Origin of the sequence: Microbacterium sp. (assembly GCF_031178445.1) — a bacterium.
Taxonomy (GTDB): domain Bacteria; phylum Actinomycetota; class Actinomycetes; order Actinomycetales; family Microbacteriaceae; genus Microbacterium.
The window spans coordinates 279,496-331,136 of record NZ_JAPSIY010000001.1; the positions used below are offsets into that span (position 1 = coordinate 279,496).

Annotated in this window: 47 protein-coding genes and 1 pseudogene (1 of these 48 running past the window's edge); 21 read left to right on the forward strand and 27 right to left on the reverse strand. The window is 66.7% G+C overall.

Going from position 1 to position 51,641, the window contains the following annotated elements; translation table 11 throughout:
- The 8 genes from RIN43_RS01370 to RIN43_RS01405 form a co-directional block, all read left to right on the forward strand.
- Positions 1 to 680 carry the 3' portion of a nitroreductase family protein gene (locus RIN43_RS01370; RefSeq protein WP_309127074.1) on the forward strand. It extends 136 nt beyond the left edge of the window, so the window shows 680 of its 816 coding nt (coding positions 137-816); its start codon lies beyond the left edge, outside the window; the stop codon is at positions 678 to 680.
- A gap of 118 nt (positions 681 to 798) precedes the next feature.
- The gene (locus tag RIN43_RS01375; protein WP_309127075.1) at positions 799 to 1,830 is read left to right on the forward strand and encodes a LacI family DNA-binding transcriptional regulator; all 1,032 of its coding nucleotides are present in this window, start codon (positions 799 to 801) and stop codon (positions 1,828 to 1,830) included.
- Positions 1,827 to 3,104, forward strand: a complete 1,278-nt coding sequence (locus RIN43_RS01380; RefSeq protein ID WP_309127076.1) for an extracellular solute-binding protein — start codon at positions 1,827 to 1,829, stop codon at positions 3,102 to 3,104. Before RIN43_RS01375 ends, RIN43_RS01380 begins: the two co-directional genes overlap by 4 nt.
- A 4-nt stretch (positions 3,105 to 3,108) precedes the next feature.
- The gene (locus RIN43_RS01385) at positions 3,109 to 4,008 is read left to right on the forward strand and encodes a sugar ABC transporter permease (protein WP_309127077.1); all 900 of its coding nucleotides are present in this window, start codon (positions 3,109 to 3,111) and stop codon (positions 4,006 to 4,008) included.
- Positions 4,005 to 4,847, forward strand: a complete 843-nt coding sequence (locus RIN43_RS01390) for a carbohydrate ABC transporter permease (RefSeq protein WP_309127078.1) — start codon at positions 4,005 to 4,007, stop codon at positions 4,845 to 4,847. Before RIN43_RS01385 ends, RIN43_RS01390 begins: the two co-directional genes overlap by 4 nt.
- A 56-nt stretch (positions 4,848 to 4,903) precedes the next feature.
- On the forward strand, positions 4,904 to 5,878 hold the full coding sequence (locus tag RIN43_RS01395; RefSeq protein ID WP_309127079.1) for a glycoside hydrolase family 130 protein: 975 nt from the start codon (positions 4,904 to 4,906) through the stop codon (positions 5,876 to 5,878).
- Between the two features lie 13 nt (positions 5,879 to 5,891).
- The gene (locus RIN43_RS01400) at positions 5,892 to 7,898 is read left to right on the forward strand and encodes a hypothetical protein (RefSeq protein WP_309127080.1); all 2,007 of its coding nucleotides are present in this window, start codon (positions 5,892 to 5,894) and stop codon (positions 7,896 to 7,898) included.
- An 88-nt stretch (positions 7,899 to 7,986) separates the two neighbouring features.
- The gene (locus RIN43_RS01405; RefSeq protein ID WP_375163696.1) at positions 7,987 to 8,757 is read left to right on the forward strand and encodes an alpha/beta fold hydrolase; all 771 of its coding nucleotides are present in this window, start codon (positions 7,987 to 7,989) and stop codon (positions 8,755 to 8,757) included.
- A gap of 3 nt (positions 8,758 to 8,760) precedes the next feature.
- Here RIN43_RS01405 and RIN43_RS01410 read toward each other — a convergent pair whose 3' ends face one another.
- A complete protein-coding gene (locus tag RIN43_RS01410; protein ID WP_309127082.1) occupies positions 8,761 to 9,327 on the reverse strand; it encodes a dihydrofolate reductase family protein in 567 nt (188 codons plus the stop codon).
- Positions 9,328 to 9,483: 156 nt separating this feature from the next.
- On the opposite strand from RIN43_RS01410, the gene RIN43_RS01415 reads away from it, so the two are divergent.
- On the forward strand, positions 9,484 to 10,395 hold the full coding sequence (locus RIN43_RS01415; protein ID WP_309127083.1) for a DnaJ domain-containing protein: 912 nt from the start codon (positions 9,484 to 9,486) through the stop codon (positions 10,393 to 10,395).
- Between the two features lie 86 nt (positions 10,396 to 10,481).
- A complete protein-coding gene (locus tag RIN43_RS01420) occupies positions 10,482 to 11,138 on the forward strand; it encodes a histidine phosphatase family protein (protein WP_309127084.1) in 657 nt (218 codons plus the stop codon).
- A gap of 21 nt (positions 11,139 to 11,159) precedes the next feature.
- On the opposite strand, the gene RIN43_RS01425 is transcribed toward RIN43_RS01420, so the two are convergent.
- Entirely contained in the window at positions 11,160 to 11,780 is a 621-nt protein-coding gene (locus tag RIN43_RS01425) for a TetR/AcrR family transcriptional regulator (protein WP_309127085.1), read from the reverse strand.
- A 74-nt stretch (positions 11,781 to 11,854) separates the two neighbouring features.
- Between RIN43_RS01425 and RIN43_RS01430 the strand changes: the two genes are divergently transcribed.
- Together RIN43_RS01430 and RIN43_RS01435 are read left to right on the forward strand one after the other, a co-directional pair.
- Positions 11,855 to 12,235 (forward strand): DUF1761 family protein, encoded by a 381-nt coding sequence (locus tag RIN43_RS01430; RefSeq protein ID WP_309127086.1) that lies wholly within the window; start codon positions 11,855 to 11,857, stop codon positions 12,233 to 12,235.
- 22 nt (positions 12,236 to 12,257) lie between these two features.
- Complete coding sequence (locus RIN43_RS01435) at positions 12,258 to 12,545, forward strand: DUF1905 domain-containing protein (protein ID WP_309127087.1); 288 nt, start codon at positions 12,258 to 12,260, stop codon at positions 12,543 to 12,545.
- Here the strand turns inward: RIN43_RS01435 and RIN43_RS01440 are convergent.
- The 7 genes from RIN43_RS01440 to RIN43_RS01470 form a co-directional block, all read right to left on the reverse strand.
- Positions 12,538 to 13,479 carry a DMT family transporter gene (locus RIN43_RS01440; RefSeq protein WP_309127088.1) on the reverse strand — a complete coding sequence of 314 codons (942 nt, stop codon included), beginning with the start codon at positions 13,477 to 13,479 and terminating at the stop codon, positions 12,538 to 12,540. The genes RIN43_RS01435 and RIN43_RS01440 overlap by 8 nt on opposite strands.
- 90 nt (positions 13,480 to 13,569) lie before the next feature.
- Positions 13,570 to 14,295 (reverse strand): sulfite exporter TauE/SafE family protein, encoded by a 726-nt coding sequence (locus RIN43_RS01445; RefSeq protein WP_309127089.1) that lies wholly within the window; start codon positions 14,293 to 14,295, stop codon positions 13,570 to 13,572.
- A gap of 9 nt (positions 14,296 to 14,304) precedes the next feature.
- Complete coding sequence (locus tag RIN43_RS01450; protein ID WP_309127090.1) at positions 14,305 to 15,744, reverse strand: NAD-dependent succinate-semialdehyde dehydrogenase; 1,440 nt, start codon at positions 15,742 to 15,744, stop codon at positions 14,305 to 14,307.
- 68 nt (positions 15,745 to 15,812) lie between these two features.
- Positions 15,813 to 17,150 carry an MFS transporter gene (locus RIN43_RS01455; RefSeq protein WP_309127091.1) on the reverse strand — a complete coding sequence of 446 codons (1,338 nt, stop codon included), beginning with the start codon at positions 17,148 to 17,150 and terminating at the stop codon, positions 15,813 to 15,815.
- 47 nt (positions 17,151 to 17,197) lie between these two features.
- Positions 17,198 to 18,199, reverse strand: coding sequence for an alcohol dehydrogenase catalytic domain-containing protein (locus RIN43_RS01460; protein WP_309127092.1), 1,002 nt, complete (start codon positions 18,197 to 18,199; stop codon positions 17,198 to 17,200).
- A gap of 1 nt (position 18,200) precedes the next feature.
- Positions 18,201 to 19,124, reverse strand: a complete 924-nt coding sequence (locus tag RIN43_RS01465) for an aldolase (RefSeq protein WP_309127093.1) — start codon at positions 19,122 to 19,124, stop codon at positions 18,201 to 18,203.
- Entirely contained in the window at positions 19,121 to 20,029 is a 909-nt protein-coding gene (locus tag RIN43_RS01470) for a PfkB family carbohydrate kinase (RefSeq protein ID WP_309127094.1), read from the reverse strand. Before RIN43_RS01470 ends, RIN43_RS01465 begins: the two co-directional genes overlap by 4 nt.
- A gap of 120 nt (positions 20,030 to 20,149) precedes the next feature.
- On the opposite strand from RIN43_RS01470, the gene RIN43_RS01475 reads away from it, so the two are divergent.
- The gene (locus tag RIN43_RS01475; protein WP_309127095.1) at positions 20,150 to 20,950 is read left to right on the forward strand and encodes a DeoR/GlpR family DNA-binding transcription regulator; all 801 of its coding nucleotides are present in this window, start codon (positions 20,150 to 20,152) and stop codon (positions 20,948 to 20,950) included.
- A gap of 175 nt (positions 20,951 to 21,125) precedes the next feature.
- Here RIN43_RS01475 and pip read toward each other — a convergent pair whose 3' ends face one another.
- The 10 genes from pip to RIN43_RS01525 all read right to left on the reverse strand — a co-directional run bounded on the left by pip (position 21,126) and on the right by RIN43_RS01525 (position 30,038).
- Positions 21,126 to 22,070: a prolyl aminopeptidase gene (gene pip, locus RIN43_RS01480; protein ID WP_309127096.1), complete on the reverse strand. Its 945-nt coding sequence runs from the start codon at positions 22,068 to 22,070 to the stop codon at positions 21,126 to 21,128.
- 297 nt (positions 22,071 to 22,367) lie between these two features.
- Positions 22,368 to 23,486, reverse strand: coding sequence for a DUF4238 domain-containing protein (locus tag RIN43_RS01485; protein WP_309127097.1), 1,119 nt, complete (start codon positions 23,484 to 23,486; stop codon positions 22,368 to 22,370).
- Positions 23,487 to 23,654: 168 nt separating this feature from the next.
- On the reverse strand, positions 23,655 to 24,497 hold the full coding sequence (locus RIN43_RS01490) for a hypothetical protein (protein WP_309127098.1): 843 nt from the start codon (positions 24,495 to 24,497) through the stop codon (positions 23,655 to 23,657).
- A gap of 183 nt (positions 24,498 to 24,680) precedes the next feature.
- Entirely contained in the window at positions 24,681 to 25,181 is a 501-nt protein-coding gene (locus RIN43_RS01495) for a hypothetical protein (protein WP_309127099.1), read from the reverse strand.
- Positions 25,182 to 25,326: 145 nt separating this feature from the next.
- Positions 25,327 to 26,673 carry a hypothetical protein gene (locus RIN43_RS01500; RefSeq protein WP_309127100.1) on the reverse strand — a complete coding sequence of 449 codons (1,347 nt, stop codon included), beginning with the start codon at positions 26,671 to 26,673 and terminating at the stop codon, positions 25,327 to 25,329.
- Positions 26,670 to 27,224, reverse strand: coding sequence for a hypothetical protein (locus RIN43_RS01505; RefSeq protein WP_309127101.1), 555 nt, complete (start codon positions 27,222 to 27,224; stop codon positions 26,670 to 26,672). The genes RIN43_RS01500 and RIN43_RS01505 overlap by 4 nt, the downstream gene beginning before the upstream one ends.
- Positions 27,221 to 27,697, reverse strand: a complete 477-nt coding sequence (locus RIN43_RS01510) for a hypothetical protein (RefSeq protein WP_309127102.1) — start codon at positions 27,695 to 27,697, stop codon at positions 27,221 to 27,223. Before RIN43_RS01510 ends, RIN43_RS01505 begins: the two co-directional genes overlap by 4 nt.
- Positions 27,698 to 27,701: 4 nt before the next feature.
- On the reverse strand, positions 27,702 to 28,163 hold the full coding sequence (locus tag RIN43_RS01515; protein ID WP_309127103.1) for a hypothetical protein: 462 nt from the start codon (positions 28,161 to 28,163) through the stop codon (positions 27,702 to 27,704).
- A gap of 202 nt (positions 28,164 to 28,365) precedes the next feature.
- Positions 28,366 to 28,848 (reverse strand): hypothetical protein, encoded by a 483-nt coding sequence (locus tag RIN43_RS01520; protein WP_309127104.1) that lies wholly within the window; start codon positions 28,846 to 28,848, stop codon positions 28,366 to 28,368.
- 65 nt (positions 28,849 to 28,913) lie between these two features.
- Complete coding sequence (locus RIN43_RS01525) at positions 28,914 to 30,038, reverse strand: ImmA/IrrE family metallo-endopeptidase (RefSeq protein WP_309127105.1); 1,125 nt, start codon at positions 30,036 to 30,038, stop codon at positions 28,914 to 28,916.
- A gap of 298 nt (positions 30,039 to 30,336) precedes the next feature.
- Here RIN43_RS01525 and RIN43_RS01530 point away from each other — a divergent pair, with 298 nt between their 5' ends.
- From RIN43_RS01530 to RIN43_RS01545, 4 genes are all read left to right on the forward strand, one after another.
- Positions 30,337 to 31,791: a class I SAM-dependent DNA methyltransferase gene (locus tag RIN43_RS01530; protein ID WP_309127106.1), complete on the forward strand. Its 1,455-nt coding sequence runs from the start codon at positions 30,337 to 30,339 to the stop codon at positions 31,789 to 31,791.
- 77 nt (positions 31,792 to 31,868) lie between these two features.
- Positions 31,869 to 32,936, forward strand: coding sequence for a restriction endonuclease subunit S (locus RIN43_RS01535; RefSeq protein ID WP_309127107.1), 1,068 nt, complete (start codon positions 31,869 to 31,871; stop codon positions 32,934 to 32,936).
- Positions 32,937 to 32,939: 3 nt separating this feature from the next.
- Complete coding sequence (locus RIN43_RS01540; RefSeq protein WP_309127108.1) at positions 32,940 to 34,013, forward strand: hypothetical protein; 1,074 nt, start codon at positions 32,940 to 32,942, stop codon at positions 34,011 to 34,013.
- Between the two features lie 12 nt (positions 34,014 to 34,025).
- Positions 34,026 to 37,376 (forward strand): DEAD/DEAH box helicase family protein, encoded by a 3,351-nt coding sequence (locus RIN43_RS01545; protein ID WP_309127109.1) that lies wholly within the window; start codon positions 34,026 to 34,028, stop codon positions 37,374 to 37,376.
- Between the two features lie 396 nt (positions 37,377 to 37,772).
- On the opposite strand, the gene RIN43_RS01550 is transcribed toward RIN43_RS01545, so the two are convergent.
- The 4 genes from RIN43_RS01550 to RIN43_RS01565 are packed head-to-tail and all read right to left on the reverse strand — an operon-like array spanning position 37,773 to position 43,890.
- On the reverse strand, positions 37,773 to 39,800 hold the full coding sequence (locus RIN43_RS01550; protein WP_309127110.1) for a TniQ family protein: 2,028 nt from the start codon (positions 39,798 to 39,800) through the stop codon (positions 37,773 to 37,775).
- 1 nt (position 39,801) lies between these two features.
- Positions 39,802 to 40,971 carry a TniB family NTP-binding protein gene (locus tag RIN43_RS01555; RefSeq protein WP_309127111.1) on the reverse strand — a complete coding sequence of 390 codons (1,170 nt, stop codon included), beginning with the start codon at positions 40,969 to 40,971 and terminating at the stop codon, positions 39,802 to 39,804.
- On the reverse strand, positions 40,968 to 43,121 hold the full coding sequence (locus RIN43_RS01560; RefSeq protein WP_309127112.1) for a DDE-type integrase/transposase/recombinase: 2,154 nt from the start codon (positions 43,119 to 43,121) through the stop codon (positions 40,968 to 40,970). Before RIN43_RS01560 ends, RIN43_RS01555 begins: the two co-directional genes overlap by 4 nt.
- Before the next feature lies 1 nt (position 43,122).
- A complete protein-coding gene (locus RIN43_RS01565) occupies positions 43,123 to 43,890 on the reverse strand; it encodes a TnsA-like heteromeric transposase endonuclease subunit (protein ID WP_309127113.1) in 768 nt (255 codons plus the stop codon).
- Positions 43,891 to 44,237: 347 nt separating this feature from the next.
- Here RIN43_RS01565 and RIN43_RS01570 point away from each other — a divergent pair, with 347 nt between their 5' ends.
- On the forward strand, positions 44,238 to 44,576 hold the full coding sequence (locus RIN43_RS01570; RefSeq protein WP_309127114.1) for a hypothetical protein: 339 nt from the start codon (positions 44,238 to 44,240) through the stop codon (positions 44,574 to 44,576).
- Between the two features lie 134 nt (positions 44,577 to 44,710).
- Here the strand turns inward: RIN43_RS01570 and dnaB are convergent, their stop codons facing one another.
- Entirely contained in the window at positions 44,711 to 46,087 is a 1,377-nt protein-coding gene (gene dnaB, locus RIN43_RS01575) for a replicative DNA helicase (protein WP_309127115.1), read from the reverse strand.
- Positions 46,088 to 47,049: 962 nt separating this feature from the next.
- Here dnaB and RIN43_RS01580 point away from each other — a divergent pair.
- On the forward strand, positions 47,050 to 47,712 hold the full coding sequence (locus RIN43_RS01580) for a hypothetical protein (protein WP_309127116.1): 663 nt from the start codon (positions 47,050 to 47,052) through the stop codon (positions 47,710 to 47,712).
- Positions 47,713 to 48,144: 432 nt separating this feature from the next.
- Here the strand turns inward: RIN43_RS01580 and RIN43_RS01585 are convergent, their stop codons facing one another.
- The 3 genes and pseudogenes from RIN43_RS01585 to RIN43_RS01595 form a co-directional block, all read right to left on the reverse strand.
- Positions 48,145 to 48,495 carry a YciI family protein gene (locus RIN43_RS01585; protein WP_309127117.1) on the reverse strand — a complete coding sequence of 117 codons (351 nt, stop codon included), beginning with the start codon at positions 48,493 to 48,495 and terminating at the stop codon, positions 48,145 to 48,147.
- Positions 48,492 to 49,475 carry a DUF6596 domain-containing protein gene (locus RIN43_RS01590; protein WP_309127118.1) on the reverse strand — a complete coding sequence of 328 codons (984 nt, stop codon included), beginning with the start codon at positions 49,473 to 49,475 and terminating at the stop codon, positions 48,492 to 48,494. Before RIN43_RS01590 ends, RIN43_RS01585 begins: the two co-directional genes overlap by 4 nt.
- A 75-nt stretch (positions 49,476 to 49,550) precedes the next feature.
- A pseudogene (locus tag RIN43_RS01595) lies at positions 49,551 to 49,811 on the reverse strand (sigma factor); the annotation flags it as partial.
- A gap of 415 nt (positions 49,812 to 50,226) precedes the next feature.
- Between RIN43_RS01595 and RIN43_RS01600 the strand changes: the two are divergent.
- Together RIN43_RS01600 and RIN43_RS01605 are read left to right on the forward strand one after the other, a co-directional pair.
- Positions 50,227 to 51,222, forward strand: a complete 996-nt coding sequence (locus RIN43_RS01600; RefSeq protein ID WP_309127119.1) for a hypothetical protein — start codon at positions 50,227 to 50,229, stop codon at positions 51,220 to 51,222.
- A gap of 85 nt (positions 51,223 to 51,307) precedes the next feature.
- The coding region (locus tag RIN43_RS01605) for a chaplin family protein (protein ID WP_309127120.1) at positions 51,308 to 51,641 on the forward strand (334 nt) is incomplete at its 3' end.

Genomic DNA, 51,641 nt, shown 5'->3' on the forward strand with positions numbered 1-51,641 from the left:
GGCGGTTCGTGATCGTCGAGGAGCGCGAGACGATCGACACGATCGCCCGGATCAGCGGCGAGAGCATGACCGAGGCGATGTCGAACGGCACGTTCTTCGAGAGGTACAAGCCGTACTTCCGCTTCAGCAAGCGCGAGATGGAGGAGCGACGCGATGGGATGCTCTTCGACCGCCTCCCCGCGCCGCTGAGGCCGTTCACGGGGCAGGTGTTCACCTCGCGAGGGCAGAAGCTCATGAACACCCTGCGGATCCCGCAGACGCTCGGAGAGGAGAACCGCAAGCTCGTGGCGGGATCGCCGCTGCTGCTGGGGGTCATGCTGGATCGCTCGGAGTACCGGCCGGGTGAGCTCTCGTCGTTCTACTCGGTGTTCAGCATGGGCGCCGCCATGGAGAACGTCTGGCTGACGACGGTCGAGCTCGGCATGGGGATCCAGTTCATCTCGTTCCCCATGGAGGTGCCGGGCCGCTGGGCCGAGATCGAGCGGCTGCTGGAGGTGCCGCCCGAACTTGAGCTGATGGCGGTATACCGGCTCGGGTACGTGCCGGCAGAACAGCGTCGGCCGCCGATCGACTGGACCAGCACCGAGCGCAAGCGCCCTTCGCAATACGTGTTCCGCGGAACCTGCGCGACCCCGCAACAGGGCTGGGACGATCCGGCGGTGCCTGCGGCTTCCGGCTGAACCGCCCGAGAGGGAATCTCGCCACCCCATTGACAGGGGCATCAAACCGATTTAATGTCATCTCCATCAAACCGGTTCGATGCCGCGCGGATGCGGCATTCCGCCACAGGGAGGTGGCATGGGTCGCACGACCATCGCCGACGTCGCTCGAGAAGCAGGTGTCACCAAGGCCACGGTGTCGCATGCGCTGAGCGGCAATCGCCCGATCTCGCAGGAGACCAGGGCGAAGGTGCTCGCTGCGGCCGAACGCCTCAACTGGGTGCCGAGCCAGAGCGCGCGCTCTCTCGCCACGCGCCGCGCGAACGCGATCGGCGTGGTGCTCGCCCGAGACCCGGAGGTGATCGCGAACGACTCCTTCTTCCCGGCGTTCATCGCCGGCGTCGAATCGGTGCTCGCCGAGACCGAGACCGCGCTTCTGCTTCAGGTGGTGCCTGACCGGGATGCGGAGGAGCGCGCCTACCGCTCGATGTCGCACGGGCGGGCGGACGGAGCGATCCTGCTCGACCTGCGCGTCGAAGACTGGCGCGTACCCCTGCTTGCCGGGCTCGGCATGCCCACCGTGCTCGTCGGGGCGTACGACCAGACCCACGACTTCTCCTGCGTCCGCACCGACGACGGCGCGCCCATGCGCGAGCTCATCGAGCATTTGCGGGCGCATGGGCACTCGCGCATCGCGCATGTCAGCGGCCCGCTGGACTACGTGCACTCCAAGGCTCGCGCCGACGCGTACGTCGAGGCCGTCGGCGATGCCGCGTTGCTGCGTGAAGGGGACTTCACCGCCGGCAGCGGACGCGAGCGCACGGCTGAGCTGCTCGCCCTGCCCGAGCGACCGACGGCGATCCTCTACTCCAACGACACCATGGCGATCGCCGGGCTCTCCCTTGCCCGCTCACAGGGCCTCGTCGTGCCCACCGACCTGGCGGTCGCCGGATTCGACGACGACCATCTCTCCGCGCACCTCTCGCCCTCGCTGACCAGCGTCTCATCGGACCCGGCGGCACGCGGACGCGCGGCGGCACGCCTGCTGCGCGACAGCATCCTCGGTGCAGCACCGCGCACCGAGCTCATCGACTGCAACATCGTGCACTTTCGTGAAAGCACCTCGGGACCGGCATCCGCGGGCCCTGACGTTTCGAGGAGGACACCATGAGGAAGATCCGTGCAGCAGCGTTCATCGGAGCCGCCGCGCTCCTGGTCACCGGATGCTCGTCCGGCGGCGGCGGAGGGGGTGGCGGCGGAGATGGCGCGGCCTCCGGCACCGGCGACATCGACATCTGGCTCTCCAACAACGAGCAGGAGCTCGCCTGGGGCAAGTCTGTCGTCGACGCCTGGAACGCCGAGCATCCCGACGAGCAGGTGAAGGCGCAGGAGATCCCGGCGGCGTCGTCATCCGAGGAGGCGATCACTGCTGCCATCACCGCAGGCACCGCACCGTGTCTCGTCTTCAACATCGCGCCGGCCGCGGTCTCGGGCTGGGTGAGGCAGGGCGGTCTCGTCGATCTCAGTTCGCTGGAGGGCGCCGACGACTACATCACCGAGCGCGGCGGCGATGTCGAGTCCTACCAGACCGATGGCGCGTTCTACCAGCTGCCCTGGAAGTCGAACCCCGTGATGGTCATGTACAACAAGGAGCTCTTCTCTAACGCCGGCCTGAACGCCGACGATCCGCAGATGAACACCCACGAGGCGTTCATGGAGGGTGCGCGAGCGCTCGTCGACTCGGGAGTGCAGAGCGCGATCTGGCCCTCCCCCACGAGCGAGTTCTATCAGCCGTGGTTCGACTTCTATCCCTTCTACCTCGCCGAGACCGACGGCACCATGCTCGTCGAAGACGGCAAGGCCACGTTCGACTCGGACGCCGGAAAGACGGTGGCCGACTTCTGGGCCGCGATGTACGAAGAAGGACTGGCTCCCCAGGAGAAGTCGACGGACGACGCGATGTCCGCCGGCACCACAGCCATGCAGCTGGCCGGCCCGTGGGCGATCCCCTCCTACGCCGAGACCGTGGATGTCGGGTTCATGCCCGTGCCCACGTCGGACGGCCGTGAGAACCCGAAGACGTTCGCCGATTCGAAGAGCGTGTCGATGTTCACCTCGTGCGAGAACCAGGGCACCGCGTGGGAGTTCCTGAAGTTCGCGACCAGCGAGGAGAGCGACGGCGTGCTGCTGGAGGAGACCGGCCAGATGCCGATGCGGACGGGGCTCAAGGACGCCTACCCCGACTACTTCTCGGCGAACCCGAACTATGTCGCCTTCGCGGACCAGGCCGAGAACACGGCCGATGTGCCCAGCATCCCGAACTCCGTCGAAGCGTGGCAGGCGTTCCGCGACGAGTACTCCGCTTCGGTGATCTTCGGCAAGGAGTCCACAGCGGACTTCCTGAAGAACGCGGCCGAGAAGATCGACGGCCTCGTCTCGGAGTGATGTCGTGACCGACTCGCGACGGCGGCTGCGCACCCGCATCCTGGGTGCGCAGCCCCTCGGCGGGCTCTTCGCGCTGCCGTACCTCGTGTTCGTGCTCGCGATCTTCGCCTACCCGCTCGGCTTCGCCGTCTACATCGCGTTCCACGACTACTTCTTCACCGCCCCCGGCATCGAGCCCGATCGACCATTCGTGGGCCTCGACAACTTCGCTCAGGTGCTCACCGACCCGCGCGTGTTCGACGCCTTCCGCAACACGCTGGTCTTCCTCGTCATCAACGTGCCGCTCACCGTCGTCCTCTCCCTGCTGCTGGCGGCCGCCCTCAACAGCGGCATCCGCTGGGTGGCCGCCTACCGCGTCGCGTTCTACGTGCCGTACCTCACGGCGAGCGTCTCGCTCGTGGGCGTGTGGATGCTGATGTTCTCGAGCCACGGGCTCATCAACACGCTGCTGGGGCCGCTCGCACCTGACCCGTCATGGCTGGTGAACAGCACGCTGGCGATGCCGATGATCGCGCTGTACGTCACCTGGAAGCAGCTCGGCTTCTACATCCTGCTGTACCTCGCCGCACTGCAGAATGTGCCCCGCGAGCTGTACGAGTCGGCGGAGACCGACGGCGCCGGCGGCTTCGCACGGTTTATGAACGTCACCGTCCCGGGTGTGCGGAACGCGACCACCCTGGTGCTGATCCTCTCGATCATCACAGGGGCGAACCTCTTCACCGAGCCGTACCTGCTCACCAGCGGCGGCGGCCCCGACGGAGCATCGGTCACCCCGGTGCTGCTCATCTATCAGCAGGGCATCCAGCAGCAGAACCCCGACACGGCGGCCGCGATCGGCATGCTGCTCGTGATCCTCGTCGGTGCGCTGTCCCTTCTCGCGAACCGTGCCACCCAGGAGAGATGATGCGCACCCGTCGACGACTGCCCCGCGTGCTGAGCGTCGTGCTGCTCACGATCGCAGCGCTGATGTTCGCGTTCCCCTTCTACTTCATGATCGTGGGCGCCTTTCAGGAGAACCCCACCAACGCCCCGAGCGAGCTGCTTCCGACCGGCGGATGGACGCTGCAGAACTTCGCGAACATCGACTCGCGCATCGACCTCGCCGGCTCGCTGCTGAACTCGCTGATCTTCACCGCAGGGGTGCTTCTCGGCACGATCGTGTTCGGTCTGCTGGCGGGGTACGCGCTCGCCCGTCTCGACTTCCGCGGCCGTGGCGTGCTGTGGGTGCTGATGCTGCTCGTGCAGATGGTGCCGTTCCAGCTGCTGATGATCCCGCTGTACGTGCAGATCACCCGCAACTACGGGCTCGGCGATTCGTATCTCGGCATGATCCTGCCCTTCGCGATCAACACCACGGCGGTGTTCATCTTCACGCAGTTCTTCAAGTCGCTGCCCGCCGAGATCTTCGAGGCCGCCCGCATCGATGGTGCGGGTGAGCTGCGGCTGCTCACGGCGGTGGCCGTTCCCCTGATCCGCCCCGTTCTCGTCACCGTGGTGCTGATCACCTTCATCGGGCCGTGGAACGAGTTCCTCTGGCCGTTCCTCATCACCAAGGACGCATCGCTGCAGCCGCTCGCCGTCTCCCTCGCCAACTACATCTCGACCGTGGCGCAGTCGACGGCCAACCCCAACGGGGCGATCCTCGCCGGCGCTACCGCCCTGGCGCTGCCGGTCGTGGTGCTGTTCTGCGTGTTCCAGCGCTTCTTCACCGCGACGGACCTCGGCGCGGCCATCAAAGGCTGAGCCCGACCGCCGTGGGCATCCGCTTGTCCTCCCCCGCCGAAACAGAAAGGCCTTCCATGTTCACCGGAGCATCCTTCCCCCTCGGACCGTTCACGCCTTATGAGGGCAACCCGATCCTCCGACCGCGCGGCGACAGCTGGGAGTCGGCGAACCTCTACAACCCCGCCGCACTCGTCGACGGCGACGAGGTGCTGTTGCTGTACCGCGCGCACGCAGACGACATCGTGTCGCATATCGGCCTGGCCCGCTCGCACGACGGCGTGACGTTCACCCGAGAGGACGCGCCCATCCTCTCCCCCGCCGAGGACTATGAGCGTTACGGCTGCGAGGATCCGCGGATCGCCCTCATCGACGGCACCTATTACCTCACGTACACCGGGTGGGACCGCCGAAGCGCACAGCTGTGCCTCGCGACCTCGACCGACCTGCGCGAGTGGACCAGGCACGGGCCGATCTTCGACGATTTCGACACGTTCAAGACCATGGATCCGCGCGGGTTCAACTGGTCCAAGGCCGGCGTCATCGTCCCCCGGCAGATGCAGGGGAAGTGGTGGATGTACTTCGGCGAGGGCGCGATCTACTGGGCCACCAGCGACGACCTCATCCACTGGACTCCTGGCACGCCCGACACCGAACCGATGTACTCGCCCACCCCCGGCACCTGGGATGAGGCGCTCGTCGAGATCGGCACCTCGCCTGTGCTCGCGGACAATGGCGTGCTCGTACTGCTCACCAACGGCGCCACCCGCACCATCCACGACGACGGCACGGTCGACGTCGACTACCGGTGCGGCCAGATCGCGATCGATCCCGATGAGCCGACGAAGGTCATCGCGCGGATGCAGGAACCGTGGCTGCGTCCGCAGACCTTCGAGGACCTGAACGGGCTGGTGTCGAACGTGACGTTCGTCGAAGGGCTGGTGAAGTTCCAGGGCAGATGGCTGGCGTACTACGGGCAGTCCGACACGACTCTCGCCGTCGCCATCCACGACCCGGCTGAGCCGTGGGGAAGGTCCCTGCGGGAGGAATGAAGGGCATGACGACATGGAGACCACACGACGCGGGTTCCTGACGGCGGTCGGAGCGGCATCCGCCCTGACGCTGCTGCCGGCCGGAGCCGCACTCGGCGCATCGCCTGCAGGACACCGGCCTGCCGCGCCTGCACCGCCCAGGCTGACCAACCTCGCCCACCTGAGCTTCCTGCTCGCCGAGGTGCCGGTGACCGCGAGCGCCGCGCACACGACATTCGCCATCGACGCGGAGCCCACCGTGCTGGCGCCATGGACATACGCCGATGCCGACGGCTCGGGTGGCTTCCGGCGGGTGGGCGGTGGCACCCGAGACGATACGACCGGGCACTGGACGCAGGGTGCGTACAACGCCGATGACATCTCGCGCGCCGCCGTCGTGTTCCTGCGCGACTGGCGTGCTTCCGGAGATGCGCGCAGCCGCGACGAGGCCCGTGGGCTGCTGCGAGCGCTCGCGTTCCTGCAGACGATTGACGGCCCGAACGCGGGATGCGTCGTGCTCTGGCAGCAGGAGGACGGAACGCTCAACCCGAGCGCGATCCCCGTCGAGCTTCCCGATCCGTCGGATTCGGCAGAGTCGTACTGGCTCGCCCGCACGGTATGGGCGCTCGGTGAGGGCTATGCCGCCTTCAAGGATGCGGATGCCGCCTTCGCCGGGTTCCTGCTGGACAGGCTGAACCTCTGCCTCGACGCACTCGAGCGGCAGTCGCTTTCGCGCGCAGGCACCTTCGTGACCAGCGACGGCGTCGAGCTGCCGGCCTGGCTGATCGCCGGCGGAGCCGACGCGACTGCCGAGGCGATGCTCGGACTGACCGCAGCGCTGCGCACCCGGCCTGACGACGTTCGCATCCGGCGTGTGCTCACCAGGTACGGCGAGGGTGTCGCCGCGATGGCGACCGACCCCGCGCACGGATGGCCGTTCGGCGCCGTACTGCCGTGGGTGGGCTCTCTGGGATTCTGGCACGCCTGGGGCGGCGCCGCGCCCGAGGCGCTGGCCGGCGCCGGGTCGTTGCTGGGCCGGCGAGCCTGGGTCGCGGCCGCAGCAGCCGATGCCGGCAGCTTCACACCGCTCGTGCTGGCCTGCGGCGGTCCGAACAACGCGTGGGCTCCGCTGCCCGCCGAAGCGCAGATCGCGTACGGAGCGCACGGCCGAGTCGCCGTCGCCGTCGGCGCGGGCGGTCGGGGTCATCGTGTGCTGGGCGGCCTGGCCGCCGGCTGGTTCTTCGGCGCGAACCCCGCCGGCGTGCCAGTGTACGACCCGGCGACCGGGGTGACCTTCGACGGGGTGGAGACCGACGGCAGGGTCAATCGCAACTCCGGAGCGGAGTCGACGATCCACGGTCAGCTGACGATGCTGCTGCTCGACGAGCATCCCGATGTCGCCGCCGTCGCCACGTCGATCTCGGGACTGCGGTCGCACACGGGCCTGCGCGCCATCGACGCGGAGTCCGCTCGGATGTCCGCCGGGTGCGCGGTGGTACGCCCCGACAGCGGAGCGTGGACCGGGGAGGGCAACCTTTCCGGCGGGGCATACGTGCACGTGCCCGATGGCGAGTGGGTCGAGTTCGACGTCGCCGAGCCGGCAGTGCTGCATTCGCTGATCTGGCGCCGTGCCGAGGCGGCCGGCGAAGCCGAGTGGGAGGTGCGCACGAGCGGCGGCACCTGGTCGGCGTCCACACCGGCGGGTGGCAGCGGAGCGCGGGGTCTCACCGAGGCGGACGGCGCACTGGTGCCGCAGCGTCTCGGCGAATCCGTCGGCCTTGCCGTCGTGCGCTGCACGAGCAGGGGTGACGTCAGGCTCGACGCGCTCGTCGTGCAGCCGCTGGTCGCGACGGCTGTCTATGAGACCGAGACGGGTGCGGCGGTGCTCTACGCCAACGCCACGGCGACCGAACGCCGAGTCGCGGCCCTCGCCGAAGGGGACGGTCGGGCATACGACGCAGACGGCTCGCAGCACGGTCAGGCGGCGCGGAGCGGGCGGGTGCGTGTGCGGCCGCGAGGCTTCACGATCACCAGCGGATGAGAGGCGACGCGGTGCCGTGGACCGGCGCGGCCGCGCCAGGCAGAGGCATGATGGAGAGGTGGCCGATTCCCTCGCAGATCTGACCCGCATGCCGCATCCTCAGCTCGTCGAAGTGGGCGACGGCGTTGCACTCGCGACGTACTCGTGGGGCGACGCCGATGCGCCGGCGGTCGTGCTGGTGCACGGATTCGCATCGAGCACACGCGACAACTGGGTGCTCACCGGATGGGTGCGGATGCTGGAACGCGAGGGGTACCGCGTCCTCGGCATCGACCAGCGCGGGCACGGAGCGAGCCAGAAACCGCACGAGCCCGCCGGCTACGCTGTGCGCAGCCTGGCCCGCGACATCGAGACGGTGCTCGACACGTTCCTGATCGACACGGCGTTCTATGTCGGGTACTCACTTGGCGCGCGTGTGGGCTGGCAGGTGACGCAGGACCTCGGCGAGCGGATCCCTCGTGCCGTGCTCGGCGGCGTGCCCGACGGCATCCCTCTCGAGCGCCTCGACCTCGAACAGGTGCGCCGTTACGCCGATGACGGCACACCGGTGACCGACCAGGTGACGCAGAACTACATCGCGCTCGTGGAGCGCGTGCCTGGCAACGACCTGCACGCACTGCTCGCGCTGGCGCAGGGTATGCGGGAGTCGCGCTCGATCGACCCCGACCCCGACAACGCGCCCGAGCAGCCGGTGCTGTTCGCGACCGGCTCGCAGGACGCGGTCATCGGCGGTTCGCGTCGGCTGTCGGATGCTGCGGCCCAGGGCACCTTCTTCGAGATCCCCGACCGCCACCACTTCAACGCCCCTGGTTCGAAGGCGTTCCGTCAGACCGCACTGGAGTTCCTGCGCGGGGCCTGAGGGTCAGGCCCCGGGTGGGGCGTCGAGCACGGTGGGGATGTACTCCAGCAGCTGCGTGCGGTGGTCGAAGGTGCGCTCCTCGACCAGCTCGAGCCGCACATCGGGATAGCCGTCGAAGATCCGATCCTGACCCGTCGCCCCGGTGATGACAGGGAACACGACGACGCGGTACCGGTCTGCGAGGCCGGCCACGAGCAGCGAACGGCAGAGGCTGATGCTGCCGAGAGTGCGCAGAGGCCGATCCGACGTCTCCTTCAGCCGACGCACGAACCCCACCGCGTCGGCGCGCACGAGCGTGGAGTTGGACCACTCGAGCGGCTCGTCGAGGCTCGACGAGAACACATACTTGCGCACACCGTTGAGCGACTCCACCCCTTCGGTCTCGTCGGCGGCGAATCGCGACATCAGGCGGTACGTGGTCGCGCCCATCAGCAGCGGTGCATCCTTGTCTGGATCGTTCGCCAGCCAGTCGAGGTACTCGGGGCTCTCCATGCCCCACCAGCCCGGCCATCCCACTGCCGCGCCGTAGCCGTCGAGGGACATGATGAAATCGATCGTCAGGGTCTGCATCCGATGCTCCTTCGCGCTGCGCGTGCGATCCGGCGCCTGCCCGTCGGCCTACGCCGCGCCGCAGAGCCTACGCCGAGGTCGCCGTCCGCGTAACCCCGATCCGCCGGACGCATGGACGGTCGCGGCTACGCTGGATGCGACGGCTCGAGGAGGGCGATGTTCGACGGTCCGCTTGCCGCATCCGCCTACGAGGTGCTCGGAGTCGCACCGACAGCGGGCGAGGACGAGCTGAGACGCGCCTATCGCCTCAGGTTGCGTCAGACGCACCCCGACACCGGCGGCGATGCGGCGATGTTCATCCGCGTGCAGCGAGCCTGGGAGCACGTCGGCACCCCGCAGGATCGTGCCGCGTACGACCGCGGTCGGCAGGGCGTGACGTGGGGTGTCGATGCGGCAGCCACGCGATCCACCGGCACCCGCCCTGCGGCGACGTCCTACGGCACGGCAGGCGCCTGGCGGCGCCGGCGCTTCCTGCAGATGATGGCCGCGCATCTCGGAGTGGCCGTGACGGACGCGCAGGCCTACGACCCGGCCGTGGTGCGGGCGGCCCCGTGGAGCGCGAGGCGGATGCTGGCAGATGCGCTTGCCGAGGAGGCGACGGCTGCAGCGATCCACGAACTCGGCATCGGATTCACGGTCTGGCACGATGTGGCCTGCGGACCCGACGGCGGCGAGAAGCTCGATCATGTGGTGCTGGCCCCCACGGGACTCTACGGCCTGATGTCGGAGGACTTCGGTGAGGACGTGCGCTTTCGCCAGGGTGAGGCGATCGGCGAATCCGTGCGCGGCGAGACACCGGTCGCCGACCTGCTGTCGCGGATGCGCTGGGTCGCGAAGGTCGCACGCGTGCGTTTCGGAGGAGCCATCCTGATCCTCCCCGATGAGGACCTCGCCCACGCCGCGACCTCGCTGGGCACAGTGCGCGGACTGCCGGTGGTCGCGGTGAGGCGCAGCGCGCTGCGCACCGTGCTGCGCAAGGGCGTTCCCGGTGCGCGACCGCTGGGTATGACCGAGGCGTTCGACGTGCGGACGCGGCTCAAGCAGGCGGTGCGCGTTCTCGTACCCTGACGGGCGGCCCTCGGTCGTGCTGCGAGCGCACCGGGGGCCGAGGCGCTCGTCTCGGTTGGGGCGGGGCGGCGGGGTACCGTGTCGGTGTGGACGCACCTGACCCGCTGCCCGACCATCCCGCTCCCGACAGCCCGCGGGGAAAGCTCGTGCTGCTTCGGCACGGCGAGACGGACTGGTCTCGGACTGGCCGGCACACCGGTCGCACCGACATTCCGCTGACCGCTCACGGTGAGGATCTCGCGCGAGCGGCGGGTGAGCTGGTGGCAGACTACGATTTCGGGCTCGTGCTGAGCTCGCCGCTGCAGCGCGCGCTCAGAACGGCGGAGCTGGCCGGGCTGGAACCGGATGTCGACCCGCTGATGGTGGAGTGGGACTACGGCGGCTACGAGGGACGCACCACGAAGGACATCCGAGCGGAACTCGGCTACGACTGGACCGCTTTCACGCACGGGGTGATCCGCGGCGAGACCCCCGGTGAGACCGTGGAGGAGGTCGCCGCCCGAGCCTCGCGTGTGCTCACCAGGGTGCTGCCGGCGATGGCCGACGGCGATGTGGCGCTGATTGCACACGGGCACTACCTCCGCATCCTCACCGCCGTGTTCCTGCGGCAGGCGCCCCGCTTCGGGGCCGCGATCTCGCTCGACGCGGGCTCGGTGTCGGTGCTCGGGTTCCATCGCGAGCAGCCGTCGATCCTGGCCTGGAATCACGGCCCGCGGCTGCCGCAGGAGCCGGCGGAGTCCTGACCGGCTCCGCTCGCCGATTGGTCAGTCCGCTCCGTACCCGGCGAGAAAGAGGTCGACGGCATCGGCGGCAGGTGGTGCGGACGCCTCGCCGCCCAGCATCCGCGCGTTCAGCGGCGCGCCGATGATCAGCCAGGTGAACTGCTCCGCGGCGGCGTGCGGGTCGTGCGGACGCAGACGCCCGGATGCCGCGACGGCGGCGAAGGCAGCGGCGAGCCGGTCGATGTTCGCGTTCCAGCTGTTCTCCAGGTACATCCTCGCCACATCAGGGTGGGCGGATGCCTCGGCGGTCACGAGCCGGCGCATCGCCATCACCGGCGGGCTCAGGATGCCGGCGCGCATGGTCTCAGCGAGGCCGATGAGCGCTCCGCGCACATCGGCGCTTCGCTGCATCCGATCGAGCGCCGGACGCATGGCGTCCTGGCCGGCCATCGCCCACTGCCTGACCACGGCGGCATAGAGCTCGCTCTTGGATGAGTGCTCCCGGTAGAGCGACGCCTTGGAAACCCGTGCTCGTCGTGCGACCTGGTCCATCGAGGCGCCTGCGTACCCGTGTTCGAGGAACACCTCACGCGCGGCGGCGATGAGGTCGTCGCCCGTGAGGCCAGCGGGTCGGCCTCGCGATGAGAGCTCACTCGTCGTCATACCGGCAATTTTAGTACTTGACAGTTCTGCCGCGCAGGCATACTTTAGTACCGAACAGTACTAAAGGAGTCGACATGATCGTTCTCGGTATCGCCATCGCGACTGTTACATCTTTCATCGCGAGCGCCGCGCTGTACGCCGTGCCCCAGGTCTCCGGGCTCGTCACCCGGAACAGCACGCCGCGTCCGGGGCTCTCCCCCGCCGTTCAGATCGGTTCGGTCGCACTCCGCAGCCTCATCGCCTCCTGCCTCGTCGCCGGCCTGATGGCGGCCGCGGACTGGCACGGCGCAGCGACCGGCGCTCTTCTGGGGCTGGCGCTCTCCGCGCTTCCGCTCATCCTGCTGATGGGCGGCGTCGTGCATGAGAACACCGCGCTGCCCACGGCCGGCGTCCACCTGCTCGACTGGGTGCTCAAGCTCACCATCATCGGCACAGTCATCGGTCTCTTCATCTGAGGCCGTGGAACGGAGATCGACCATGAACGACACCAGCACACCGCTCGACATCACCTTCAGTGCGACGCTCGGCAAGGTGCGCGAAGGCGACACGTGGACCTGCGTCCAGCTCCCGGGCTCTGCGACGATCTTCGGCACACGGGGGCTCGTCAAAGTCGCAGGCACCGTCGACGGCGAGCCGTTCCGCGGGGCCTTCATGGCCCTCGGCGACGGAACGCACAAGCTGCCGGTGGCCGCCGCGATCCGCAAACGGATCGGCAAGACCGACGGCGACGAGGTGACCGTGCACCTGACGGAGCGGCTCAGCTGAGTCGACTCCGCCGCGCCGCGCCCCACCGCATCCGCGTCACCACCACGCCCAGCAGGCAGAGCGCCCCGCCGATGAACATCATGAGCGTCGGCACCTCACCGAGGATCAGCCAGGACATGACGATGGCGATCGCGGGAACGACATAGGTCGTCGCGGAGGTCTGCCCGGCCGAGGTGCGCTGCAGCACGTAGGCCCACGTTGTGAAGGCGACGGCGGTCGGGAAGATCCCGAGGTACACGACCCAGAGCACCGCATCGATCGGGGCCGACTGCAGGTCCCCGATCAGGCGCCCCGTCCAGGGCAGCAGGGCGACCGTGCCGGCGACGGCGCCCAGCCAGGTGAGCGTCGTCGCATCCACCCCCGAAGTGAGCAGGCGCTTCTGCAGCAGCGTGCAGCCCGCGTACATCACGGCCGCCAGCAGTGCCAGTGCGAGACCCGTGATGTCGAGGCCGGCACCCTTCGATGAGCTCAGTCCGATGAGAACGACCCCGAGGAAGGCGATCGGCGCACCGATGAGGAGGGGTCGCGGAAACCCTTCGCCGAGGAACAGTCCGCTGAACACGACGACCATGAGCGGTGCGAGGTTCACGACCATCGCCGCCGTGCCCGCATCGAGCGTGAGCTCGGCGCTGTTCAGCGCGACGTTGTAGATGCAGAACCAGGCGACGCCCCACGCGGCGATGAGCAGCCAGTGCCGCCTCTCCGGCAATCGGAAACCGTGCCGCAGCACGATGAGGCCGAGGGCCAGCGCGCCGACCACCATCCGCAGCAGCGCCAGCGCACCAGGATCGAAGTGCGGTCCGGCCCCGCGGATGCCGATGAACGCCGAAGCCCACAGCACGACGGTGACCGCCGCTGCCACGAGCGTCAGCGGAGCGTTCGTCTGCGGCGCGCGGCCGCTCGACGATGTGGAGCGAGCAGTGACTTCCGGCATCATCCGATCCTCGCAGCAGCGACCGACATCGAACGAGCCTGCGGAAAGCCAGACATCGCACCTTCTCTGCCAACCCGCGGGCAGGCGGCTCTACGAGATGTCGAGGACGCCTCGGGCGATGACGGCGATGCCTCCCAGCAACGCCAGGACGAGGCAGACGATCCGTGCCGTACGCACGGGAACCCAGCGGTTCAGCAGGTGCCCGCCGAGGAGTCCGACCCCCAGAGCGGTGGCCGCGGCGACCCAGTCGACCGGCGTGATGGCAGGCAGCACGCCGCGGGCGAGAAGGGAGATCAAACCAAGGACGGCGAAGTAGAACTGCACGCTGATCGCGAAACGCCGGTGCTCCCACTCGGAGGCGACGGCGTAAGCGGTGATCGCCGGTCCGCCCACGCCGGCGATGACGTTCATGAAGCCGGAGAGGCCACCGGCCACGACCTGTCCTGGCCAGGCGTTGACGCGAGGAATGCGCCTGGCGAGGACGCTGAGCGCCAGCGCCGCGACGACGAGGGCACCCGCCCCGATCGCGAGCACAGACGCGGGGAGCGCACGGGCGAGGATCGCGCCGGGGACGACCGCGACGGTCGCGGCGGCGAGGATCGGCAGCACCCTGCGGTACTCCACTCTGCGCACGTGGAAGACATAGACCATGAGCGCGGTCGCGACACCGAAGATGTTCGTGATCACGACGCCCTGGATGGGTCCCAGTGCGAGGACGAGGAGCGGGGATGCGACGAGCGCGAACCCGACGCCGGTGAGGCGCTGGGTGAGCGCCCCGACGAGAACGGCGGCGCCGATCGTCAGAGCGCTCACCATCAGCCGTCCTCAGAGAGCGATCGACGCATAGGTCGTCTCCGTGAACTCCTCGATGCCGGCGTGGGCGCCCTCGCGGCCGAGGCCGGACTGCTTCACCCCGCCCATGGGGGCGAAGGCCACGGAGGGCAGGGCCTCATTGATGCCGACGATCCCGACCTCGAGGCGCTCGGCGAAAGTGAGGCACGTGGTCAGGTTCTCGGAGTAGATGTACCCGGCCAGACCCATCTCCGTCGCATTGGCCTGTTCGACCGCCTCGTCGAGGGTGTCGAAGCGGAAGATGGCGGCGGCGGGGCCGAACACCTCGTTCGTGGCGATCTCGGCATCCGCCGGCACGTCGGCCAGCAGCGTCGGAGCGACCCATGATCCGCTGCCCGGCAGCTCGCGCGGAGCGGTGAGCACCCGGCCACCGCGCGCCACCGCGTCGGCGACGAGTGCCTCGACCGCCTGCTTGCGATCGTCGTCGATGACCGGGCCGAGGTCTGCGACATCGTCCCCCGTCGTCGAACCCAGCGTCATGGCGTCGACGGCGGCGACGAACTTCGAGACGAAGTCGTCGTAGACGGCCGCATGGACGAAGAAGCGGTTGGCGCCGACGCACGACTGGCCGGTGTTGCGGAATCGGCCGAGCATCGCCCCCGCCACGGCCTTATCGATGTCGGCGTCGTCCATCACGATGAACGCGGCGTCGCCGCCGAGTTCGAGAAGCGGGCGCACGATCCGCCGGCTCGCCTGCTCCATGACACTGCGACCCACCCCGGTCGAACCGGTGAAGGTCACCGCACGCACGGCTGGATGCTCGAGGACGGCCGACGTGGTCGGCCGCGCCGGGCCATGAATGAGGTTGATGACACCGGCGGGGATCCCGGCATCCGTGAGACAGCGGATCATCTCGGTGACCGCGAGGGGGGCCTTCTCGGAGACGCGGGCGACCACCGTGCATCCGGCGGCGAGGGCCGGGGCGAGCTTTCGCGCCTGGATGGAGCAGGGGAAGTTCCACGGTGTCAGCGAGGCCACCACGCCGACGGGTCGCCGCATCACGAGGTGACGGCGATGAGCGGCCTCGTGGGGCGGATAGTCGCCACCGAGCCGGCGCGCCTCCTCGGCGAACCACTGGAAGTACTCGGCCGAGAAGGCGATCTCGCCTGCGGCTTCGGGCAGGCGCTTGCCGGCCTCACGTGCCAGGAGAAGAGCGAGCTCATCGGCGCGTTCACGGATGAGCGCCGCCGCGCGGAGCAGGATGTCCGCGCGGGCGCGAGCAGGAGTCGCAGCCCATGCGGGGAAGGCGGCATCCGCGGCGTCGGCGGCCGAGGCCGCGTCGGCGACCGCCTCGGACTGGCCCGGAAAGTCGATCGTGCCGACGAGTTCGCCGTTGGCGGGATCGAAGATCTCCTTCCTGCTGTCCCGCGTCTGCCAGACGCCGTCGATGAGGACGGTGGGGTTCGAGGTCATCGGTTCTCCTTGCTCGTGATGGTGGTCTGGCGGGCCGGCCGGATACTCGCAGCCGACCCGCCAAGCTGTCAGGCGACCGCCTGGGCGGGAACGGTCGTGTCGTCGTTCAGCGCCGGATCGTTCTTCCGGACATCCGATGCGAAGAACACGCACACGGCGGTGATGAGGCAGGTGAGCACGAAGCCGCCGGCGACGAGCCACGGGTCGCCCCCGAGAGCGAGCAGCAGCGCCGTCGCGACCGTGGGTACGTAGCCGCCGACGATCGCCGAGACCTGAGTGGCCAGCGAGAGGCCGGTGTAGCGGACGTCCGTGCCGAACAGTTCCGAGAAGAAGACCGACTGCACGGCGAACATCGTGGTCGGCACCAGCACGTAGACCAGCGAGAACGCCAGGAACGCCGCCCATACCTCCCCGGTGTTGAACAGCCAGAACATGGGGAAGGCGAGAATCACGCCGGCGAAGGCGCCGAACAGATACACCTTCTTGCGGCCGACCTTGTCACTGATCGCGCCGATCATCGGCACCGCGACGAGGCCGATGGCGGACGCGATGAGCATGCCATACAGGCCAACCTGCGACGACATGCCGATGTGGGTGGACACGTAGTAGATGCCGAACGCGTTGATGATGTTCGACGACACCGTCTCCCCCAGACGCGCGCCGAATGCGAGAGCCAGGTTCTTCGGGTACTTGCGGAAGACCTGGAACAGCGGGATCTTCGGCTGCTCCTGGCGCGCCGCCTGCAGCTCGCGGGCCTTGGCGAACTCCGGGCTCTCGCTGATGCGCAGGCGGATGAACAGTCCGGCGGCGAGCAGGATGATGCTCGAGAGGAAGGGGATGCGCCAGCCCCAGCTGAGGAGGAACTCCTCGCCGAACGAGCTGATCAAGGCGAAGACGCCGGTCGCGAGGAGGATGCCGCCGGACGCCGCCGACTGGATGATCGAGCCGAAGAAGCCCTTGCGCCCCTCTGGTGCGTGCTCGATGGTCATGAGCGCGGCGCCGGCGTACTCACCACCGAGACCGAATCCCTGTGCCAGGCGGAGGACGACGAGCAGGATGGGAGCCCAGACGCCGATCGTCTCGTAGGTGGGAAGGCATCCGATCAGGAACGTGCCGATGCCCATGATCATGATGGTGATGACCAGCACCGATTTGCGCCCGACGCGGTCACCGAAGTGACCGAAGACGATCGCGCCGAGGGGCCGGGCGACGAAGCCGACACCGAAGGTCGCGAAGGCGGCGATGGTGCCGATCGTGGGGTCGGCGGTGGGGAAGAAGAGTGGTGCGAAGACGACGGCAGAAGCGGTGCCGAAGATGAAGAAGTCGAACCACTCCAGGAGGGCGCCGATGAAGCTGGCTGTGGTGACCTTCCTGATCTCTGACTTCTTGCGGGTTGTGGTGGACATGCGCGTTGAGCTCCTTTGGTGCAATCGCGGTCTGTTGTCGGGTGGGATTACAGAGAGAGGACGACCTTGACGTTGTCGGGCTCGCCGACAGCGGCGTACGCATCAGCGGCTTCCGTGAGGGGGAAGACCCGCGAGACCAGATGCGAGGCAGGTTCGGGATGCTGAGAGAGGTAGTCGATGGCGGCGTCGATGTCCGCGCCGGTGTACATGCCGCTCCCGAGCAGATCGATCTCGAACCGCTGCATGCGAGGCAGCGGCAGATCCACCGGCACGGTGCCGGGCACGCCCATGACGACGACGGCACCGCCACCGCGGGTGACGTCGACAGCTTGGGCGAGCGTGGCCGGTGCGGACACGCAGTCGAACACGGTGGTGAAGTGCTTGACGGGCAGGTCGGCCTCGTCGGGGGCGAACACGGCATCCGCCCCGAGCTCGAGCGCCAGCTCCCGCTTGGACGCCACCGGTTCGACGAGGGTGACGTGCCCGGCGCCCTCCCGACGCACTCCGAGCAGAACCGAGAGACCGATGGGCCCACCGCCGATGATCAGCACGTCCTCGAGGCGCCCTCCGGAACGCTGAGCAGCATGGATGCCGGCGGCGAGTGGCTCGCCGAGGACGGCGATCGTCGCATCGAGATCTGCCGGTACCAGGTGCAGCTGTTCGGCGGGGACCACGGTACGGGTACGGGCAAGTCCAGAGAGCTTGAATCCCATCACGCGGGCGTCTTCCTGCACGTTGATAGCGCCCCGCCAGTCTCCGGATCGGTCACCAGGGGCGACGAGCGGGTTCACCAGCACACGCCGGCCCACCAGGTCGCCGGACACCCCGGCACCGACCTCGACGACCGTCGCGACGGCCTCGTGTCCGGTGACGAGTGGAGGGCGCACGAACGGATGCTTGCCGTGGAGCACGTGCATGTCGGATCCGCAGATGCCGATGCGTTCGGGGGCGATGAGGGCTTCTCCATCGCCGGGGACGAGCTCGACCTCCGTGTGCGCGACCTCCACCTCACCGATGGCGGTGAATCGGACTTCGTCGACGCGCTCCACGTCAGCGGCTCCCCACGACTCGGTCGACGACGTCGACGAGACGCTGCAGGCGCGGCACCGCATCGGTCTCGAGCGCCGTCTCCACATCGGAGGCGCCGATGCATGCACGCCAGACGGCGCGGCCAGCGAGGAACCCGGAGGCGCCGGCCTTGCACGCGATCTCGACCGCGCGAGGGAAGTCGTCTGCGGCGACACCGCTGGACAGCACCACCCAGGGTGACGAGATCGCAGCGTCGAGCGCCGCGCACGCGGCGAGCAGCTCTTCGTCGGTTCCCCCTCCCTTGAGCGGAACCTCGGCCTTGTAGAGGTCGGCGCCGAGGTCGCCGAGCTCCTGCGCGGCGGCGAGAACGCCGGCGTTCCAGTCCCACTCGCCTCCGCGCCGGGGGGCCTTGCACACGGGTTCGATGATGCTGATCAGCCCGGCGGCCTTGCAGCGCGAGACGAAGTCCTCGACCATGTCGATCCGCTTCTGAGCGGGCTCGTCCTCGCGGTAGATCACCAGGAGCTTCGCGGCCACGGCGCCCTGCGCCTTCACCGCCTCGTAGTCGATGCTCTCATCGATGACCTGATCTGTGACGACCTCGCCGTTGCCGGGCACGAACTGGTCGGCGGCGATGATCGCGGAACAGGTGCTCGCGACGGCACGCTGGTCCATCGCGGCATCCCAGACGAACTGACGATCGAGGAGCACCGCCGACGCGTAAGGGGTGAGGATGCGCGTGGCCTTGAGCTTGAAGTCGGTCAGGACGCTGTCGGGCACGGCGGCCAGCACATCGGCGGGCACCGACCCGTCGGCGGCGGGGCTGGCATCACCGGCGAACATCAGTCGCATCGCTTCGCGTTGGTCGACGGCGAGCATCGCGAAGGCGCCCGATTCGCGGCGGAGGGGGCGGGTGACATCGGTGGTGGGGGTCGCGTCGGTCATGCGCGTTCCTTTCGGATGAAGGCGATGGTCTCGTCGTGGTCTGGGATGGCGGATCGCCCATCGACGCCGCGGCAGGACAGCGCGGCGACGGCATTGGCGTAGGTGATGGCGTCGGGCATGGGCTGGCCCTGGACGATTGCCGCCGTGAGCGCCCCGTGGAACACGTCGCCGGCGCCGAGCGTGCTGCCGAGATCGGGGACCACGAAACCGGGAGAGGTGTGGATCCCGCCGTCCGAATCGCGGCCGACGCTGCCGCCGGATCCGAGGGTGGCGACGACGCTGTGGCTGGGTACGCTGCGCAGGATCTCGTCGTGCGGCCGGTCGCCGTAGCGCTCGACGAGCTTCTCCATCGGCGGCGCGTAGATGTTCACCTCGGCGATGTGGCAGGCGCTCGCGGCATCGCCGACGAGCGGATGCCCGGCGTCGACGCTGATACGCGGGCGCTGGTCCAAGGGGATGTCGGCCAGGACCTCGGCGACCGCCGGCCAGCCCAGGTGATCGACGTGGATCCAGTCCGCGGCGAGCACTCGCTCCCGGTTGGGCCCGGTGAGACGAAGCGGAGACGCGCCCCTGGTGGCGATGCCCCGCGTCGCATCGACCTGTGAGCAGAGGATGACGCTCGCCTGCGACGACCGGTCCGCCTCGACCTGCAGCAGGGCGGGCGAGATACCCTCGGCGGCAAGGCCTGCCTGGATGTGAGGACCGACGTCGTCGTTTCCAATCGCGGCGATGAGCTCGACCTCGAGCCCCAGCCGCTTCGCCGCGACTGCGGCCGTAGCGGCGGGGCCGCCACCGGCGTAGCGGATCTCGCTGGCGATGAGACGTTCATCGGCCGCCGGCATGTGGTCGACGACCGCGATCGCGTCGTACGTGGCGGCTCCGACGAAGAGCACTGATCTGGGCATCGTTGCCTTTCGAGCGAGGTCGATGGGGAGGACGTTGGAACTATAACACGCAATGGTAGAATTCCACCATGGGTTGATGTGGATCTACCATAGCCGGTAGACGATCGAAGGAGAAACAGCGTGGCGGATCACGGGACGGCGCTCTCCGCGGGCGACACCATGACCAAGCGCCAGGAGCGCATCGTCGAGCTGCTCTCCCGCGAGGGGTTCGTCTCGGTGCGCAACCTGAAGGTGCATCTCGGGGTCAGCGAGATGACGGTTCGCCGCGATCTACGAGTTCTCGCCGACCGCGACCTCGTTCGCCTCGTGCACGGCGGCGCCGCCTTGACCCACGGAACGCTCCGCACGCCGGGCTTCGTGAACAGGGCCGGCGTCGAAGCCGACGCGAAGCGGATCATCGCCGATGCTGCTCGGACGTTCGTGCGCGATGGGGACACGGTGACGATCGACGCCGGCACGACCACCTTCGCCCTCGCCGAGCGACTTCATGACGCCGCGCCGCACGCCGTCATCACCAACTCGATTCCCGTCGTGCAGCTGTATCTCGGCCGGCCGGCGCAGCGGGTGGTCGTGCTCGGTGGCGACGTCATCCCCGACAGCCAGGCGATGGTCGGCAGCCTCTCGGTCGCCGCCGTCGAGCACCTCCGGGCATCCACGCTCTTCCTCGGTGCCGCCGCCGTCGACTCGAGGGGGATCTATGTGGAGACCGACATCGAGCGTCCCACCAAGCTGGCCATGATGCAGTCGGCCGACTCCGTCGTCCTTCTCTGCGACGCCAGCAAGTTCGAGGTGTCGGCTCCCGTGCGGCTCAGCACATTCGTCGGCATCCACGTGCTCATCACCGACGCGACACCCCCGGCGTCGATCCGTCTCGCAGCCGAAGAGGCCGGGACGCGCATCATCGTCGCCGATCGGGGCTGAGACCTCGCAGCAGGAGGCGCGTCCCTCGATCGCTCAGGCGTCGACGGTCGGGCGGGACTAATCAATCAGTTGTGTAGGGACCGCTCAGGAATGTCCGTCTCGCGACGACAGGGTGCGGCGCCTGGCTCGTCAAATTCCCCGCGGCTGCGACCTTGAGCACGGCCAGAGATGTCACTTACAGCGGCGTTGCGAATCCGTCGATCGCTTCGGTCGTCAACTCCATCTCAATCTCGCCGCCGTGGCCTTCGGTTTCGACGATCTCGAGTCGGCTTCCTGGCCAGGCTTGATGCAGACGCCATGGGGTAATAGCGGGTCCACTGACGTCGTATCGACCGTGGATGAGAACACCCGGAATGCCGGCAAGGGCCGTAGCGCGAGCGAGAATGGCGTCCTCGCCGCTGAGGAAGCAGTCATTCGCCCAATAGTGGGTGACGAGCGTTGCGAAGTTCTCCCGGGTTCGCGGGTCTTCATGTGAGGGACCTGGCCTCCAGGCGGGGTCCAGCGAGACGTGCGTCGATTCCCACTTGTCCCAGCGATCGGCGGCCGCGGCGCGCACTGCGGTATCCGACTGTCGCATCATCGCCGCATAGTGCTCGATCACGCGCTCACCGCGGGGGACCTCCGCGGTCAGCTCCGCCCACACCTCGGGGAAGATCGCACCCACCCCCTCGGTGATCCAATCAATCTCGGCCCTGCCTCCAGTCGTGACTGCCGTGAGGACTATCTCCGTGACGCGGTCCCGGTGGGCGAGCGCGTAGGCCAACGCGAGTGTCGACCCCCAGGAGACGCCGTGCAGGAGCCACGCCTCAACGCGAAGGTGCGCACGTAGCGCCTCGATGTCGGCGAGCAGACTCCGAGTGTTGTTCGCGTCGAGGTGCTCTAGGTCGTCAATTGCCCACGGGGTGCTCTTGCCGCAACCGCGCTGGTCGAGACCGACGATCAAGTACTTGCCCGGGTCGAAGCGACGGCGATAGCCGCCGTTTCCCAATCCGCTGCCGGGTCCACCGTGCAAGTACAACGCGGGTCTTCCGCGCGGGTTTCCGGATGTTTCCCAGTACAACTGGATGCCGTCTGGACGACGAAGAGTGCCCGATGCGTACGGTTCAAGCGGGGGATGCACCGTCGAAGACTACTCGCACGCTCCGGGGCCGTCCCGATAACCCTGTCGGTCGAAATGTCCATCTGGACATCGCGTGGACATTTCATCTGCGAAACGGAAACGTCGAAAAACCGATCAGTTGTGTAGGTTCCCGCTAGAAGTGGCAGGGGATGCCGGGAATCCACGGTGGTTGGCAGCGGCTTCGGCATCAGGATTCCATTGGAAATGGCAGATTCCTACCGATACGACCTCGCGGGAACCTTAACGTCGCCGACAGCGAGCCAGACCGAGTCCCGACGTCTTGGCAGACGCACGTTTTCAGTCCTCGGCGTATCGGAACACTCTTCCTGGGATCGGCCACGGCAGGTCGTCGATCGTCCAGGATTCCGAGCCGTCGTCCTCCTCCGCTGGCAGTGTCGGGACCCGGGCCGGCGAGCCCGACACAGACGCACCCCAACCGTTCTCTGGAAACTTGCGCGGGACGACCTCCATCTCGGTGCTTCGCTCAGGTGGGAGCAGTCCGTCATGAGCCTCTCGAGGGTCGTCGTCGGGATGGTGGTAAACCGCCTTCCGGGCGTTGCGGATGACTTGCTGATTGAGAAGCTTCGCATAGAAGGCGGATGGCGGGACGACGCGGTCGGGAACGCCGTCACCGGCCCCGCTCGTGACGATGACCAGTCCGGTGTGACGGTCAAGGGCGATTCCGTATCCGAACGCGTTGGCCAGACCGACTCCTTCCCAAGGGTTCGCGTCCAGTGAGGGGATGAGGAAGACGGGGTGGTCGCTTGTCACCAGAGCCTTCCGGGTGAAGCGAAGCAGCATCCATGGGCTGTGATGGATGAGGCCCGAGACGCCGGGCAGCATGTCCATGATCGAAGCGATGTGGTCCCTCGGATCAGGCTGAATGCGTGTTCCGCCAGGCTGGGTGAGGTCGGCCCACTCGGCATCAACGCGGGCGTCCGAGATCGTCGTCCCTTCACGAGATTCGATCAGCTCTCGTAGACGCTGCTTCCCAGAGATCCCGACAGTGATCTGCACCTCGACCGCACGCATCTCCGCTCCAGACATACGTATCCCCTCCGAACGGAGGTATTGCAGTGCGATCCACATCGACAGGCTTGCCCTTGTGTGACCGTCGGGGAATCGAGGATCCGGCGCGGTCAACCCTGCAAGCCCCGGCACCGCATCGCCCTCCAGTTGCGCAAAGAACTGCTCGAACACGTCCGAGGGATCACCTGCCCGACCTGGAACCGTATAGAAGTCGTTCCGCACTGTCGCGTCGGTCACCGCGATCGGGTGTGGCGAAGCACCGCTGAGGGGAGTGCGGAACAAACGGGCACCCTCGTTCGCAAACCCTCTGAGGTAGAACGCCGAGACGACATGCTGGCGTCGAGTTCGTTTTGTCACCGCAGCCACATCCTCCATCTGCCGCGACACGACGGGCTCGGACCGGCGCAATACAGACACTACTGACATCACCCACTACTGACATCGCCCCGCCTGACCGCCGCGCGGTATCGCGGGGCGCCGGGCGGTGCGTTCGGAGTCAGCGAGACCTCGTGCCGCATGGCGTGCGTCGAGCACGTTCGATCTACGGATGGTTGCTCATCCACCCGGCGAGACGGTCTGGTCGTGCTCGGCCTCGGCGAGCCTCACGAACTCCTCGAGCGTGTCCGCCCGGACTTGCACTCTCTGAGCAGGCGTCGAGTGGGGATACACGTAACCGAGTCCGGCGTTCTCGACATAGATTCCGAGCGCGCCCGGGGTCGGCGCGACGCCCGGAATCACATGCAGCACAAGCGGCCCCTCCGTGAAGGAGGCGCGCAGGGTGAAGTTCAGCGTGCCATCGGGGTTCTGCGTCAATCCCGTGATCGCGGTGTCAGCGCTTTCGGGCCAGAGCTCGCTCCGTAGGGGCAAGTAGCGGAACGCTCTGCTTGCAGTGCCAGAGGCGAGGATCGTATAACCTCCGACCGACTCGGGGCGAAGGAGGTGGACGATGTGCTGCATCGTCGACTGCAGCCGCAAGAGCGCCGAATCGTCAGCCAGGTCATCGAAGTGGGCCTGGAATCGCGGGTACACACTCCCGTCTCCTGCCCAAGCTCGTCCTATCGCGGTTCGCTCCTCAATGCCCTGCTCGGCCGATACTGACCAGATCTGGGCGGGCTGACGATGAGCCACAACGAAGGAAGCGCCGGCGATCCTCGCCAATCCTTCGAGCAGCTCGTCGACCCCGCGCCCGCGCAAGCTAGTGACCGCTGACGCGAGCACTTCAGGTCCGTCGCCGGCGTAACCGACGGCCAGATCATCTCCGAGCAGCACGATCTTCAGAGCGGGCTCGGTGCACACCCTCTTTGTGCGTGTCACGTCCAGAGCCCAGGTGACCTTCGAGTCAGCTCCCAGAGAGACTGCCCCGGTCACCTGATCGATCACAGCCACGACCAACGTCATGCCTCGATCGTCGCACGGCTGCAAACAACGCCGCGGCTCCCCCTGTGGATGAATTCTTGGCTCACCGAGCCGAGAATTGGCCGGCACACTGCGAAGAAGGCGAATACAAGCGACGAGCCTCGCCACCAGCGGGACACGACTGTCGACGCACTTGTTCGCCCTGAAAGCGTCCAAGCAGCGCGGTCACGCTCGACGAACGGCACGACGGGTCAGCTTCGGAGGGTTCGGCAGTGAATTCTGGAGCCGCTCAAGTCGTCGACGTCGGCGTGGCCACCGACCGCCGGCGCGATCGAGTTCGGCCTCGACCGCTTCCACCCATGCCCTTACGCACTTGCTGACGTCGGATCCGGGCACCCACGAGTCGTCCGCTTCGACGAGACACTCGGTGGCGCGCGACCACCATTCCGCCACCCCTGGATCGACTTCGGTGAGCAGCTTCTGCACCTCGGGGCGCTTCTGCACGCTGCGCCCATACACCATTCCACGGATCGCGGTGATGAGCAGTCCATTCTCCCGGGTCCGAAGCACCGCTCGGGCCCAGTGCTTGGCTGCCCAGAACGCGGCGGCGTCCTGATGGCGTCTTTCCGTGGTGCGCTCCAACGCGAAGGCGAGAAGCACCCCCGCGGCCGCCGCGACGGTGGTAAGCAGCTGGCCGGCCCAAAAGGCTGAATCCCCAGGCGACATCAGCGACGGTCCTCTCGGCCCGCCGCGGTTGAATCCGCAGTGCAGTTCCTGTGGGCAGTGGATCGCACGCCCGTCGCACCTGCGGACTGTCCTGCCCCGCCTGTACGCCTCGTCTCTATTGCCATGCCTGTCCCTTGGCAACCTGCTACTGCGGCCGCAGTGCGGTCGCGGCAATACGAGCGTGTCGAGCGGCCGGCGCCGACACGTGGTGTCCTGTCGACACGTCGATGCCGGCGACCTCGCTGCCGGGGATGTTGTGGAGCTGTTTCAACGCCTCGGTGACGGCGAGGCAAGCAGCGATGATACCGACGAAAGGCACACCGATGGCTTTGCCCGCGAGGGTGAGGACCCCGCACTGGTCGAATCGGCTGTTGAGGTCGTCGAATCCCGGACTACCGGGAATCGCACGGTCGGTCGCGGGCTGGTCCTGCCACGCTGGAACGTCCTCGCTCCGCTTGCTTCCGGGGAAGCGGTGCATGCTGATCGCGGTGTAGTCGTGGGCGCCCGCACCCAGGCCCATATCGATGGTGAGCGGCCATCCGACCGCGGAGAGGGCGCGCCGGGACGGGAGGTTGTCCACGCCGATGAGCGCAACAGTGAGGGTCTCGTCGTTGCGGAGACGGAGATCCGCGTCGAGCGGCCGTTCCAGGATGCGGGTGCGGAGCCCAGCGTCTTCGAGCCGAGCGGCCACCAGCCGCGTCTTCGCGACCCCGCGCGACCCGCACGGGGTGAGCACGCTGGTGCTGTGGTTGGCCGGGCTGGTGCGGTCGGTGTCCTGCACCGTGACTTCGACGACGGCCGGATCGAGGTAAGGGAGGTGGGAGATGACCCACGAGTTCGCCTGTCCGAGGTGGCCGAGGCCGACCAGCCACCAGGACGCCGGCGCGTACCGAAGTTCCGGCCCTGTGCTGTTGTCGGGTCCGAGTAGGTTCAGCTCGAGTGCCCGGTATCCGGCGTCACTGCCGACGATCCCGCTGGCGTGTGCGAACGCCTCGCTGACGGCGAGGGCGGCCGCCGCCATCGCGGTGAGGACGTTGCCGGGCGCTGCGGCTGGGCGCCGCGTCGGCGACACGGCCGCGATCCAGCCTTCCCAACCGGCGTGCAGCACGATGCCCGCGGATGCCGTCTGCAGGTCGCTATCCGTGCCCCCGAGGACGATCAGGGTCGCGTCGGGGTCCACGGGATCCGTGTCGAGGTGGACGCCTTCCCGGCGTAGAGCGTCGCTGAGCAGCTGGCCGCGGTGGATTCCGCCTAGCACGCGGGCATCCTCGGGGAGTGTCACGTGCACAGCCCCGAAGGTGCGGATCGCGGTGACCGCCGCGGTGAGCAGCGCCGCCTGCCCGGAAGCTGTCGCCACGGCAGCCTGCGTGGGTTGCAGGACCAGCTGTCGGGTGTCGAAGAGTCGCTGGGCGTCCTCAAGGGAGGTGGCGGAGCCGTCGGTGAGCTGCAGCAGCGCGACGCGACTGATCTCGTCGGCGTCGAGGATGGTCATCGGGTCTCCTTCGGGGCGGGAAGCAGGCGGCGCAGTCGGGCGAGGGCGAGCAGGACACCGGGACGAACATGGAACATGTGGGCGACGTCGGCGCCGTACGCGGCGTCCCATGTGCCGCCGCGGAGCAGTCGATGTACACCGAGATCGCCGGGTCGAATCGGCCCCGCCGCGTAATTGGGAGCGATGACGGCGAGATGACCGGGCAGCGCGATCATCGGGTGGTCCGCATCCATGCGGCTTTGCCGGATGTAGGTGCTGGGGTGGGTGTGGATGTCGCCCAGCACGCGCAGCTGGCGCGCGCGACACAGCTGGTTGAGGCGGCTCAGGCCCGCGGCGTGCATGGTGATGCCGCCGGTCAGGCACTCGGCGTCGAGGTCGTCGTAGAAGTAGATCTCGGTGATCTCGTGACCGCCCGCGACCCGGGGGGCGTCCCGGTGCGCTAGCAGGAAGGCACCCGACTCGCGGCGCTCCTGGCCACGCCGGTGAAGTTCCCGCAACAGTCGTCGGAAGCGTCGCCGGCTCATCACCAGCGGCAGGTTCTGGCCGGTCATGCGCTCACCGCCGGGATCGTGCAGCTGCGCAGCTCCTTGTGCAGCTCGGTGAGGTAGAACGCGATCGTCCGCGTCGGATTCCATGCTCGTCCCGGGTGTACGGTCGCCCACTCCGGGTGATCCTTCTGGATGATCAGTCGTTCGGTCGCCATGTACGGCGTCCAGCCGTTGAGCTGGGACCACTGCGAGTGAAACACGATGTGCGCGGCAGGACCGGTCGGCAGCTCAGCGACGACCAGCGGCCTGCCCGCCGCGAGGTGCCACGGGATGCCGGCCGGTGCGGCAGTCGGGTAGCCGGATACATCCACACGCATCCCGAGCTCGCGGCCGTCCCGGGCGATGACCGCGACGATCAACACCGGAAACACCAGGCTGACGACCCGCCAGCGTCCGTTCTCGACCCCGTCGAGAACGGACGCCGACTGCAGGTCCTCTTCGATAGCGACCCGAGCCGGGTCAGCGGCCTCCGTCATACCGTCAGCCCTGCGGACGGACCAGCGCGACAAGCTCGAGGTCGACGTGATTCGCACCCTGCGCGATCGACGCGATGGGCTTATCCAGCGGAAGATCCTCCGCACCACCGGGCGTGCGCAACCCCAGATCCGCCGCCGAAGCGGGGTCGATATCCAGCTGGCTGATCGCCTGCTCGCGGATCGCGCCCAGCCGTGCCCCCGGCGAGACCGTCAGTGTGGTCGAGTTGCCGGCGTAGTCCACGGTGACGGTGATCTGTCGACCCGGGTGCGTCACCACGCGACCCGAACCTCCGCTGAATGCGTCGGACAGACGATCCGCCGCATCCAGTTCGCGCCCCTCGTCGTCGACCGCGAACGCGAACACGCCCTCCGCGAGGTCCACGTGATCGGCGACGGAGCTGTCCTCTGCCGCATCCGGAACCGTACGTACCTGGCCATCCTGGCCGCTGTGAACATGCAGTCGCATCCTGCGACTCCCTCCTCGGCTCGCGCCGACATATTGCGATTATCGCAATAATACCCCGAGGTTGCGATAATCGCAAAATTGGTCGATCGATGGTTCCGATTCGGACCGCATCGGTTCGACATCACGAGAACGAGTACGCACCCGCGTAGGTAGCGTGCCAAACACCGCCGAAGGTCTGATGTCGGGGAGGGTGCCCAACTGGCTAGAAGAGGAAGTCTCGCGGGGAAGCCGGCTCGTGGAGCATGGGCTCACCGGCCTCGAGGATGCGCTGGGATACCTCGAACGCGCGGTCGATAGACAGATCGAAGTAGCCGACCATGTCACAGAGGACACCGAAGGTGTCCCGGGTGGTGATGTGCTGCCGCTGCGCGAACCGATAGGCCTCCCGGTCTTCGGTGAGCCAGATCGCGTCGCGATAGGCATCGTCCGTCTGAAGCAGGTGCAGCGTCTGGCTCTCACCGAGATGCTCACGAGGCTTCGCCTTGCTGCCACCGAAGACTGCGACACGGATGCCTTCGACCGCCCGGATGTCGCCCTCGTCCTCTACGGGGATCGGATCACCGAACCACGCTTGCTGATCCAACTCCCGCAGGCTCGGCACATGGCCTGCGGAATCAGAGATCTCCCGCGAAACGGCTTCTACCACGCGGCCTTTGCCGCGCAGGTACTGCTCGAGAACGCCCAATTCCTCAGCTCGGGCGAAGCAGACGATGACCGAGTTGTCGGGGAAGAGGTATTGCACAACGGTGCCTAGACGAAGTGCAGGGCGCTGTCGTCCGCGGATGCCGTGTCGAAGAAGTACTCCTCGAGTTCTTCGGCGGGCTGTCCCAGCAGGCTCGCGGCCGGTCGTAGCGTCGCCGCCCCATCGCGATAGGCGTCGAGGTACGCATCGACCAGGCGCTGCGCGGGCCTGGGCACACGCGCGAGCCGGGCACGATTCGTATGTTCGGCCGCCTCCCCGGCGCGCATGGCCGTGGCTCGCGCCGTGTGCGACTCTAGGCGTCGTTGATCCTCCTGAGAGATCAACTGCTCATTCAGCAGTCGCCACGACATCGCACTGGGCGACATCTGGAAGTGCAACACAAGGTCGTCGAAGGCATCTACCGCAGACCGTTTCGCGATCCGCGCGACGATCTCTGCGCGTGGTGCGAGGAAGCTGGCCGCGAATGTGTTGGCCCGACTCTCTGCCTGCGTCTTCTTCGTCCACAGTTGTTCCTCGATGACCTCATCCTGCGAGTCCCCGAACGCCAAGTGGGCAAGCTCATGCGCAAGGGTGAATCGCTGCCGGAACGGCGCATCAGAGGTAGCGAGGACAATTGCGCGCACGCCTCCGTCAGAGAACGAGAGCCCATCGCAAGCGTCGGGCAAGCCCGTCACGACGACATCAACGCCGAACTTTTCCTCGATTCGCCCGATCAGTCCCGAATTCGTGAGGCCGCCAACTGGAGACTCGAGCAACTGGACGTACTCGTGGGCGAGCTTCTGCGCTTGGTTCACGTAACCGCCCGCTGTCGGCTTAGCGGGCAAAGATGGGAACGGAAGCGGACGCCCCAAGAACTGAAGGCCTTCGAGCTTCTCTACGAGCATCTCGATCGTCTCGCGCCCGACCAGGTCACTCGCTTCTATCGCATGCTCGGCAGCTCTGTGGGCTAGCACGAGCTCCCGCGTCGAGTCACCGTTGAGCAGCCAATCGACAGTGGTACCGCCCTGCTCGGCGACCAACGCCAGCTCAAGAGAGGTGAACCTCCGCTTGCCCGCCAGTGACTTCGCAAGCTTCGGACCGTCGATGCCGATCGCGCTGGCAAAGTCCTTCTTGGTCAGGCTAGAGCGTTCAATCACATCGTTGACACGCGCAATAACCTGATCTTCCGCCATGTATCGATCCTCGCAGAGAATTGCGAAAATCACAATCTCATGGTACGCGCGGCGCACGACTACAGCTTCGATCGATCGCGCCACAGGTTCGTCCGGGCGTCGCGACGGACGAACTCCGCCTCCACTATCGCACCTACCCGCACCACTGATGGCTCGACCTGCTCACGCTGAACAGGACCACCCGTCAGCGCCAATGTCGGTGGTCGCCCGGATGCTGTTCTGCTGCCCGGACACGCCGCGCCGCAGAGAGACACTAATGACTCAGTCCGCGCCTTCGAACCGAACTAAAGTTGCTCCTGTGATCACCGGGGAACTGAAGAGCAAGATCGACCGCGTCTGGGACGCCTTCTGGTCGGGCGGCATCAGCAACCCGCTCGAGGTGATTGAGCAGATCACGTACCTCCTGTTCATCCGTCGCCTTGACGATATTCAGACCCTCGCGGAGAAGAAGGCACGCGTCACCGGCAACCCGGTCGAAGACTCGGTGTTCCTGCCCGGGCAATCCGAACTGCGCTGGAGCCACTTCAAGAACACCTCGCCTGAGGTGATGTTCACGATCGTCGGTAACGAGGTCTTTCCCTTCCTGCGGGGCATGGGCGACGGCACTACCTACAGCGAGCACATGAAGGATGCCCGTTTCACGATCCCCACTCCTGCGCTGCTGTCGAAGGTCGTCGACATGCTCGACGGCATCCCGATGGCCGACCGCGACACCAACGGCGACCTCTACGAGTACCTGCTGTCGAAGATCGCCTCCGCCGGCGTCAACGGGCAGTTCCGCACTCCGCGCCACATTATCGACCTCATGGTGAAGATGACCGCGCCAGCACCGAGCGACGAGATCTGCGACCCCGCGTGTGGCACCGCCGGATTCCTGGTCGCCGCAAGCGAGTACGTCCGCGACACCCACGGCGATGCGCTGCTCGATGAGGCTCAACGGCGCCACTTTCACCACTCGATGTTTCACGGCTACGACTTCGATTCGACCATGCTCCGTATCGGCAGCATGAACATGCTCATGCACGGCATCGAGTCGCCCGACATCCGCTATCGCGACTCGCTCTCCGAGGGCGCGGCCGCGGATGCCGAGAAGTACACGCTCATCCTCGCCAACCCACCCTTTGCCGGGTCGCTCGACTACGAGTCGACCGCGAAAGACCTGCAGCGAACGGTCAAGACCAAGAAGACAGAGCTGCTGTTCCTCGCTCTGTTCCTCAAGCTTCTCAAGCCCGGCGGCCGCGCCGCCGTCATCGTGCCCGACGGGGTGCTATTCGGCGCGAGCACGGCACACAAGACCCTGCGCAGGATGCTCGTCGAAGATCAGAAGCTCGATGCAGTCATCAAGCTCCCCTCAGGTGTCTTCCGCCCTTACGCCGGCGTCTCCACCGCGATCCTCTTCTTCACGAAGACCAACTCTGGTGGCACCGACGACGTGTGGTTCTACGACGTGCGCGCCGATGGATATTCACTCGACGACAAGCGCAACTCCGTGGAGGCGAACGACCTGCCCGACGTGCTCGCACGGTGGCAGGCGCATGATGCTGAGAGGGGTCGCGCCCGCACCGACCAGTCGTTCCTCGTGCCGAGGGCCGACATCGTCGCTCAGGGGTACGACCTCTCGCTCAACCGGTATAAGGAAGTCGTGCACGAAAAGATCGAGCACCGCGCTCCGCTCGACATCATCGCCGACATCGAGCAGCTGGATGCCGAGATCGCGGCCGACCTCGCCGAACTGAAAGCGGTTCTCGCGTGAGGCGCATATCTCTCGGAGAGCTGCTCGCGCCTGCCCGGGTTCGACGCGCGGGCAGCGTCGAATACCCTGTGCTATCAATGACAATGCATGCCGGACTGGTCACTCAGAGCGAACGATTCAAGAAGCGCATCGCGAGTTTGGACACTTCGGACTACAAGGTCGTGGAGAACGGTCAGCTTGTCGTCGGATTTCCGATCAACGAAGGAGTCCTCGACTTCCAACTCGGGCATGAAGCAGCCGTTGTGAGTCCCGCCTACGGGATCTGGGACGTACGCGACGAGTCAATTCTCGACCGCAAGTACTTGCAGCGATATCTCACATCACCGCATGCGATCGAGTACTACGTCGGGAAGATGAAGGGCAGTACCGCGCGGCGGCGATCCTTGCCTCCCGCCGAGTTCACCGCCATGCCGGTCCCGCTCCCGCCGATCTCGGAGCAGCGGCGGATCGCCGCGATCCTCGACCGGGCCGATGTGATCCGCACGAAGCGTCGCCAGGCCCTCGCCCACCTCGACTCGCTCACCCAGGCGATCTTCCGTGAAATGTTTGGTGACCCGGCCTCCAACGATCGCGGCTTTCCGCGGGCGACGATCGGCTCCCTCGCCGTCGTGCAGACCGGCAATTCTCCTTCCCGCGCAGACGCTGAGAATTTCGGCACCCAGATCGAGTGGCTCAAGTCCGACAACCTCGGGGCTGACGTCGCAACACGTGCTGATGAAGGGCTCTCCGAGACCGGTATGAGACGCGCTCGCATCGCCCCCGCAGGTTCCGTACTCGTAACGTGCATCGCGGGGAGTTCGACGAGCATCGGCAAAGCTTCCATCGTCGACCGTGCGGTGGCCTTCAACCAGCAGATCAACGCAGTCCTGCCCTCCGATGCGATCGACGCAACGTTTCTGCTCGGCCAGCTCAAGACGTCCCCTGAGCTTGTCCGCGCCAAGTCGACCGGAGGAATGAAGGGTCTCGTCAACAAGTCGGCTTTCAGTTCGATTGAGGTTCTCGCGCCCCCGATCAGCGCACAGCGCGAGTACGCGTTGCGCATGCGATCGGTTATGAGCTTGCGAGGTTCGACTCGTCGCGCCCTCGCCGAAGACGACGAGCTCTTCGCGTCGATCCAGTCCCGAGCCTTCCGAGGGGAGCTCTGACCCGTGCCCGTCGAGATGAGGATGTGGCGCATCGACGGCGAGACCCCCACGCCGCTATTGCCTGCCGCCCTGCCCACCGAGAGCGAACTGCATCAGTTCTTGAAGAAGGACCCGTCGCTTCTTGGCATCCCGCTGCTGGTGATCGGAAGCGAGGTGCCGACGCCGTACGGAAAGCGTCTGGATCTGCTCGCGGTGGATGGCGACGGCAATCTCCACGTGTTGGAGCTCAAGCGCGACAAGACACCGCGCGAAGTCGTAGCGCAGGTGCTGGACTACGGTTCGTGGGTGTCGACGCTCTCGCGAGACGATGTGATCGACATCGCGGAGAAGTACCTCAGCGAGCCGTTCGAGACAGCGTTCGAGGAGGTCTTCGGATCCGCGCCTCCCGATGAACTAAACGCCGAGCTGCAACTCACCGTCGTTGCCTCGGCGCTCGATGGCAGTTCCGAACGCATCGTCACCTACTTGCGCACCTTCGGCGTGCCGATCAACGCGGTCTTCTTCACCTACATCGAGGACGACGACCGGCGGTACCTGGCGCGGTCGTGGCTCGCGGCGTCCGTCGATGTACCCGCGGCGAAGACGACAAAATCGACATCGAAGCGCGCTCCGTGGAACGGGGTCGACTGGTATGTCTCGTTCGGGGGCGATCGGCCCTGGGAAGATGCGCGACGCTTCGGGTTCGTTTCGGCTGGCGGGGGCAAGTTCTACTCGCAGACGATCAGGTCGCTGCCGGTCGGCGCGCGCATCTGGGTGAACGTCCCGGGCACCGGCTACGTCGGCGTCGGCACCGTTCTCGCGCCAGCCCAGCGCTTCGAAGACGCGAGCGTGAAGGCGGGCGGCGACTTCGTCCCCCTCGCTTCGCAGCCGCTCACCGGCGCGTACCCACACCAGGGCGATGAGATCGACGAGAACGCAGAATGGGTCGTACCGGTCAAGTGGCTCGCGACCGTGGCCGAGAAGGACGCCTACTGGGTCAAGGGGATGTTCGCGAGCCAGCACAGCGCGTGCAAGCTCCGGCAGGAGTTCACCTTGGATCGCCTCGCCGAGCGCTTCGGCATCCACGACGACGAGTAGTGATGTAGCGAGATGGGGAACTTCGACTTCGTACGCGTGGCGCTGCCGCCGCTGCACGGCGATTGCGCTCGTGCGGAGTCGTACCTGTCTTCCGACCCGCGATCGGCCTGTTTCTACAGTCGCCGAGTCGTCGAACTCCTCGTGGGGTACCTCTACGACGTGCTCTCGCTGCGCGAGCCGTACCGCGACGATCTGGCCGCGAAGATCAGCGACGCTGCGTTCAAGACACGCGTGCCGCCGACGATCACGCAGAAGCTGACCGCGATCCGGCGCATCGCGAACACGGCCGTCCATGACAACCGTCAGATCGGTCAAGACGTCTCGCTCGCGGTTCTCCGCGAGCTGTTCCACGTCGTCGTCTGGGTGTCGTACCACCACTCCCCGCGACCCAATGTGGTGCCGCTGCAGGGTCAGTTCGATCCCGCGGTGGCCGCGAGTGCGGCGCCTCTGTCTCGCGAAGAGGTCGCGCGTCTCGCAGAGAAGTTCCGTGAGCAGGACGAGGTGCACGCGCGTGTGCTCGCAGAGCGGGATGACCGGCTCGCCGCGCACGAGGCCGAGATCACCAAGCTGAAGGCGCAGATCGCGGTCGCCCAGGCGGCGGTCGCTCCCGACACGCGTGACTATGACGAGGCCGCTGCGCGCGATCTGTTCATCGACGTGCTGCTGCACGAGGCCGGGTGGCCGCTCGACCAGCCCCGTGACCGTGAGTACGAAGTCCACGGCATGCCCACCGCGGAAGGCCGCGGGTTCGTCGACTACGCCCTCTGGGGTGCCGATGGCCTGCCGCTCGCAGTGGTTGAAGCGAAGCGCACGGCGAAGTCGCCGGAGGTCGGTCAGCAGCAAGCGAAGCTGTACGCCGACTGCCTGGAGCGCGAGTTCGGACGCCGTCCGGTGATCTTCTACACCAATGGCTACGTCCACCGCATCTGGGATGACGCCGGAGGCTACCCGCCGCGGGAAGTCCAGGGCTTCTACACGCGCGACGAGCTGGAGTTGCTCGTCCAGCGCCGGCACACGAAGCAGCCGCTGTCCACCCAGCCTGTGAACACCGATATCGCGGGGCGCCCTTACCAGGTGCGTGCGATCAAGGCGGTCGGCGACGCGTTCGACCACAAGCAACGTGAGGCGCTGCTGGTGATGGCGACGGGGTCGGGTAAGACGCGGACGACGATCGCGCTCGTCGACCTGCTGCAGAAGGCGAACTGGGTGAAGCGGGTGCTCTTCCTCGCCGACCGGACCGCGCTCGTGAAACAGGCTGCGAACGCATTCAAGACGCACCTGCCGGGATCGACCACTGTCAACCTCGTGACCGAGAAGGCCATCGATGGGCGTGTCTACGTGTCGACCTACCCCACGATGATGAATCTCATCAATGAGGTCGACGACGACCTACGCCGGTTCGGCCCCGGCTACTTCGATCTCATCGTTATCGACGAGGCGCACCGCTCCATCTACGCCAAGTACGGCGCGATCTTCGACTACTTCGACGCAACGCTCGTCGGCCTCACCGCGACCCCGAAAGACGAGGTCGATCACAACACCTACCGGCTGTTCCACCTCGAAGACGGCGTCCCCACTGACAACTACTCCCTCGACGAGGCCGTCACCGAGGGGTACCTTGTGCCTCCGCGCGGGGTGAGCTTCGAAGGTGGGTTCCTGCGCTCCGGCATCCGCTACGACGATCTCAGCGAGGACGAGAAGGAACAGTGGGACTCGCTCGAGTGGGGCGATGACGGCCCGCCGGATGAAGTCGGCGCCGAGGAGATCAACCGGTTCCTGTTCAACGAAGACACCGTCGACAAGGTCCTCGAGACCCTGATGTTGCGTGGGTACAAGGTGGCCGGCGACGACCGGATCGGCAAGACGATCATCTTCGCCAAGAATCAGAAGCACGCCGAGTTCATCGAGCAGCGCTTCAACATCGCGTACCCCGAGTACGCAGGTCACTTCGCCCGCGTCGTCACCCACGGCACGCCCTACGCGCAGTCCCTCATCGACGACTTCTCGATCGCCGACAAGGCACCGCACATCGCGATCAGCGTCGACATGCTCGACACCGGCATCGACGTGCCCGAGGTCGTGAACCTCGTGTTCTTCAAGATGGTGCGCTCGAAATCGAAATTCTGGCAGATGATCGGCCGTGGAACGCGCCTGTGCCACGACCTGTTCGGGCCGGGTGAAGACAAGAAGGACTTCTTCGTCTTCGACTTCTGCGGCAACCTCGAGTACTTCAGCCAAGACCTCCCGGGCTCGCAGGGACAGACCCAGAAGTCTCTGTCGCAGCGCCTGTTCGAAGCTCGCCTCGGCCTTGTGACCGCGCTCGGCGACAACGAGCCCGAGCTGCGTTCGTCGACCGCATCCGCCCTGCAAACGATCGTTGCGGGAATGAATCTCGACAACTTCGTCGTCCGTCCCCATCGTGCCGCCGTCGAGGAGTTCGCTGAGGTGGATGCCTGGCACCGATTCACACCCTCGAAGGCAGAGCGGTTGTTGCGCGTCGCTGGATTGCCATCGTCGGTGCGCGACGATGATGAGGACGCGAAGAGGTTCGATCTGCTGATTCTCCGCCGCCAACTGGCACAACTCGATGGCGACGCGGTCCTCGCCGAACGGATCCGCGAGACCGTGCAGCAGATCGCGACAGCCCTCCTCAGTAAGACGGCCATCCCGTCGGTCGCGGAGCAGGCCGTCCTGCTGGAGTCCATCGCCGGCGACGAGTGGTGGATCGACGTAACGCTGCCAATGCTCGAGCTCGCCAGGCTGCGGATCCGCAGCCTGGTGCGGTTCATCGAGAAGACCCGTCGCAATCCCGTATACACAGACTTCGAAGACCTTCTGGGCGATGGCGCCGAGATCGACCTCCCGCGCGTCACACCGGGCACCGACTTCGAACGCTTCCGGTCGAAGGCGGAGGCATACCTCCGCCAGCACCTCGACAACTTGGCGCTTCAACGACTCAGGCGAAACAGGCAGCTCACTCCGGGCGATCTCATCGAACTAGAAGACATGCTCGTGGAGGCTGGCGCCGGCCCTGTCGACATCGTGTGGGCGAACGACCGTGTCGGGGGCCTCGGGATCTTCGTCCGCGGCCTCGTAGGGCTCGATCGGTCCGCCGCCGCAGAGGCGTTCGAAAGCTACCTCGACGAGACCAAGTTCACGGTCGATCAGATTCGCTTCGTGAACCTCATCGTCGACGAACTCACCCTCAACGGCGTAATGGATCCAGGGCGCCTCTTCGAGCCTCCCTACACCGACCATGCCCCGACCGGGCCCGACGTAATCTTCCCTGAAGCCGACGTCGAGGCGCTCGTGCAGACCCTGCGGGGCATCCGCGAGACGGCTGTCGCAGCTGACGTCGCCTAAGCAGATACTTCGGTCCTGCGCCGAACGAAGGCCATCGATCCGGCTGCATTCACACGTTGTCAAGAAGGGTCCTCCACGAAGCACGCAGCTCGACGAACCTGTCGCCGGGCCGTCCATTCAGCCGATTGTTGATCAGCGATCGCACCATACCTGGGCTCTAAGTCGTGACCCAGCCGACGAGGGCCTCCGACGACGTCGTGAGCTCGTGGAGTGCGGCGATCACCGTCTCCGCGACAGGGTGGCCCACATCGGTTCACCGGACCCGTCTCGAGGCGGGAGCGGGATGATCGTGCCGTCCACGTCGAACACGACGAGAACCCGTGAGACAGGCATCACGACGTCGTTGTCTCGGATCCGCGAGGTCCATCCGCCCCGTCAACGCTGAGTCTGGACACGTCAATCGCGAAGACGGCGGCAGATCGTGTTTGGGCTGCATCCCATGATGTCCGCGATCTGTGCCATCGTCTTGCGCTCGACTTCGTACAGATGCCTGACCCGCGCAACATCGATGTCCACTGTTACGGGACGACCACGACGAGTAGGCGTCGACGCGTCGGCAAGGATCCGTGAGATTGTCTGCCTGGAGACTCCCGCCATTTCCGCGAGTTCGTATGTCGTAGCGCCAGAGACGTACCCGACGACGATCTCATCGAGGGGCAGCTTCTCTTCTACCGCAGCAAACGCCGGGCGCGCCGCCGGCCATCCTCCTCCGGTCGAGTCTTCGGGCGCGATTTCCGGCGAAACCTCGAGCGGGGGCGCCCAGGTCAGAGGCTCGTTGATCCCTCGGCCGGCGAGGAACCTCAGTCCTACCCGATTGAGTGCGTCCCGTGCGCTCGCGGGTAGGTTGTCACCGAAGCGGTCAAGCTCTACGGCGGTGAGCTTCGGGTCAGCGGAGCGAGCCGCGTTGCCCGTGAGCTCGCGGTAGAGGAGTGCTCGCGCGCGGCGCCAACGACCTCCACCGCCCGGAGTGAGATTCAGCTCGTGGCAGATCTGATCCCACTCCTCCTCCACGAGCAGATCTCGACAGTCGAGAGCTCGTCGTCGCGCGTAATCGATTGGCACGTCGTGGTCATCGAGCCAAGCGGTCAGTCGAAGCAGGGCGAGAGCGGTCGTGCTGTCCTGGTCGGTTCCAGCGAGCATGCGCATGACATAGGTGACCTGGCGTACGGGGGCGGACGGGTCGATTAGGGCAAGAGCAGCCGAGTGTGTGAGGCGCGTTCCAGCGAACACTACGGCTGCTGACATCGCGACGGCGATGATCTCCCGACCGACCGAACGCGTCCCGGGCATCGGCGTGGGACCATACAGTCGCATCCAGGCGACCCATATCCGCGCGGGCACCTTCCGCGCGCGGTCCGCAGGGTTTCGCTCCGACATGGGTGCCGATTGGAGGAAGGCTGTGGGACGCCGCGTGCGGCCGAATGATGCTGCGATAAGAGCCTGAAGCTGCGGCGTGCAAAGTGTGCTCACTGCGTTGGGGGCGAGACGCCCACGGATCAGTCGGACGACCTGATATGGGTCAGCAATCGCCCCTACCGCAGCGGCACTACCGATTGCTGCGCCGACGGCCCCGGCCTCGTGCCCACGAAGGTGCTCAACGAGGTCGCGGCCCGGTGTCGCGATGACGTCGGTGTCGCCGGCCGTAATGGCTCGTAGCGCAACTCGAGACAGTAGGCGGATGTCCTCGAAGACCCGCACCGCGGGTTGCGGTGCTCCCGTGTAGATACCGGTGTGGGCTTCACCGGTGGACATAGTGCGCATCATCAGGCGCTGAGCCGTCAGCACGCCTTCGGGAGCAGGTTCCGTCTCGACACCGATGGTGAGGTCGGCATGACACGGGTGACGTGAGAATCGGCCACCACCTTGGACGGAGTTGTGGCATCTGCCGGGCTCCGGGATCTGCCCCAGAAGGTGGCCGCGCCGACGAGGCGGGGCACCACAGGCCGGGCAGAAATCCGCGAGTAGTCGACGGTGACGGAGACATGCGAACCCAAGCGTGAATTGCCACGACATCCGCCAGCGCCCGCCGGAGTCGAGGAGGCAGTCCGCGCAGTACCGACCTCCGCTGACCCCCGCGGCGCACTGATTGCTGATACGACCCGTGCGGGTGAAACGGATCATGTGCCGGGCGAACCACATGCGAGTCATCTCGTGAAACTGTGCTTCGGCGATCCCCGTAGACAGAGCCAGTCCCTTCGCCTGCTCATCAGAGAGCTGCGTTGTCCACCCGGAGACCGTGGTTTCATCGGCTGACGCGGGACGGCCATCTCTCCGCTCGATGAGGCCGAGCGCATAGGCAGTCTCGCCGACCGTCGCACGATAGTGGGCGGCCATCACTTCCAGCCACGAGTCGAACGGCTCGTCGGGGAGCGGCCGCACGCGAAACGGAAGGGGGCGAACGGATGCCGTCGTTGCTGTGATCATGTCACGCCGCCGGCTGGCGTTCGCTCGGTCTGTCGGACGAGCCGCGACGAGCACGTTTGGACCGCTCCTGCTTCTCGAGGCGCGCATGCAGCTCAGCTCTTTCAGTCTCTGCACCCTCGTCGATGCGGATCTCGTCGAGCAGCGTCCGATCGAGGTTCTCCTGCCCGGTTCGGATCGCGCGAGATGCCCCTCTGCGGATCAGATCCATGAGTGAGCCGATGTTGCCGGTTGTGCGTGCGAAGAGGTAGCGCGAAATCTCGACGAGCATCCCATCGTGCGCGCCGGCGAGCACCAGTGCCTGCTCGATGTGCCAGAGGAGCCGGTCCCATTCTTTGCGTGCATGCACCGTCCTCATACTGTAAGACTCGAGGCCGAGGACCGTCCACCGCCGGAAGGTCTGGGCCATTGCTGCCGCCTCACCTTCCGCGCCCTCGCCGACGAGGCCGCGTTCGCGAAGCGCGACACCGGCGAAGAGGAGTGTCGCGGCGTACTCGTTGGATAGCCATTTCAGCTGGTTGGCGACTTCGACGCCGTCCCGAGTTCGCATGTTGAGAAAGTGCAGGTCGTCGATGATCACCAGGCGCGTGTCATGGCGCTCAATGCAGTCGGCCGCGGCCCTGGCGAGATCGCGTCCTGCTACTGAGCGGTGCAGCGTGCCGGCGGTTGACGGGTGTGCGTAGAAGCCGAGGATCATTATGTGCAGCCCCTTGATCGTGAGCTTTCCCGGCACCGTGATGTGACAGACCGGGAGGTGAATAATGTCGTGATCCGAGTCGAGGTACTCGCCGACCTCGGCGATCCGCTGTCGGTGGAAGTCCCGTCCGAACGTGTTCACGACCGTTGACTTTCCAAGCGCGGGCGGCGCATCGATCGCCGCGGCGGACTTGATCCGGTCGGAGTCCTGCAGATTGCTGTCGATGATGTCGTTCAGCTGGGTGTGCACGCTCTCCAGGCTTCGCGTACGCAGCAGGATGTTCGCGTGCCAGGCTCGCCGTTCGGCGTCGTAGCGCGCTCGCGTGGCAGTGTCGAGCGCATCGAGTTGTGCGCGAGTGAGAAGCTCGGGGCGTCGTCGGGCGGGCCGCTCGGCGAAGTCCTTCCACCCTTCATAGGTGGACAGGCTCCGCTGCCGCGGGACGGGCTGCGCAGCGAGGGCGCTGGCTGTCGAAGTCATTGGATCATCTCCATCGGCTCGAAGTTGTAGTCGGCTCCGAGGGTGGGCTCGTCGATGTCGTCCTCATCATCGTCGTCGCCCTTCTGAGGTACGTCGCCATGCGCCTTCGGGTCACGGATCGGACCAGTCAGCTCCTCGGTGAACGTGTCGGTCGGTGCGAGCTCGGCATCGAGCATTCGCTGGATCGATCGCAGCGACCAGATGCCGTCGGGATCCGGCTCGCGGTCGTTCAGAAGCGCGGCCATGCGAGCGCTCATCCGTCGCTCCGCCGGCGTGAGTGCGCGCCCGGCTCCCCAGTCCTCGAGCAACTGTGCGGCGACCTGATCGACTTGCGACGGGCGGCCCTGCTTGACCGCGATCTTCTTGGCGTACGTGAGCGCATCGAGACTGAACGGAGTGTCGAGGGCGCCCTTGTGCTCCCAATCGAGCGTGTGCCAGGTGTTGTCTTCGGGATCGCGAAAGTAGATCTGCGTCAGGTCGTCCGGGTTGATCACGAACGGCCACGTCCTGCCTTTCTCGGTGTGGATCGACCGCGCGCGGTTGCGGTACTTGACGACTGCCTCGCCCGTGTAGCGAAGCCCGTGGATCTCCACCCCGTAGTGGTTGAACCGGCGCTTGACGACCGGCAGCAGTTCGAGCAGAACACTGCGTTCGGTCGGCATCCGCAGCGTCCCGGCGACGGCGAGGCCCTGGTCGTACCGTTCGGCCGGGCTGAGCTTCACGCCTGGCAGCTTCGGGTCTTGGAGGGAGTCGTGCGGACGGAGGTGATAGACGGTCGCCACCCACTCGCGGATGATCTGCTCGAGCTGGGCCACCGTGTACACCGCGTCGCCCTCGGGGTCATCGCCACGGCCGGAGATATCGGCGCCCTTGTAGCCGGGCAGCTCCTGCAAGAAGGTGTCGAGCGTCCTGAAGAATCGCTCCTGCGGGCCCTTATCGGTCGGCTGGTAGACGCGAGCGGGCTGGATCGAGATACCGATTCGCGCACACGCACTGGTGACGTGCTCCGACAGGTACGGCGCGCCGTGATCGACGACGATCGTCTCCGGCAGAATGCCCGCGCGAACAAATCGAGGCATGCCGATCCGGGCGGGGTCGGCCACGACCGTGTCCGGTACGCCGTGGTACGGCCAGCGTGCCCGCCTTTCCCAGTCAGGCGGGGCCTCGAACGGTTGGCACGCTTCCATCAGCACCCCGGCCACGTCGACGGACTTCGTCGAACCTGGGGTGAGACGCAACCCGACGATGCAGCGCGAGTAGACGTCCATCGCGACGGTGAGATCTGCGCACACCCACTTCCCGGTTACCGGCGCGATGGCGAAGACGTTGAGCGGAGTCGTGTCCATGTACACGTACTGTCCTGGCCTCGTCGCATGCAGCCGCCCGTACGGGCCAGTGGGCCGATTCGCGTTCGAGCGCTTCCGCTTCGTGCTGCCAGAGAATGTCGCCCTGCCTCGAGTCAGCTCATCGAGGATCTTGTAGGCCGCGCTGCGGGATGGCGAAGCGACCACGTCGGCGCCAAAGAGTCGCGCGACGCGGGCATTGATACGGGCGATGATGATGGTCTTCGCAACCTTCGACTCCGGAGTCTGCTCATCGATGACATCGCGCGCGGCGTCCACCCATCGTTCGTCGAAGTTCATGAGCGCCTGGCCCGGCTGGGCGCTGCGATTGTCCACCAGCCCGGCCTCGCCGGCTTCCCGATATCTCGCGATCCATCGCTCGATCGTGCGGTGTCCCTTGCCCAGCTCCGCGGCCTTCGCTGCGATCCGTTGCTCCAGACAGTTGTCGGGGTGGAACAACTCCCGTGGCTCGCCCTCTCGTGCGACGTCCGCGCCCCCAGCCGTGTACCCGGTGAGGACTTCGCGGACGTGATCCGCGCGCTCCTGCGCCCGCGCTTGGGCCGCCTTGGTCGCGTCGGCCCAGATCACGCCGAGCGGTGCAGCTTCTTCTTCGGCTCGAGTGCGGCCGGGAATGTGTGCGAGGCCCCCTTCGGCGCGAGGCCGCAGGAGCTCGACGAGCCGGAGGCGTCGAACTCGACCTGCCCGGGTGCGGATGATCACGGCGCCGTCTGCGACCTCGATGACTGTAGCGGCCTCGCCGTCATAGACCAGATCGGCGCCTGCTTGCAGGATCCACGTATTGCTCATTTCAATCTCCTGTTCGTCGTGGTGGCTGTGCTCGTCCTGGACTCACTCGCCCCGGCTCGAGCAGACTCGTTCGTCCCAGCGGGAGGGTGAGATCCGTGCCGAGGAGACGAGTCCAGATCAGGTGAAGAACGAGCGCCCGAGCCCGCCGGCGGTCGCCGGTGATCGGCTGAACGAACTCGACCGCTTCGCCGAAGGTCTGGGGTGTTCGGAGCGATTCGATCGCGGCAGCGACTTCCTTGTCGATGAACTGGAACGCGCGCCGGTAGCCAGCGAGGAACTGGACGTTCGCGAACAGGATCGGATCAGGCTCGGACAACACCCGGTACTCCCAGCCGTGCGCCTCGATCACCCGCCGCGACCACCTCAGCGAGTCCCGCACCTTGGGCAGCGACAGCTTCTCCGCCGGTTTCACATCGACCACGCAGACGGACTCGTCGGCGTGAGCGATCAGGAAGTCAGGGATGTGCCGACGAGTGGTGCCGCGATCATCGCCTTCGATCAGGAAGGGTTGCGACAGCAGCCTTCGCACTCGCGGATCGAAGTCGAGCAGCAGCAGATTGGCGTATTCCAGCCTCGACTCGTAGCCGACCGGAGCGTCCATCGTGGCGGACCAGTAATTGCCTGAGAAATGACGCTGCCCCTTGTACCAGCGGAACTCCCGCCATGGGACCGCTGATTCGAACAGCCGCAGCCGAGCGTCCGTTATCGGAATGGACTCGACGTGATCGGCAGACTTGCGGATCTGAATCGTCGCAGGCCGCACGCTCATCGCGGCGATCTTCCATGCCGCGGCTGCCGCTCGGCTGTACCTCGGCCGACGCTGCCTGTTTCACCGCTGCTCCCTCGCGAGTCGCTCCGCATTGGGCAATGGTCGCGGCGCATCAGGTGCACACGAAAGGTGCCGACCCGACATAGATTCGGCAATCACGAGTAACGGTAACGCTATTGATTCATTGCCTGACCCTTGATACGCGAATACCGAATCTGTCCGACGATTCTCACTATATCCTGATGTATGAGCAGAAAACAGACCCACCGAGCCGTTCATCACGAGGGTTACCGAATCCGGTGCCATCGACCGGTTCCCGGCGAGTGGTGGTGTGCGACACTCAAGGAGTGACGATCGTGGAACCTATGGCACCAGCCGGCCCCGCCGCGCCCGAGGTATCACGCCTGGTCTTCGGGAACAGTCACATGTTCGGCGTCATGGTCGAGATCGCTTCGCTAGGCGGTCGCACCTTCTCGTCGAAGCAGATCAGTGACGCGACTCAGCTCTCACCCGGCATCGTGCACCCCCTGATCCAGAAGCTGCGACGCGCTCACTTCATCGAGTTCGTCGAGAAGGTCCATGGAGAGCGCACCCTTCTGTACCGGGTGGTCGAAAATCACGTGTGGGAAGCTGCCAGCCGCTACGCGGAAGAGCGCGACGCAGCCGAAGAGCGCCCAGCCTCGTAGCACCACACAGCAGGCGAGAGCCCGACCGGAGATTCTTGGCTCACCGTGCCAAGAATCTCGCGCGTCCCCGAAATGTGGCGGAACCGCCACATGTCCGTCATCTGCTCGTGGAAACCGCCAACTTCACGCGGAACCTACAAGTTGAAGTCCCCGCCTGGCGCCATGTCCATGAAGCGTGAGTAGTGGCCCTGGAACGCGACGGTGATCGTGGCGGTCGGGCCGTTACGGTGTTTGGCGACGATCAGGTCGGCCTCACCCGGGCGCACGTCCTTGTCGTAGACCGAGTCGCGATGCAGCAGGATCACCATGTCGGCATCCTGCTCGATCGAGCCGGATTCACGCAGGTCGCTGATGGCGGGCTTCTTGTCCTGACGCTGCTCGGGGCCACGGTTCAGCTGCGAGAGCGCGATCACGGGCACCTGCAGCTCCTTGGCGAGCAGCTTCAGCGCACGCGAGAACTCCGAGACCTCCTGCTGACGCGACTCGACGCGCTTGCCGCTCGTCATCAGCTGCAGGTAGTCGATGATGACCATCCTCAGGCCGGCGCGCTGCTTCAACCGGCGGCACTTCGCGCGGATCTCGACGAGGGTCATGTTGGGGCTGTCGTCGATGTACAGCGGGGCGTCGTTGATACGTCCGCGCGTGGAGGCCACCGTCGTCCAGTCGCGAGGGTCGAGCGTGCCCTTGCGCATGTTCTGCAGCGGGATCGCGCCCTCTGCGCTGAGCAGGCGCATCGCGATCTCGCTCTTGCCCATCTCGAGCGAGAAGAAGATCGAGGGCTCATTGTGCCCGATGGATGCCGCACGTGCGAAGTCCAGCGCCAGCGTCGACTTTCCCATGGCCGGTCGAGCGGCGACGACGATCATCTGCCCGCCGTGCAGGCCGTTGGTGAGTTCGTCGAGTTCACGGAAGCCGGTCGGTATGCCGGTCATGGTGCCGTCGCGGCCGTTCGCCGCCTCGATCTCCTCGACCGCGGCATCCACTGCCACGGTCAGCGGCACGTAATCCTCTGCCGTCTCGGATCCGGTCACCGAGTAAATCTCGGCCTGTGCGTTGTTGACGATGTCCGTGGCATCGCCCTCTCCCGCATAGCCGAGCTGCACGATACGCGTCCCCGCGTCGACCAGGCGACGCAGAATCGCGCGCTCCGACACGATCCCGGCGTAGTAGCCGGCATTCGCCGCCGTGGGGACGATCGAAGTCAGTGTGTGCAGGTAGTCGGCACCGCCCGCACGGCCCAGCTCGCCCGTCTTGATGAGCTCATCGGTGACGGCGACGACGTCGGTCGGCTCGCCGTGCGAGTACAGCGACAGGATCGCCTCGAAGATCAGCTCGTGCTTGGGCACATAGAAGTCGGCGCCCTTGAGCGTCTCGATCACATCGGCGACGGCATCCTTCGAAAGCAGCATGCCGCCGAGCGCGCTCTGTTCGGCGAGCAGGTCATGCGGAGGGGTCCGCTCAGGTGGCCTGGAGCCGCCCAGACGCTCTTCTGAGACCTCTGCGATCGACAACCGTGCTCCTCCCCCGCGACCGCCCGATGACGGGCAGTCTGCCTGTGCGACCGGATCGGGCTCCGCCCGTGCGCACAGCGAATCATGGGCCTCGGACATCCGGTCTCGCCCACGCTATGAGCAGGGTTATCCCCATGCAAGACCCCCTGTGGATAACTCTGTGGAGAGTGTGCGGAGAACTCCGGAGTGTCTGTGCAGAACGCCTGTGGACAAGTCGGTGGAGAGCTCGGATTTGAAGTCCGGTTTTATCTGTTGAACAGGTTTTCTTCCGTCCACACACATGTGGATAGAAACCTACTTCAAGACGAGATTGAAGGTTGAGAGCTGCCGGATCGAATGTGTAGAACTTGGGGAAAGTCAAGCCGCCCCGCTGCCCGGGCGTTGCGCCTTTGTGGAGTTCCTCAGCGGTCTGGACACGCATCCCCGTCCCGGGGTACTGTCCAACGGTCGCATGTCATCCGGCGGCACCGGGTGACGACGACGAGGGAGGAACGATCGTGCGCTTCGCAGCCACAGGTCGCCGCAGCAGTGCGGCACTGATCTGGTGTGGCTTCGGTGTGCTCGTCTGGGCGATACTGAGCGTTCTCTTCGGCGGCTCTGCCGCACACGCCGACGACGACCGCGACCGCGGTGGTCCTCCCGCAACCACCGTCTCCTCCCTGTCTTCGCAAGCGCATTCTCAGGCCGCAGGAGCCGCGCAGCGAGCGCGTGACGCCGGGCAGGTCGGGCCGAACGAGGCACGTCCCGCTCCCTCCGCAGCGCGCGAGCCCGCACCCGCGCGCGAGAAGGCGAAGCCCGTCCCCGTTGTGACTTCCTCGCAAGTCGACGCCGGCAGTTCCCCGCGTGCCACCGAGTCATCGCCGCGGACCGAGCAGCCCACCGTTCAGGCGGCGCTCTCGATGGCGAAGCCCGAGGTACGTGCGACGCCCGTTACCCCAGAGGCTGCAGTTCGTCGGGCTGCGATGAACACCCGCACCGTGACGCCGCACGTCGAACCGGCAGCAGCGCCGAACACGGCCACCACAGGTGCTCAGGGCGTCGCGCTCCGCGCGTCGGTGAGCGCCGTCTTCGAACAGACGTCATCCTCCGCGAGGGCGGTGACCGATCAGGCGACAGGGCCCGTACGCGCTGTCAACCAGCTAGATCGCCTCACGTCGAAGATCAAGGAGCTGCCCGAGGCGGCCGCCGCGGCCGGACCACGTGGTCGCGCCGACCTGGGACACGGCGTGGACGGCCTGCGTTCGCGCGGCGGACAGCACCGCGCCGAACATCCCCGCCACGGGTTCGAGGATGCGTCACGACCTGCCCCTCGTGTCGAGGCGGTGTCGGGTGCGAGCCTTTCGACCGCCCGGGCGGCCGTCGCCCCGCCAAGGCCGGCAAGCGCCGTGACCGCGGCGCAGCCGGAGCGCGAGGGGCCCGCTACCGACGAGCCGCGCCGCACGATCTCGCCACCGGCTGCGCCGACTTCGGCATCCGCCTCGGCTTCCGGCGTGACGCCCGGTGCCGCCCATCTGCCGGCTGCGGAAGATCCTGACCTTCGCGCCGTTATCGTGTGCTCTGCGCACGCGACCGACGACGCACTCCCCGCCGGGCCTGCGGGCTCGACCGACAGCTCCCCCGACTGATCGCGGCCGCCGCCGACACTGCGCCGGCGCAATCGCGCTGACGCGCGACGTCCACGACCGCTCACTCAGTCAGGAGCACTTCTGATGCGCGCACACACGCCGCACGGCCTTCACGGCCACCGCCGCTTCCGCACGGCATGACGACTTCCGCCGGCGCCGCGGAGCCTTCGGGGGAAGGCCGACGCCGCCGGCGGATCGGATGCCGCACCTGCGCCCCGTGACGACTCCCAGCGTCCCGCGCGACGCGGCATCCAGCGGCGCCGTGGAGCCCCCTCCTCCACGGCGCCGCCCTCGAGCGGTTCTCGGCGCCCCTCTGCCGACCGCTCCGGCAGGTGCCTCGCTCCCCTCGCGAGGCACCTGCCCCCTGTTTCGGTGATCGACGTCTCGATTCGTCGCATGGTATGCGCACGACAGCGTCAGATACGCGGATGATCAGTCCCACGGGAGCTTGACGACCGGCAGGATGTAGACCCGGCCGTTCACCGCCGTCGGATGCTTCGACATGTACGCCGCGGCCTCGTCGATCGAGTCCGCCGTGATGATGTCGTACCCGGCGAACCACTCCTTGAACTCGGGAAACGGTCCGTCGGTGACGAGCGCCTTTCCATCGCGGACGGCGACGGATTTGGCGGATTCCGGGCTCGCGACGGGTGCACCATCGTGCAACCGCCCCGCGGCTTGGCCTTCCTCGAACCATTCCCCGAGCAGACGCTGATCTTCGTCACGCGACAGCGGCTCGCCTGTGGACTCGGTCATGTGGATGACCAGGTACCGATTGCTCATGAGCTCTCTCCATTCATCTCGATCTCAGGGGTTTCCGTTAAAAGGGGGGCCAGCTGATCTCGGCGCCGGATGAGGTGCGCCCTCTCGGCGGTGTTGCCGGCCAGTTCGATGGCGACCCCGTAAGCATCGCTCGCCGCCTGCGATCTTCCGGCCGCGCGCAGCAACTCTGCGCGCGCGACGTGAAAGGCGTGGAATCCACCGAGGGCGCCTCGGAGACGTTCCACGATGTCCAATGCCGCCGACGGCGAATCGCGCTCACCGATCGCGATGGCCTTGTTCAAGGTGACGAAAGGGCTGGGGTCGATAGTCTCGAGTGCCTCGTAGAGCGAGACGATCCGGCCCCACCGCGTGTCCCTGGCATGCGGCGCCGTTACATGGACGGCGTTGATCGCCGCCAGCAGCGCGAACCGGCCGGGCCGCGGGCCGCCGACCGAGCTCGGATCGAGCTGCAGAAGTGCGAGACCCTCCGCGATCAGTGCCCGATCCCACGATCCTCGGTCCTGTTCGTCCAGCCGCAGGAGTTCGCTCCCGTCGGCACTGAGCCGCGCGGCGGCACGCGCCTCCGTGAGCAGCATCAGCGCCAAGAGGCCCTTCGCCTCCGGATCGGCCGGGAGCAGATCCCTCACTAGACGGGTCAGGCGGATCGCCTCCGCTGTCAGCTCTCGGCGCAGTGGTGCCGCGTCGGACCCTGACGCGAGGTATCCCTCATTGAACACGAGGTAGAGCACGGCGAGCACACCTTCGATGCGCTCGGGCAGGTCGGCCGGCGTGGGCAGGGAGTACGGAATCCGGGCCGCCCTGATCTTCGCCTTGGCTCGCGTGATGCGCTGAGCGATCGTGCTCTCCTGCACGAGGAAGGCATGAGCGATCTCGCCGACGGTGAGGCCGCCGACGATGCGAAGCGTCAGTGCGACGCGGGCCTCCATCGACAGCGTTGGATGGCAGCAGATGAAGAGCAGTCGCAGCCGGTCGTCGTCCACGACCCCGACCGGTTCGCTCCGGCTGGCGTCGAAGAGCTCCAGCGCCTCCAGGTGCTTTGCGTCCCGGCGCGCGTCACGACGCAGTCTGTCGATCGCCTTCCGATTCGCAGTGGTTGTGACCCAACCGCCAGGATTGGGCGGGACACCGTCTACGGGCCAGTGTGCGACTGCCGACGCGAACGCCTCCGCGGTCATCTCTTCGGCCAGGTCCAGATCGCCGCAGCGGCGAGCCAGCCCCGCAACGATCCGAGCCCACTCCTCGCGGTGCGTTCGCTCCAGCGCTTCCCGCGCCGCCCCGCTGTGCGGTGCGGCGGCGATCGCTTCTTCGGCGTTAATCCCTGAGCCCTCGCTCTCTCTTCTTGTGCGGCTTCATTCCTGCTGCCGCTACGAATGCTACGAACGAGATCCGCCGACTTCGACATCGCTCCCAGAACTGGCGCGCATTCCCGATCGTCGCTCGCCATCGCCGTTCCGGCGATGTTCTCATGGGCGCTCACGTTCGTGCGGAACAGGAGGATCGCCATCATAGGGTCGTGATGCATCCGCACGAAGTCCCCCCTCCATCTCGCGGCGTGCGGACGGGCTGCCCGCTTGCCGCACACATGATCCACGAACGGGGGCGCGCTGATTCGACAAGGGACCTCCACGCCGGTTGAGGAGTCCGTTCGCAGAGGCCATAGACCTTCGCCGGGGGAAGGCGTATCGTGGCGCCAACACCGGGCCGGTCGGCCCGACCTCCGAAGGGCGGAGCGTGAAGACGGGAACCTTTCGACTGCAGGCGCCGGGGGCGCTGCTGTGGGGTGCCCTGATCGTCCTCGGATGGGCGGCCCTCAGCTCGCTGCTCGGTGCGGACACCGCGCACGCCGCCGAAGACGACGAACCGTCCGGTCTCACATCGGTCATCAGCGGACCGGTGAAGGTTGTCACCGCTACTGTCAGCGACGTCGTGGATGCCGCGGCGCAGCCCGTCGCCGAGGTCACAGCCGGGGCGGTCGGCGAGGTGCTCGCGCCTGTGGCTGCTCCTGTAGTGAAGGGCGCCGAGAAGGCAGTGGATGCGGTCATGGCCACTCCCGTCGTGGGGTCTCCGACGAAGAATGCCGTCTCGGAGACGCGCGATATTGCGACCTCGACGGTTCAGCCGGTCGTCGCGGTGGTGACGAACGACCCTGTCACGCGGGTGCTGCAGCCGGTGACCGATGCGATCGCCGCGGTGCCCGTCGTCGGGGGCGCGCTCGACGAGCTCGGCGTGCTCGATCTCGTCGACCGTACTGCAGGCACGGTTGACGACATCCTCGATGCGACCGATCCCGTGCTGACCGTGACAGTCCCGGATGTCGTCGACGGCGGGGTCGCCCCGGCCCCGATGCCGATCGCGCGAGGAGCGCTTCCGGATGCTGTGGCGACTTCCGCCACGGTGTCGGATGGGGCCGTGGTCCGCTCCGCGACTGAGGTCGTCACCGGTCATCGCCACGCCGCTTCTCCCGGACGCGAGGATTCCGTTGCGGCGTCTTCGTCACCGCGCCCGAGCACGACTCCACCCGGCATGACGGTCGCGCCCCCGGGTACGCACGACCCGCCCGCTGCCCCCAGTGCTGTCGCGAGCCCTGCCGGCGCGTCGGCCGGCTCGCCGGCGAGTGCGCACGAAGCTGACGGAGCCCGTGACGATCCCGGGGTCACCCGGGAGCCGTCCACGGATCCCTCGCTGCCGCCGTCTCCGGCGAGCAGCACCGACGTCTCTCCTGACTGATGAGGGCTGCGCCGATCTCCGGATCGGCACAAGCCTGGTCGCACGGCCGTGCGACCTCCACCTCATTCAGATCAGGAGTTGAATCATGCGAACAACCGTGAAGCACGTCCTCTGGGGCGCGCTCATCGCCGGCGGCATCTCACTGCTCGGCGCGACAGCCGCGAACGCGGCCGAGACCGGCGGAGACGACAGTCTCCTCGGAGGCAGTCAGGCAGTGGTCCACATCACGTCGCCGATCAGCATCAACGACAACGCCATCGCGATCGTCGGGGACAGCGACGCCAGTGACACGTCCACGGCGGCCGTGACGGGCTCGGCACCGGCTACGGAGTCCGACGCCCACACCGACGGGAGCGATGGCACCGCCTCGGGCAGCCAGGTCGTGGCGCCGGTCACCGCACCGGTCAACGTCTCAGGCA

Excerpts from the sequence above, each read along its gene's own strand:
- RIN43_RS01375 (WP_309127075.1), top strand. The coding sequence starts at position 799 with ATGGGTCGCACGACCATCGCCGACGTCGCTCGAGAAGCAGGTGTCACC.
- RIN43_RS01465 (WP_309127093.1), bottom strand. The coding sequence starts at position 19,124 with ATGACCGACGCGACCCCCACCACCGATGTCACCCGCCCCCTCCGCCGC.
- RIN43_RS01490 (WP_309127098.1), bottom strand. The coding sequence starts at position 24,497 with ATGACGTTGGTCGTGGCTGTGATCGATCAGGTGACCGGGGCAGTCTCT.
- RIN43_RS01410 (WP_309127082.1), bottom strand. The coding sequence starts at position 9,327 with ATGCAGACCCTGACGATCGATTTCATCATGTCCCTCGACGGCTACGGC.
- RIN43_RS01440 (WP_309127088.1), bottom strand. The coding sequence starts at position 13,479 with ATGCCGGAAGTCACTGCTCGCTCCACATCGTCGAGCGGCCGCGCGCCG.
- RIN43_RS01580 (WP_309127116.1), top strand. The coding sequence starts at position 47,050 with ATGAACACCCGCACCGTGACGCCGCACGTCGAACCGGCAGCAGCGCCG.
- RIN43_RS01425 (WP_309127085.1), bottom strand. The coding sequence starts at position 11,780 with ATGACGACGAGTGAGCTCTCATCGCGAGGCCGACCCGCTGGCCTCACG.
- RIN43_RS01455 (WP_309127091.1), bottom strand. The coding sequence starts at position 17,150 with ATGTCCACCACAACCCGCAAGAAGTCAGAGATCAGGAAGGTCACCACA.
- RIN43_RS01445 (WP_309127089.1), bottom strand. The coding sequence starts at position 14,295 with ATGGTGAGCGCTCTGACGATCGGCGCCGCCGTTCTCGTCGGGGCGCTC.
- RIN43_RS01400 (WP_309127080.1), top strand. The coding sequence starts at position 5,892 with ATGGAGACCACACGACGCGGGTTCCTGACGGCGGTCGGAGCGGCATCC.
- RIN43_RS01585 (WP_309127117.1), bottom strand. The coding sequence starts at position 48,495 with ATGAGCAATCGGTACCTGGTCATCCACATGACCGAGTCCACAGGCGAG.
- RIN43_RS01450 (WP_309127090.1), bottom strand. The coding sequence starts at position 15,744 with ATGACCTCGAACCCCACCGTCCTCATCGACGGCGTCTGGCAGACGCGG.
- RIN43_RS01470 (WP_309127094.1), bottom strand. The coding sequence starts at position 20,029 with ATGCCCAGATCAGTGCTCTTCGTCGGAGCCGCCACGTACGACGCGATC.
- RIN43_RS01415 (WP_309127083.1), top strand. The coding sequence starts at position 9,484 with ATGTTCGACGGTCCGCTTGCCGCATCCGCCTACGAGGTGCTCGGAGTC.
- RIN43_RS01405 (WP_375163696.1), top strand. The coding sequence starts at position 7,987 with ATGCCGCATCCTCAGCTCGTCGAAGTGGGCGACGGCGTTGCACTCGCG.
- RIN43_RS01500 (WP_309127100.1), bottom strand. The coding sequence starts at position 26,673 with ATGACCATCCTCGACGCCGACGAGATCAGTCGCGTCGCGCTGCTGCAG.
- RIN43_RS01565 (WP_309127113.1), bottom strand. The coding sequence starts at position 43,890 with ATGAGCGTGCGGCCTGCGACGATTCAGATCCGCAAGTCTGCCGATCAC.
- RIN43_RS01395 (WP_309127079.1), top strand. The coding sequence starts at position 4,904 with ATGTTCACCGGAGCATCCTTCCCCCTCGGACCGTTCACGCCTTATGAG.
- RIN43_RS01555 (WP_309127111.1), bottom strand. The coding sequence starts at position 40,971 with ATGACTTCGACAGCCAGCGCCCTCGCTGCGCAGCCCGTCCCGCGGCAG.
- RIN43_RS01495 (WP_309127099.1), bottom strand. The coding sequence starts at position 25,181 with ATGTCGCCTGGGGATTCAGCCTTTTGGGCCGGCCAGCTGCTTACCACC.
- RIN43_RS01505 (WP_309127101.1), bottom strand. The coding sequence starts at position 27,224 with ATGACCGGCCAGAACCTGCCGCTGGTGATGAGCCGGCGACGCTTCCGA.
- RIN43_RS01435 (WP_309127087.1), top strand. The coding sequence starts at position 12,258 with ATGAACGACACCAGCACACCGCTCGACATCACCTTCAGTGCGACGCTC.
- RIN43_RS01430 (WP_309127086.1), top strand. The coding sequence starts at position 11,855 with ATGATCGTTCTCGGTATCGCCATCGCGACTGTTACATCTTTCATCGCG.
- RIN43_RS01380 (WP_309127076.1), top strand. The coding sequence starts at position 1,827 with ATGAGGAAGATCCGTGCAGCAGCGTTCATCGGAGCCGCCGCGCTCCTG.
- RIN43_RS01550 (WP_309127110.1), bottom strand. The coding sequence starts at position 39,800 with ATGATCACAGCAACGACGGCATCCGTTCGCCCCCTTCCGTTTCGCGTG.
- RIN43_RS01515 (WP_309127103.1), bottom strand. The coding sequence starts at position 28,163 with ATGCGACTGCATGTTCACAGCGGCCAGGATGGCCAGGTACGTACGGTT.
- RIN43_RS01525 (WP_309127105.1), bottom strand. The coding sequence starts at position 30,038 with ATGGCGGAAGATCAGGTTATTGCGCGTGTCAACGATGTGATTGAACGC.
- RIN43_RS01545 (WP_309127109.1), top strand. The coding sequence starts at position 34,026 with ATGGGGAACTTCGACTTCGTACGCGTGGCGCTGCCGCCGCTGCACGGC.
- RIN43_RS01560 (WP_309127112.1), bottom strand. The coding sequence starts at position 43,121 with ATGAGCAATACGTGGATCCTGCAAGCAGGCGCCGATCTGGTCTATGAC.
- RIN43_RS01510 (WP_309127102.1), bottom strand. The coding sequence starts at position 27,697 with ATGACGGAGGCCGCTGACCCGGCTCGGGTCGCTATCGAAGAGGACCTG.
- RIN43_RS01535 (WP_309127107.1), top strand. The coding sequence starts at position 31,869 with ATGACAATGCATGCCGGACTGGTCACTCAGAGCGAACGATTCAAGAAG.
- RIN43_RS01390 (WP_309127078.1), top strand. The coding sequence starts at position 4,005 with ATGATGCGCACCCGTCGACGACTGCCCCGCGTGCTGAGCGTCGTGCTG.